Origin of the sequence: Pseudomonas sp. JV245A (assembly GCF_032424515.1) — a bacterium.
Lineage (GTDB): Bacteria > Pseudomonadota > Gammaproteobacteria > Pseudomonadales > Pseudomonadaceae > Aquipseudomonas > Aquipseudomonas protegens.
Genome location: NZ_VYKE01000001.1, coordinates 111,699 through 167,071 on the forward strand (window position 1 = coordinate 111,699; position 55,373 = coordinate 167,071).

Consider the following 55,373-nt stretch of genomic DNA (forward strand, 5'->3'; position numbering starts at 1 on the left):
CCGGGCTGTTCCAGTTCGGTGGCGACCTCTATCCGATGATCGGCATTGTCGCGGTATTCATGGTGGGGCAAGCCCTTGAGGGCATGGTGCTGACGCCGTTGCTGGTGGGCGATCGCATCGGCCTGCACCCGGTGGCGGTGATCTTTGCCATTCTTGCCGGCGGCGAACTGTTCGGTTTTACCGGGGTGCTGCTGGCGCTGCCGGTGGCAGCGGTGATCATGGTGCTGGTGCGCCATGTGCATGATCTGTACAAGGATTCGGATCTCTACAGCGGTGCTGAAGACCCCGAGTTGTAAAGGGGCGCGCGGGCCTTCGTGACGGTTGGCGGCGCTTGGCCGGCCGTCACGGTAGCTGTCAAGGAGCGCCCTTCGATTGCGTTTGGCTGTCGCAAACCTTTGATTTTGCTTGTGGTCTGCTGCATTGTGCGCTCGGCGTCACGGGTATAAACTTTGCAAACTTTACACAGAGGCCACTAACGGTTCCTTTGGAACTGTTCAGTCAGCATGAAACCGATTCAGCTGCCCCTAGGTGTGCGTCTGCGTGATGACGCCACCTTCATCAACTACTACCCAGGCGCCAATGCCGCAGCACTCGGCTACGTCGAGCGCCTCTGCGAAGCCGACGCCGGTTGGACCGAAAGCCTGATCTACCTCTGGGGCAAGGATGGCGTGGGCCGCACGCACTTGCTGCAGGCCGCGTGCCTGCGTTTCGAGCAGTTGGGGGAGCCGGCGGTGTATCTGCCGCTGGCGGAGCTTCTGGATCGCGGTATCGAGATTCTCGACAACCTGGAACAGTACGAGCTGGTCTGCCTGGATGACCTGCAGGCAGTGGCTGGCAAGGCGGATTGGGAAGAAGCGCTGTTTCATCTGTTCAACCGCTTGCGCGACAGTGGTCGGCGCCTGTTGATCGCGGCCTCGACCTCGCCTCGCGAGTTGCCGGTGAAGCTGGCGGATTTGAAGTCTCGCTTGACCCTGGCGCTGATCTTTCAGATGCGCCCGCTCTCCGACGAAGACAAATTGCGTGCCTTGCAGCTAAGGGCATCCCGCCGGGGGCTGCATCTGACCGACGAGGTCGGGCATTTCATCCTGACCCGCGGTACCCGCAGCATGAGTGCCCTGTTCGAGCTTCTCGAGCGCCTCGACCAGGCTTCGTTGCAGGCCCAGCGCAAGCTGACCATCCCTTTTCTGAAAGAGACCCTGGGCTGGTAAAGACAAGGCGTCCAGGGCTTTCTGGAGCAACCTTCGGCATATTCCAGGCGCCAGAAAACGCACCTTTGGAAGGGTTTCCAGAGGTGGGCGGACTTAAAATGGGCTTAAAGCCTTAGATGTACGGAAGAAACTCATAAGTCACATTCTGATCGATTGAATTTGCAAATGAGGGCGATAGAAGGCATAGTCGCGTCTTCTTTTATTTCAAGCCACGGTCGTGCCCATGCTAAATCGCTTCGCACCCCTCGTGCCTCTCGCACTCGTCACCCTGTTGTTTGGTTGCGCCTCCCACACTCCGGTGTCCCAGCAGCAACCTGTCCAGCAGGCTCAAGTCTCCGTCAAAAACCAGTCTTCCGCTGTTTATCAGGAAGAGCTGGCAACTGAAAAGGAACTGGCAGAGTTCTCTGACAGCAAGCCTTACCAGTTGCCAGTTCTGGCTGACAGCATCCTCGAGCGCGGCATGTCCCTGATCGGTACCCGTTACCGTTTCGGCGGTACCTCGGAAGCCGGCTTCGATTGCAGCGGTTTCATCGGTTATCTGTTTCGTGAAGAGGCGGGCATGAACCTGCCGCGTTCCACTCGCGAAATGATCAACGTGAAAGCGCCTCTGGTAGCGCGCAACAATCTCAAGCCGGGTGATCTGCTGTTCTTCAGCACCAACGGCCGTGGGCGCGTCAGCCACGCAGGTATCTACCTGGGCGATGACCAGTTCATCCACTCCAGCAGCCGTCGCAGTGGCGGTGTGCGGGTCGACAGCCTGGGCGATAGCTACTGGAGCAAGACCTTCATCGAAGCCAAGCGCGCACTTGCCATGGCTCCAACCGTGGTCACTGCACGCAAATAAGCGGACTATTTGTAGGGCGAAGTTAAAGTCTTACTTGAAGTTTGGCGTGTAGGCGCTAGAATCCTGATCTATTGTTGAAACTAACCGCGTAAGCCTTGCTTACGCGGTTTTGTTTTCAGTGCCACGGCAGAGAAAGCCGCATCCCGATCAGGATTGTCCAGCTTATGTCGACCTCAGCCCGTTTTGCTCTTATTGCCCTCGCAGCGCTGCTCAGCGCCTGTGCCAGCCGTACCCCGCCGCCTGCGCCTGTGGTGCGTGCTCCGGTGTTCAACTCCTCCCAAACCTTCTCTCCGGTTGCCGAAGACGTGCTGTTCCGCGCCCTTGGGCTGGTGGGCACGCCTTATCGCTGGGGCGGCAACACCCCGGATTCCGGTTTCGACTGCAGTGGCCTGATCGGTTACGTCTACCGCGATGCGGCGGGTATTTCCCTGCCGCGTTCAACCCGGGAAATGATCGGCATGCAGGCGCCGGATGTGGGCAAGAACGCGCTGCAGGCCGGCGATCTGATCTTCTTCGCCACCAATGGCGGCTCCCAGGTCAGCCATGCGGGCATCTACGTGGGGGAAGGGCGCTTCGTGCATGCGCCGGCTACCGGCGGCACGGTGAAGCTCGACAGCCTGTCCAAGGCCTATTGGCAGAAGGCCTACCTGAGCGCGAAGCGCGTCCTGCAGCCAGAACACCTGGCGCGCAATCCCTAATCTTCTCTGGTCGAGGTGCCTGTGACCGCTCGGACGCTGAACCTCGACGATGCCCTCTACCATTACCTGCTGGACGTTTCCCTGCGTGAAACGCCCCTGCTGCGTCGTCTGCGGGATGAAACCCAGGCAATGCCCACCGCCCGTTGGCAGGTGGCGCCCGAGCAGGGCCAGTTCCTCGCGTTGCTGGTGAAGTTGACCGGCGCCCGTCGCGTGCTGGAGGTCGGCACCTTCACCGGCTACAGCGCCCTGTGCATGGCCCAGGCGCTGCCTGAAGACGGTTCTCTGATCTGCTGCGACATTCCCGGCGACTACAACGCTACGGCCCTGCGCTACTGGCAGGAGGCGGGGGTGGGCCAGCGCATCGAACTGCGCCTGGCCCCGGCCCTGGATACCCTGGCCAGCCTGGAGCGAGCGGGGCAGCTTGGTTGTTTCGACCTGATCTTCATCGATGCCGACAAGGCCAACTACCCGGCCTACCTGGAGGCCGCGCTAGGCCTGCTGCGCGTTGGCGGGCTGCTGGTGTTCGACAACACCCTGTGGAGCGGGCGCGTGCTGGAGACCGATTCCCTGAGCGAGGATACCCGAGCCATCCAGGCGCTCAATCGCGCCTTGAAGGATGACTCGCGTATCGATCTGTCGCTGCTGCCGCTGGGAGATGGTCTGACGCTGTGCCGCAAGCGTTGAGCCTAGGGGACTTTGGCGGCGGACACTCGCCAGATCTTGTTGCCGACATCGTCGGCCACCAATAACCCGCCTTGCTGGTCGATCACCACTCCGACCGGGCGTCCCATGGCTTTCTCGTCGGCATTGATAAAGCCGCTAAGCACATCGATCGGCGCTCCATTGGGCTTGCCGGCGCTGAATGGCACGAAAATCACCTTGTAGCCGCTATGGGGTTTGCGGTTCCAGGAACCGTGCTGGCCGATGAAGGCGCCTTCGGTGAAGGGGGCGGGGAGCTTGCTGCCGTCGGCGAAGGTCAGCCCCAGCGACGCGGTGTGCGGGCCTACCGCGTAGTCCGGGGCGATGGCCTTGGCCACCAGGTCGAGGTTCTGCGGCTTGACCCGTACATCCACATGTTGCCCGTAGTAGCTGAAGGGCCAGCCATAGAACGCGCCATCCTTGACCGAGGTGATGTAGTCCGGCACCAGGTCGCTGCCGATTTCGTCCCGCTCGTTGACTGCGGTCCAGAGTGCGCCGCTGGCCGGCTCCCAGGCCAGGCCATTGGGGTTGCGCAGGCCGGTGGCGAACAGGCGGTGCTGGCCGCTTTCACGGTCCACCTCCCAGATCGCCGCTCGGCCTTGCTCCTTGTCCAGGCCGTTTTCGCCGACGTTGCTGTTGGAGCCCACGGTGACGTAGAGCTTGCTGCCGTCCTTGCTGGCGATAACGTTCTTGGTCCAGTGATGGTTGAGGGTGCCGCCGGGCAGGTCGACCACCTTGGTGGCGGCTGCGCTGATCTGGGTGTCGCCGCTCTGATAGGGAAAGCGCAGTAGCTTGTCGGTATCGGCCACATACAGGTCATTGCCCACCAGGGTCATGCCAAAGGGCGAATTGAGGTTCTCCAGAAACACTGTGCGGGTCTCCGCCACACCATCGTGATCCTGGTCCCTTAGCAGGGTGATGCGGTTGGCGCTGGGCACGGCCGCCCCGGCACGGCCCATGATCTTGCCGGCGATCCAGCCGCGAATGCCCTGGCTGTCATCCGGTTTGGGCGGGGCGTTGGTTTCCGCCACCAGCACATCGCCATTGGGCAGGACGTAGAGCCAGCGTGGATGGTCGAGGTTCTCGGCGAAAGCCTTGACCTGGGTGCCGGCCGCGGCCTGGGGTTTTGCACCTTGCGGCCAGCCGATGGCGGGGGCGATGTTGACCGTGGGGATCAGCGTCGGGTTAGGTTCTGGCAGCTTGGGGTTGGGGCCGGTGCCGTCGGATACCTGCAGGCTGGAAGTTTCGCCGCAGGCGGCGAGGCCGGCGGCGATGGCGATCAGTAGGCTGTGCTGAAGCTTGAGCATGCGAATTTCCCTATGAGTGCACGGACGTCGTAGTCATAGAGAAGCATAGCCAGTCGATGGTTCCGCCCGATCAGCGGGCCTCCTTGAAGAGCACGGCGACGCCCGGGTGGTAGTGGCCGGCCTCGTTGTGCAGCTTGCGATAGGCATAGGGGAAGTACCAGGCCACGGCGCAGCAGTGCTCCTTCTGCAGTTCGTCGAGCATGTCCTGGAGTTCTTCCGGGGTAGCGCTGTGCTGGGATTTTTGTGGGGCAACGAACAGGCAACCCAGTCTCAGGTCGCTGGCGTAGCTGATCTTTCTTGCGTCCTGGGCAACGTCCAGCAGTGCCTGGGTCAGGTTCAGGCTGTTGACCCTTGGCCAGCGCTGGGTGGCGTGGATGTAGGCGCGCTCTTCCTTGGTGGCCAGGTACAGGTCGGTGCGGGCGTTGCGCGCACCTTCTTCCTGCTGTTTCCTGCTGGGGCTGTGTTCCAGGCTGACCATCTCGGCCATCCAGGCCGACGCGCTGAGCAGCCCGAGATTGGCCTGCTCGTCGAACCAGTAGGGCGTTTCGTTATCGCCGCGAACCGCGTTGTAACGATCGATGCAATCGAACCAGCGTTCCAGCATCGGGCGCAGGAATTCTAGCTTCGGATTGCTGATGATCATGCCTTGCATCGAACTCACCCCTTATTGTTGTGTGGTTGGCGCCTGGGGCGCTGAAAAGTGGCTATTTGATATCATTGCTCTGAGTGTGGCACAAGATTGGCGTCAGTTTATTGATGCAGTGCAGTTTTGTGCCGGGGGCGACGGCCGGCTTTAATTGACGCTCCACCCCCAACCCTCTAACCTTCGCGACTTGTTTCAGGTGCTCTGTGGCCGGTGGCCGACAGAGTGAAACAGGGAAGCCGGTCAGGGTCTGTTCCAGTGATGGAGCCGACGACGATTCCGGCGCTGCCCCCGCAACGGTAGATGAGTCAAGACTGCGCCTGACGCCACTGTGTCAATGACACGGGAAGGCGCGCAGTCCGGCAGCCATGCCGCTCATGAGCCCGGAGACCGGCCTGATCCATCCAACGGCATCACGGTGGGCGATGCCAGGCTAGCGCCGTCTGTTCCTTTTCCCTGCCCCCCGTTCCCCAGCCCCAACGGAGAGCTGCCCCATGAGTGAATCCCCCGATCGTGACGAGCGCCATCTGGCGCGCATGTTGCGCAAAAAAGCCGTGATCGATGAACGCATTGCCAACTCGCCCAACGAATGCGGCCTGCTGCTGGTATTGACCGGCAACGGCAAGGGCAAGAGCAGCTCGGCCTTCGGCATGCTGGCGCGGTCCATGGGCCACGGCATGCAGTGTGGCGTGGTGCAGTTCATCAAGGGGCGTAACAGCACCGGCGAAGAACTGTTCTTCCGGCGTTTCCCCGAGCAGGTGCGCTTTCACGTGATGGGGGAAGGCTTTACCTGGGAAACCCAGGATCGCCAGCGCGATATTGCTGCTGCTGAAGCCGCCTGGGCGGTTTCCAGGGAGTTGCTGAGCAACCCGGATATTGGCCTGGTGGTGCTCGACGAGCTGAACATTGCCCTCAAGCACGGCTACCTGGACCTGGATCAGGTGCTCAGTGACCTGCAGGCACGTCCGCCCATGCAGCATGTGGTAGTGACCGGTCGCGGCGCCAAGCCGGAGATGATCGAGCTGGCCGATACCGTGACCGAGATGGGCATGGTCAAGCACGCCTTCCAGGCCGGGATCAAGGCGCAGAAAGGTGTCGAGCTGTGAGCGTGAATTCATGACTGATGTTCGTCATTGCCCGGCAGTGTTGATCGCCGCACCGGCTTCCGGCCAGGGCAAGACCACGGTGACCGCGGCCCTTGCCCGCTTGCACCGCAACCGGGGGCGCAAGGTCCGGGTCTTCAAGTGCGGCCCGGATTTCCTCGACCCGATGATTCTTGAGCGCGCCAGTGGTGCCGCGGTGTACCAGTTGGACATGTGGATGGTGGGCGAGCAGGAAAGCCGCCGTCTGCTCTGGGAGGCGGCGGGAGAGGCCGACCTGATTCTGATCGAGGGGGTCATGGGCCTGTTCGATGGCACCCCTTCCAGCGCCGATCTGGCGCGGCATTTCGGCGTGCCGGTGCTGGGGGTGATCGATGGCACCGCCATGGCCCAGACCTTCGGCGCCCTGGCTCTGGGCCTGGCGCGCTACCAGCCGGACCTGCCGTTTGCCGGGGTGCTGGCCAACCGGGTTGGTACCCTGCGCCATGCGCAGTTGCTGGAAGGCAGCCTGACGGAAGGCTTGCGCTGGTATGGCGCCTTGTCCCGGGAAACCGATATCGAGCTGCCCAGCCGCCATCTGGGGCTGGTGCAGGCCAGCGAGCTGAATGATCTGGACCTGCGCCTGGATGCCGCCGCCGAGGCCCTGGCCAGCAGTTGCCAGGTGGAACTGCCGCCAGCGGTGAGTTTTGCTGCACCCACGCCGGTGGCTTGCGCGCCACTGCTCAAGGGCGTGCGGATTGCCGTGGCGCGGGACGAGGCGTTTGCCTTCACCTATGGCGCCAGCCTCGATCTGTTGCGAGCCATGGGGGCGCAGTTGAGCTTCTTCTCGCCGATCCACGATACCCAGCTGCCCGACGCGGACAGCCTGTACCTGCCCGGCGGCTATCCCGAATTGCACCATCAGGCCCTGGCCCGCAACAGCAGCATGCTGCAGGCCATTCGTGCCCATCACGCGGCCGGCAAGCCGCTGCTCGCCGAGTGCGGCGGCATGCTCTACCTGCTGGACTCCCTGACCGATGTCGAAGGCCAGCGTGCCGAGCTCCTGGGCCTGCTGCCCGGAGATGCGGTAATGCAGAAGCGCCTGGCGGCACTGGCCTTGCAGGCGGTGGATTTGCCCGAAGGCAGTCTGCGCGGCCACACCTATCACCATTCCCTGACCAGCACCGAGCTGCTGCCCATCGCTCGTGGGCTCAGCCCCAACGGCGGGCGCGGCGCGGAAGCGGTGTATCGCCAGGGGCGGATGACGGCCTCTTACGTGCACTTCTATTTCCCGTCCAATCCGGCGGCGGTGGCGGCGTTGTTTGCGCCGGGCGCGCCTGTTCAGCCGGTTTTAGCCGAGGGCGTGGCGGGTGAGTGAGCAGGGGTTCTCTGAGGCGCAGCGCGAGGGGGTCTACCGGGCCATCGCCGAGCGCCGCGACATGCGTCATTTCGCGGGTGGCAGTGTCGAGCCGGCAGTGCTGCGGCGCTTGCTGGAAGCAGCGCATCAGGCGCCCAGTGTCGGCTTGATGCAGCCCTGGCGTTTTATTCGCATCAGCGACCGGCTGTTGCGCAAGCACATCCAGCAGTTGGTGGAGGCGGAGCGGGTGCGCACCGCCCAAGCCCTGGGTGAGCGTTCCGACGAGTTCATGAAGCTCAAGGTCGAAGGCATCAACGATTGTGCCGAGGTGCTGGTGGCCGCCTTGATGGATGACCGCGAACGACACATCTTCGGCCGTCGGACCCTGCCGGAGATGGACCTGGCGTCCCTGTCCTGCGCCATCCAGAACCTGTGGCTGGCAGCCCGCAGCGAAGGCCTTGGAATGGGGTGGGTGTCTTTGTTCGATCCTCAGGCCCTGGCCGATCTGCTGGGGCTGCCGGCAGGTGCCAAGCCCGTGGCCGTGCTGTGCCTGGGCCCGGTCACCGAATTCTACCCGGCGCCGATGCTGGCACTGGAAGGCTGGGCGCAACCGCGGCCGCTGAGTGAGTTGTTGTATGAGAATTACTGGGGAGTGAGTCAATGAGTGTGGCCTTGCTGAGTGTCGCCGGGGTCGCGCTGGATGCGCTGCTGGGCGAACCCAGGCGCTGGCATCCGCTGGTGGCGTTCGGCCGTGTGGCCGATCGTATCGAGCAACGTTTCAACTCCGCCGGCCGTGGCTGGCGCAGCCATGGCGTCACCGCCTGGGTGCTGGCGGTGGTGCCCCTGACCCTGGTGGCCACAGCGCTGTCCTGGTTGCCCTACGTCGGCTGGCTGGTGGAAATCCTGGCGTTGTACTGCGCCTTGGGCCTGCGCAGCCTCGGCGAGCATGTGGAGCCGGTGGCCCAGGCGTTGCGCAGTGACGATCTGGAAGAAGCGCGCCGCCGGGTGGGGTTTCTGGTGAGTCGCCAGACCAGCGAGCTGGACGCCACCGAAGTGGCCCGCGCGGCCACCGAATCGGTGCTGGAAAACGGCAGCGATGCGGTGTTCGCCGCGCTGTTCTGGTTTGCCGTGGCCGGCGCGCCCGGGGTGGTGCTCTACCGTCTGAGCAATACCCTGGATGCGATGTGGGGCTACCGCAACGAGCGCTTCGAACGTTTTGGCTGGGCTGCGGCGAAGATTGACGACCTGCTCAATTACATTCCCGCGCGCCTGGTGGCCCTGACTTACGCCTTGCTGGGCAAGACCCGGCTGGCACTCAAGTGCTGGCACCGCCAGGGCCCGACCTGGGACAGCCCGAATGCTGGCCCGGTGATGGCGGCCGGGGCGGGCGCCCTGGGAGTGGAGCTGGGTGGCGCAGCGATTTATCACGGTGAGCTGCATCAGCGCCCGCAACTGGGTGAAGGCGAGCCGGCCAGTGCCGGTTCCATTGATCGTGGCTGGCAGCTGGTGCAGCGGGGTGTCTGGCTGTGGCTGCTGATTCTTTGCCTGGGGGCTGAATTCTATGCTTGAGCACGGCGGACGACTGCGCAAGGCGGCCGAGCAATACGGGATTGCCGAAGATGCCTGGCTGGACTTGTCCAGCGGGTTGGCGCCCTGGCCGTTTCCCCTGCCGCCCATTGCGCTGCGTGCCTGGGCGCGCCTGCCGGAAACCGATGACGGACTGGAACAGGCGGCCCGCGAATACTATGGCGCCAGTGAAGTGCTGCCGGTGGCCGGCTCCCAGGCAGCAATCCAGTTGCTGCCGCGCTTGCGTCGAGCGGGCAAGGTCGGTGTGCTGTCGCCCTGTTATGCCGAGCACGCCGAAGCCTGGCGCCGCAGCGGCTACCGGGTACGCGAAGTGCTGGAGCAGGAAGTGGATTTCTTCCTCGACAGCCTCGATGTGCTGGTGGTGGTCAACCCGAACAACCCTACCGGCCTGAGCCTGACCCCGGAGCGCCTGCTGGACTGGCACGCGCGCCTGGCTCAGCGCGGCGGCTGGCTGGTGGTGGACGAAGCCTTCATGGACAACACCTCGCACCTGAGCCTGGCTCGCCACGCCCATCAGGTGGGGCTGATTGTGTTGCGTTCGTTCGGCAAGTTCTTTGGCCTGGCCGGAGTACGTCTGGGTTTTGTCCTGGCCGAGCGCCGGCTGCTCAAACTGCTGGCGGAGCAGGTCGGACCCTGGGCGGTCAGCGGGCCGACCCGGGTGGTGGGGCAGGCCTGCCTGCGCGATACCCAGGGGCACGCCCGGCAAAGGTTGCGCAGCGAAGCGGCGAGCGAGCGTCTGGTTGAAGTCCTCGAGCGCCATGGTCTCAAGCCCCAGGGCGGTTGCGCGCTGTTTCAGTGGCTGATCAGTGCCGAGGCCGAATCGCTTTATCACTTCATGGCGCGCCGCGGCATTCTCCTGCGGCTGTTCACTCATAACAGCAGTCTGCGCTTCGGCCTGCCCGCCGAGGAGGCCGATTGGGATCGCCTGGAACAGGCGCTGCAGGCCTATCGCAAGGAATATCCATGAGCACTCTGATGGTTCAAGGCACCACCTCGGATGCCGGCAAGAGCACCCTGGTGACGGCCCTGTGCCGTTGGCTGCGGCGCCAGGGTGTCAGCGTGGTGCCGTTCAAGCCCCAGAACATGGCCCTCAACAGTGCGGTGACTGCCGATGGCGGCGAGATCGGCAGGGCCCAGGCCGTCCAGGCCCAGGCGGCCAATCTGGCGCCCCACACCGACATGAACCCGGTGCTGCTCAAGCCCAACAGTGATACCGGCTCTCAGGTAATCATTCACGGCCGCGCCGTGACCAGCATGAACGCCGTGGCCTATCACGACTACAAGGCCATCGCCATGCAGGCCGTACTGGCTTCCCATGAGCGCCTGAAAAGCGCTTATCAGGTGGTGATGGTGGAAGGTGCCGGCTCGCCGGCGGAGATCAACCTGCGGGCCGGCGATATTGCCAACATGGGCTTTGCCGAGGCGGTGGACTGCCCGGTGCTGCTGATCGCCGACATCAACCGCGGTGGGGTCTTCGCCCATTTGGTGGGCACCCTGGAACTGCTGTCTCCCAGTGAGCAGGCTCGTGTAAAGGGCTTCATCATCAACCGCTTTCGTGGCGACCTGGCGTTGCTGCAACCGGGCCTGGACTGGCTGCAAGCCCGTACCGGCAAGCCGGTGATCGGCGTGCTGCCCTATGTCCTGGACCTGCACCTGGAAGCCGAGGACGGTATCGACCAACGCCAGGTGGGCAAGGTCGAACAGTTGCTCAAGGTGGTGGTGCCGGTGCTGCCGCGCATCAGCAATCACACGGATTTCGATCCGTTGCGCCTGCATCCTCAGGTCGACTTGCAATTCATCGGCCCCGGCCAGGCGATTCCTGCTGCCGATCTGATCATCCTCCCCGGCTCGAAAAGCGTACGGGGCGATCTGGCCTACCTGTGCAGCAACGGCTGGGATCGGGCGATTGCCCGCCACCTGCGCTACGGCGGCAAAGTGCTGGGCATCTGCGGTGGCCTGCAAATGCTTGGCGAGCAGGTGCATGACCCGCTCGGGCTCGAAGGCGCTGCGGGCTCCAGCCCCGGCCTGGGCCTGCTGGCATTTGAAACCGTGCTCGAAGAAGAGAAACAGCTGCGTAACGTCAGCGGTCGCCTGAGCCTGGAGAATGCCGCGGTCAGTGGTTATGAAATTCACGCCGGGGTCACTCGCGGGCCGGCCCTGGAGCTGGCCGCCGTGCAACTGGACGACGGTCGCAGCGATGGCGCCTGCAGCGCCGACGGGCAGATCCTCGGCACCTACCTGCACGGTCTGTTCGAAACCCCTGCGGCCTGCAGTGCGCTGTTGCGCTGGGCCGGGCTCGAAGCGGTGCAGGAGGTGGATTACCACGCCTTGCGTGAACGCGATATCGAGCGTCTGGCAGACCTGGTGGAGCATCACCTGGACACCGCTGCACTGCGTCGGCTCTGTGGCCTTTGAGCGCTCAACCCAGGCCGTCTTCCCTATCAGAGGTGCCCAAGCATGTTGCAACTGATCCTCGGCGGTGCCCGGTCCGGCAAGAGCCGCCTCGCTGAAAAGCTCGCCGGTGACAGCGCCCTGGCGGTGACCTACATCGCCACCAGCCAGCCTCTGGATGGCGAGATGAATCAACGCATTGCCCATCATCGCGATCGGCGTCCGGCCCATTGGGGCTTGATCGAGGAGCCGCTGGAGCTGGCCCGGGTGCTGCAGGAATCTGCCGGCGAAGGGCGCTGCCTGCTGGTGGACTGCCTGACCCTGTGGTTGACCAACCTGCTGATGCTCGAGGACCCCGAGCGCCTGGCCGCCGAACGCGAGGCCTTGTTGCATTGCGTGGCGAGCTTGCCGGGGGAGATCATTTTTGTCAGCAACGAAACCGGAATGGGTGTCGTGCCGCTGGGCGAATTGACTCGCCGCTATGTGGATGAAGCCGGTTGGCTGCATCAAGCCCTGGCCGAGCGTTGTCAGCGAGTGGTGCTGACGGTCGCCGGCCTGCCCCTGACTTTGAAAGGAACTGCGTTATGAGTAACTCCTGGTGGCTGGAACCCTGCAAGGCAATCGACACCCAGATGGTCGAGCAGGCCCTGGCGCGTCAGCAGCAACTGACCAAGCCGGCCGGCTCTCTCGGGCGCCTGGAGCCACTGGCGGTACGCCTGGCGGGCCTGCAAGGACGGCTCAAGCCCGGCATCGAGCGGCTATGGATCGCCATCTTCGCCGGTGACCATGGGGTGGTGGCCGAGGGCGTTTCCGCCTACCCGCAGGAAGTCACCGGGCAGATGTTGTTGAACTTCGTCAGCGGCGGAGCGGCCATCAGCGTGCTGGCCCGGCAACTGCAGGCGCAACTGGAGGTGGTGGATCTGGGCACAGTGACGCCAGGCTTGAACCTGCCGGGGGTGCGCCACCTGAACCTGGGGGCCGGTACGCAGAATTTTGTCCAGGAGCCGGCGATGACCCCTGCACAGGGCGAGCAGGCCCTGCAAGCCGGCCGCGACAGCGCGCTGCGGGCTCATGCCGACGGCGCCCAGCTGTTTATCGGCGGTGAAATGGGCATCGGCAATACCACCGCAGCCAGTGCCATTGCCTGTGCCCTGCTGGGTATTCCAGTGGCACAACTGGCCGGGCCGGGCACCGGCCTGAATGCCGAGGGGGTCAATCACAAGGCGCAGGTTATCGAGCGTGCCCTGGCGCTGCACGATGCCTCTCGCGGCGATGCCTTGCAGACCTTGTTCAACCTGGGTGGCTTTGAAGTGGCGGCGCTGGTGGGGGCTTACCTGGCGTGTGCCCAGGAGGGCATTGCGGTGCTGGTGGACGGTTTCATCTGCAGCGTCGCCGCGTTGGTGGCGGTGCGTCTGAATCCGGCCTGCGCGCCCTGGTTGCTGTTCGCCCACCAGGGCGCCGAGCCCGGGCACCGGCATGTGCTGCAGACCCTGCAAGCCGAACCCTTGCTGGACCTGGGCCTGCGCTTGGGTGAAGGCAGCGGCGCCGCCCTGGCAGTGCCGTTGCTGCGGCTGGCCTGTGACCTGCACGGGCAGATGGCGACTTTCGCCGAAGCAGCGGTGGCGGATCGTCCGGCATGACCTTGTACCTGGACCTGTTGCGCCACGGTGAAACCGAACTGGGTGGTGGCCTGCGCGGCAGCCTGGACGATGCGTTGACTGCAACGGGCTGGCAACAGATGCGCGAAGCCGTCCAGGGGCGGGGCCCCTGGGACCGGGTACTGAGTTCGCCATTGCAGCGCTGTGCGCGTTTCGCCCAAGAGCTGGCGGAGCGGTTGCAGTTGCCGCTGAGCCTCGAGCCTGATCTCCAGGAACTGCACTTTGGTGCCTGGGAAGGGCAGAGCGCGGCGGCGCTGATGGAAACCGACGCCGATGATCTGGGGCGTTTCTGGGCCGATCCCTATGCATTCACCCCGCCTGGGGGCGAGCCGGTAGAGCTGTTCTCCCTGCGGGTGCTGGGGGCGATAGAGCGCTTGTACCAGGCCTGCGCCGGGCAGCGTGTGCTGCTGGTCAGCCATGGCGGGGTCATGCGCCTGCTGCTGGCCCGGGCTCGAGGGCTGCCGCGCCAGCAGTTGTTGAACGTTGAAGTGGGTCATGGCGCGCTGTTTCGTCTGCAGGTCGCCAGCGAAGGCCGGATGAGCGAGGAGGGCTGAGATGTTGCCGTTCTGGATTGCCTTGCAGTTTCTCAGCAGCCTGCCGGTCCGCCTGCCGGGCATGCCTCGGCCTGAAGAGCTGGGCCGCTCGCTGTTGTTCTATCCGTTGGTGGGGCTGCTGTTCGGCGTGCTGTTGTGGGTGCTGAATGCCATGCTGGGCGGTGTTCCCCTGTTGCTGCATGCGGCCTTGCTGTTGACCGCCTGGGTCCTGCTCAGCGGTGGTCTGCACCTGGATGGCCTGGCGGACAGTGCCGATGCCTGGCTGGGAGGCTTTGGCGATCGAGAGCGGACCCTGAGCATCATGAAGGACCCCCGTAGTGGTCCGATCGCCGTGGTGACCCTGGTGCTGGTGCTGCTGCTCAAGTTCACCGCCCTGGTGGCGCTGATCGAACAGCAGCAGGGCTTTGCCTTGTTGCTGGCGCCGCTGATCGGTCGCGGGGCATTGCTGGGCCTGTTTCTCTGCACGCCTTATGTGCGTGCCGGTGGGCTGGGGCAGGCGCTGGCTGACCACCTGCCACGTGTGGCCGGGCGGCAAGTGCTGGGCTTGAGCGTGCTGGCCTGTTTGCTGCTGGGGGGCTACAGCGGGTTATGGGCAGTGCTGCTGGCCGCTGTGCTGTTCTTCTGGCTGCGGCAAGTGATGATGCGGCGCCTGGGTGGTACCACTGGAGACACTGCCGGGGCTGTGCTTGAACTGTTGGAAACTGCCGTATTGCTCGGGGTGGCGCTGCTTTGAGTGGAGCACGGGATTGACGATTTTCATGAAAAATCTTGCCTTGGAATAATCACGGGTATATACACGCATCATGCTTCCCTCTCAGTGTTTGTGCACCAACCTGCGTCGCGCCGCCCGTGGCGTCAGCAGGTACTACGACGGCGCCCTTGATGGCTTCGGGATCAACGTTGCCCAGTATTCTCTGCTGAACAACCTGTTGCGCCTTGATCAGCCAAGCATTTCCAGCCTGGCGGAAGCCATGGGGCTGGATCGCAGCACGCTCGGGCGCAATGTGCGGGTCCTGGAAGCAGCAGGGCTGGTGCGCCTGCAGGAAGGCGACGATCAGCGAAACCGGCTGGTGCTGTTGACCGAGGCCGGGCATGAGCGGCTGGTGGCGGCCTTGCCTGCGTGGGAAGCGGCTCAGCAGCGGTTGATCGATCGCCTGGGTGTGGAAAAGCGTGAAACCTTGTTGGCCTTGCTGAACGAACTGTCTTGAGCGCCTTTCGTTCGACTATAAGCGGGTATATACCCGTAACTGGAGAATAAAAATGTCATCGATGTGGCGTACCAGCGGCTGGGTGCTTCTCGGCAGCGCATTGATCCTGGCCTTGTCGCTGGGGATCCGGCATGGCTTCGGCCTGTTCCTGCCGCCCATGAGCGCGCAGTTTGGCTGGGGGCGCGAAGTCTTCGCCTTCGCCATTGCCCTGCAGAACCTGATCTGGGGGCTGGCCCAGCCTTTTACCGGAGCCTTGGCCGATCGTTTTGGTGCGGCGAAAGTGGTACTGGTGGGTGGCGTGCTGTACGCGGTCGGGCTGGTGTTCATGGGGCTGTCGGATTCGGCCCTGACCCTGTCCCTGAGTGCCGGGCTGCTGATCGGCATAGGTCTGTCGGGTACGTCCTTCTCGGTAATTCTCGGTGTTGTCGGCCGCGCCTTGCCGCCGGAAAAACGCAGCATGGGCATGGGGATTGCCAGTGCGGCAGGTTCCTTCGGCCAATTTGCCATGCTCCCCGGAACCCTGGGGCTGATCGGCTGGCTGGGCTGGTCTACGGCGCTGCTGGTGCTGGGCTTGCTGGTGGCCTTGATCGTGCCATTGGTGAGCATGCTCAAGGACAAACCGCTGCCGGCGCTGGGGCATGAGCAGAGCCTCATGGAGGCCTTGCGTGAAGCCTGTTCCCATTCAGGGTTCTGGCTGTTGGCATTCGGCTTTTTCGTCTGTGGCTTCCAGGTGGTGTTCATCGGCGTGCACTTGCCGGCGTATCTGGTGGACCAGCACTTGCCGGCGACCGTGGGCACCACGGTGCTGGCCCTGATTGGCCTGTTCAATATCTTTGGTACCTATACCGCCGGCTGGCTGGGTGGGCGGATGTCCAAGCCGCGCCTGCTGACGGGCCTGTATCTGCTACGGGCGGTGGTGATCGGGCTGTTCCTGTGGTTGCCGGTGACTCAGACCAGCGCCTATCTGTTCGGCATGGCCATGGGCTTTCTCTGGCTGTCCACCGTGCCTTTGACCAACGGCACCGTGGCCACCTTGTTTGGCGTGCGCAACCTGTCCATGCTCGGCGGCATTGTGTTCCTGTTCCACCAATTGGGGTCTTTCCTTGGTGGTTGGCTGGGGGGCGTGGTGTATGACCGTACCGGGAGCTACGACTTGATCTGGCAGGTGGCGATTCTCCTTAGTCTGTTGGCGGCGGCACTGAACTGGCCGGTGCGCGAGCGGCCGGTGGCGCGTTTGCAGGCCAGCGCGGCATGAACCGCTGGCTGCTGCGCGGTGCCGGCCTGGGCCTCGGCATTCTATTGTTGCTGCTGGCCTGGTGGGGCTGGCACCGGGGCGGCCTGGCGCTGATGCAGCTGGGCATGGGCGCTTGCTAGGGGAGCGAGGGGGCGAGTAACGTCGTAGCCCGACACTTTGACAAGGATTCTGGACATGGCTATGCGCTGGTTTGCGGTTCCAGCTTTACTCGCGACCTTGGCCGGCTCGGCATGGGCGGTGGACTGTCCGCCCCTGTTGCAGGGTTCCTTGCCCAAATTGCACGCCAAGGAATCCATCGACTTGTGCCAGCGCTTTGCCGGCAAGCCGCTGGTGGTGGTCAATACGGCGAGCTTCTGCGGGTTTGCTCCGCAATTCAAAGGCCTTGAGGCGCTGTACCAGCGTTACAAGGATCAAGGGCTGGAAGTGGTGGGCGTGCCCTCCAATGACTTCAAGCAAGAGTCCAAGGATGGCGCGGAGACTGCCAAGGTCTGCTACGTCAATTACGGCGTGACCTTCACCATGACCGAGCCACAGAAGGTTCGGGGGGCGGATGCGGTGCACCTGTTCAAGGTGCTGGCGCAGCAGAGTAGCGCGCCGAAGTGGAATTTCTATAAATACGTGGTGGATCGCCAGGGCAATGTGATTGCCAACTTTTCCAGCCTGACCAAACCGGACAATCCGGAATTCATCGAAGCGGTGGAGAAGGCATTGGCGTCGAAATCCTGAGAAAGCCTATTCATTAGCCAATAAAAAACCCGCATCTGCGGGTTTTTTATTGGTTTGAAACTGCGCGGCCTAGAGCTCGTTAGAACTTGTAGGTAGCGCCCAGGCCGTAGCCCCATGCGCTGTTCTGGTAAGTAGCGCTGTAGGCATTGCCTTTGCCGGTTCTGTTGACGTTGACGTCCTCTTCCTTCAGGTAGGAAACCGCCAGGTCCAGAGTCAGGTCTTCAGTCGGGCTGTAGCCGGCACCGAAGCTGATGGCCTTACGGTCACCGGTAGGGATACGTACGGAACGGTCGGTGTTGTTGGTTGGCGCCTGGTCAACCGAGAGGCCGCTGCGCAGAACCCACTCTTTGTTGACCTTGTAGGAAACACCAACAGCCGAGGCCCAGGTGTCGTGCCAGTTCTGTGGCTCGGTGATGGTGCCGATTGGGCCCGCAGAACCGCCAAGCAGAGCAGGAACACCTTCGTTGTTCACGGTGATGTCTTTCAGGCGGCTCCAGCGAGTCCAGGTGCTACCTGCGTAGACGGTCCACTGGTCATCCAGTTTCTGGGTGACAGAGAAGTCGACGACTTCCGGAGTGGTGATGTCCAGCGAGGCGTCGTAACGGCCGCCATTGAACGGACCGAAGCCCGGGCCGGCGATGTTGGTGTGGCCTTCCAGCTTGTACTTGACCTTCGAGTGGTAGGTCAGGCCCAGGCGAGTAGTGTCGGTAGGCTGGACGATGATGCCGACGTTGTAGCCGATGGCGGTATCGTCACCTTTGATCTTCACGCTGCCATCATTGCGGCCGAAGAGCGCAGGGTTTGGAAATGGGGTCGCGGAAGTCAGTTCACCGCTCAGGCGGTTGATGGTCGGGCCGAAGCCGATCGACACCATGTCATTGAAGGCATAGCTGACGGTCGGTTGCAGGGTGACGACCTTGACTACGCTCTTGTCGCCGTAATAGCGGCTGGCAGAAGTGGACTCATAGTTGGTAACCAGGCCGAAGGGTGCATAGGCGCCCAGACCCAATGCCCAGCCGTTGCCCAGTTGTTTGACGAAGAACCCCATAGGAACGCTGGTGAACGGAACCATGTCGCCGTCGCTGGTGCCGCCGGGTGGGCCGCCCTTGACGTTTTTCAGGTTGGTCTTGGCATCGATTGCCGCAACGCCGACAGTTACCTGGTCACGTTGCAGCAGGGACATGCCGGCAGGGTTACCGTAAACGGTGCTGGCATCTTCGGCAGAAGAGGAACGACCCGCGAAGCCGGTACCCATGCCGCTGATGCTTTGTTCGTTAAGAGCAAAACCGCTGGCGAAAAGCTGGGTAGAGGCAAGTGCAACCGCGAGACTTATGGTGGATTTGAGCATTACTTTTTTCATTATTAGAACTCCTGGTGATCACCGAGGCGAAAATTACCAACATTTCGATCTCGGCGCTATAGGCTGCAACAGTTGATTTAGAGCGGTTTTGTAGGACAATCCGACCAAAATCGGCTTCTTTCTCCGATTTTGCAAAAGTCGTTGTCAGCAGGCGACCTGGTTTAACGGTGCAATGCAGGTCTGCCAGGCGCAGGCGAAATCTCTTAAACGTCCTTGTGGTTGAAAGGTCTTCCTCCAGATGCGGGCCATGCCGAGCAGGTCGTCGGCAGCGGGGAGCGGCGTGTGTTGTTCTTCCACCAGCAACCAGGCAATGGCGGTGGCGTAACGCAGGTTGACGGTCAGTTCCAGGTGCGGCCCGCTGAGGAACGCATGCTGGCTGGCGAGCCCGCGAACCAGGCTAGCCCGTTCCGGATCCAGTGCCAGGTACTGGTCCCAGAGGGCTTGATGGCGCAATTCGGTGATGCGGTAGAGGCCGTGGCCACGACGATCGTGCAGGGCTGAGCCCAGCGCCGATTGGCTGGCGGCAATGCCCAGCAGCAGGACTTCAGCGGTTTTGCTATGGCTGCCCAGGTACATCAGCGTCGGGCGGATCACATAGCGGCACAACTCGCTGGCGGCGATACCCATAAAGCCCTCGAAGCGTGAAATGGCCGGCGAAACCTGAAGGGCGCTTGGCAGCAAAAAAGGATCAGGTTTGCCGGAAGCGGTTCAGGCCGCTTGAGTTGAAGTGTAGTGTCATATCTGTGCTGTAAAGGACTGTTTTTAAAATATTTCCGTCCTCTTGTTATAAGCCTTATATCGATTGGTACTTTGCTCTGTAGGGTAAATGGGCGAATTGCAGGCAATAAAAAGCCCCGCGATCAGGCGAGGCTTTTCAGGGTTTTCAGCAGTTCGGCGTATCAGGCAACCAGGGCCTGGCGCGCACGTTCGATCACTGCCTGCAGCGGTTCGGCGCTGGAATACTGGTCGGGATACAGGCGTTCGCTGTGACGGGCGATCCCATGTTCGTTGACCAGGGTGAAGCTGAAGCAACCTTTGCGAGCGGCCATGATCAGGCAGTTCAACGGTGCAAAGGCGTGGGTTAGGGTGCGAATGGCATCCTGAGTCTGGATTTGAGTAGACATAATTATTAGGTGTTCCTACAAATGACACGGTTAAGAACCGTGCAACGTTAAAACGTTCCAGTAAACGTCGACCAGCATTGGTCAAACGAAGAACCTGACTGGAACAAAGCAGCCAGTTGCAGCGCGTTGATTGGTTGCGCTAGGGCTGGCAGGTAGGTACTTAGGAGGGCAGGCAACACAGCAAGGGCAAAGGTTCGGGGCCCAGGGTGGAGATCCTGATCAATTTGCAGGTTGGTTCGGTCAGAGTAAATGGCTCGAGCACTGCCGTTGAATTCGTATCAAGGGCGATAGGGTGAGCTTTACCTGGAAACCATCGAGGTGGTCGGTCCTTGGTGTTCGACGTTGTGCTCGGTTGGAGACGCTGTCGATGGGACTTGTTCGACCAGAATTGACTTTCAGCTTGGTACTAACGGCGAGGATTCTATTGGGTTGAACGACATAATGCAAGTGTGCTAGGAAAAAACTTTCAGAAGAGGCCAGAGGCTCAAGCATCAGCTGTGTAACCGTTGCTGTTGTGGCGTGTACGAAAACAGTGCGTTACCGGCGTTAATCTGCGCAAGGTTGTGCACACTTGTTGCGCAGCGTGTCACCCCGTTGTCACCTTCCCCAACGCCCGCCCCTTAGCCTGTCTCGAGAATTTAAGTCAATGATAAACATCGCTTTTTTTTACTGGTGAAAAAATCGTCAGTTTGACTGCAAGGCCCGTCTCATGGGGCTTTGGGAGGGTTGTGGAGGGGTTGTCCACTGAGTTATCCACAGCTTCTGTGGATTGTCCCAAGCGCTTGCTCTAGGACGGGCGTGCTGGCTCTTTTAGGCTTTACCCGGGCGAAAAAAGGAGTAGAGTGGCGCGCCTTCCGATCTGCCCCACAGTGCTTTATGAAGTTTCGCTCCGTATCACCTTCTGTTACCGCGACCCCTGCCAGTGTTACCGAACCCAAGCGGTTTTCCCTGCGCGTTGCTCTCTGGCTGTTGGACAGCCCGCGCCTTGGTCACAACCCCAACGTCAAGCATTTTGCTGGACGCCTGCTCAAGCAGCCGGCCCGGGAAGGCGTGGTCGCGGCGCAGAGTCGCCTGGGCCAGTTGATGTGCCGCGAATGCGGCAACGCCCGTGATCGTCGCATCGGCCATGACCTGTTGCGCCAGGCTGCCCGTGCCGGCGACCGCCGTGCGCAACTGGAGCTGGGCCGGATCGAAGACTGAGCTGTCCAACACTCGGACGCTTGGTTAACCTTCATTTCTTCTTTCTACGGCAGGAATCGCTATGGCTATGGACTTGACCAGCTTGCTGCTTGGCCTGGCGGGAGCGGCGCTGCCGCTACTGGTTCTGGCCTGGCAACTGCAACGCCGGGCCAGTTCCAGCCAGACTGAGCTGAGCCTGCTGGAAGAGCGCCTGGCCACGGCCCAATTGGCCCAGGAGGGGTTGGCAGCACAGTTGGATGCCAGCCGCGATGAAGTCAGCGACCTGAGCCAGGCCAATGCTCTGAAGCAGGCGGACCTGGCAGCCCTGCGCCGCGAGGTCGAATTGCTGCAGATCGAGCGCGATAACGCCCGTGATGCCGCCCACGCCTGGAACTTGGAACGGGCCGCCAAAGAAAACGAATTGCGCCGGCTGGATGCCCTGGCGGCGTCCTTGAATGCCGAGCTTCGTGAGCAGCAGGACAGCCACCAGCAGCGCCTGACCGATCTGCAAGGCTCGCGGGATGAGTTGCGCGCCCAGTTCGCCGAACTGGCGGGGAAGATCTTCGATGAGCGCGAACAGCGTTTCGCCGAGACCAGCCAGCAGCGCCTTGGGCAGTTGCTGGACCCGCTCAAGGAGCGCATCCAGTCCTTCGAGAAGCGGGTCGAGGAAAGCTATCAGGCCGAAGCCCGGGAGCGCTTCTCCCTGGCCAAGGAGCTGGAGCGCCTGCAACAGCTGAACCTGCGCCTGAGCGATGAGGCCACCAACCTGACCCGTGCCCTCAAGGGCCAGAAGACTCAGGGCAACTGGGGCGAGCTGATTCTGGAGCGAGTGCTGGAGCACGCCGGCCTGGAAAAGGGCCGCGAGTATCAGACTCAGGTCAGCCTCAAGGGCCCGGATGGCGAGCGCTTCCAGCCTGACGTGCTGATCATGTTGCCGGGTGACAAGCAGGTAGTAGTGGATTCCAAGGTCAGCCTCACGGCTTACCAGCAATACGTCGGTAGCGACGATCCGCAGGTCGCCCAGGCGGCCCTGAAACAGCACGTGCTGTCCTTGCGCAATCATGTCAAAGGTCTGGCCGGCAAGGATTACAAGCGCCTTGAAGGCTTGCACAGCCTCGATTTCGTGCTGCTGTTCGTGCCCATCGAGGCAGCGTTTTCCGCGGCTCTGCAGGCCGAGCCGAATCTGTTCCAGGAAGCCTTTGACCGGCATATCGTGATCGTCAGCCCAACCACGTTGCTGGCCACCTTGCGGGTGATCGACAGCCTGTGGAAGCAGGAACGCCAGAGCCAGAATGCCCGGGAGATCGCTGAGCGCGCGGGCTGGCTGTACGACAAGTTCGTGCTGTTTATCCAGGACCTGGATGAAGTGGGCAATCGCCTGCAACAACTGGACAAGGCCTACGCCGCTGCGCGTAACAAGCTGACTGAAGGGCGTGGCAACCTGGTCAGCCGTAGCGAGCAGCTCAAGCTGCTTGGCGCCCGGGCCAGCAAGAGCTTGCCGGCGGACTTGCTGGAGCGGGCCATGACCGACGCCGAAGGACGCGAGCTGGAATTGCCGGAGTAATCCGCCAAAGGCCCGTCAGCCCAGGGGCAGGTGCCGGCTCAGCAGGGCGCGCAAGGCCGCCGGTTTCACCGGCTTGGCCAGATAGTCCAGGCCCGCTGCATGGACCTGGGCGACCATTTCAGGGCGCCCATCGGCACTGATCACGACCCCCGGTACCGGCTCGCCCAGTTGCGTGCGCAGCCAGGCCATGACCTCGGTCCCGGTCTCGCCGTTATCCAGGTGGTAGTCCACCAGGGCCAGTTGCGGGCGGATGCCTTCTTTGAGCAGCGCCGCGCATTCCTCGCGGTTGCGGGCGGTCCAGACCTGGCAGCCCCAGCGGGTGAGCAGGCTGTTCATGCCGATCAGAATGCTGTCTTCATTATCGACGCAGAGCACTTGCCCGCCATTGAGGGACTGGCCGTTGAGCTCGGCTGCCTTGCCTGGAGCCACCACGCTGCTGCGGGCCAGGGGCACGCTGACGCTGAATACGCTGCCTTTGCCGGGCCAGGAACGTACCTGCAACGGATGGCCGAGCACCCGGCACAGGCCATCGGCAATCGCCAGGCCCAGGCCCAGGCCTTTCTCGGCGCGGGTCTGGTGGCTGTCCAGGCGCTTGAACTCCTCGAAGATCACCTGCTGTTTGTCCTGGGGAATACCCGGCCCCCGGTCCCAGACTTCCAGGCTCAACGTTTCACCACGGCGGCGCACTCCCAGCAAAACGGGGCCCTTGGCGTAACGGAAGGCATTGGTCAGAAAGTTCTGCAGCACCCGACGTAGCAGCTTGCTGTCGCTGTCGATGCGCAGATGGCTGCCGCGCACCCGGAACTGCAAGCCCTGTTCCTGGGCCAGGGCCTTGAATTCGGCTCCCAGGGTGTCGAACAGTTCGTTGAGGGCAAAGGGCTTGCGATCAGGGGTGATCTTGCCGTTTTCCAGGCGCGAGATGTCCAGCAGGTCGCTGATCAGGTCCTCGGCGGAGCGCAACGAACTGTCCAGATGCTGCACCAGTTGCTGGGCTTCGGCGGACAGGCCGTCGTCCTGGTGGGACAGTGCCGCGGAGAACAGGCGCGCGGCGTTCAGCGGTTGCATCAGATCGTGGCTGACCGCGGCCAGAAAACGCGTCTTCGACTGGTTGGCCGCTTCCGCCGTGCCCTTGGCCTCAGTCAGTGCTGCGTTGAGTTGCGACAGTTCGTGGGTACGCTCAGCCACTCTTTGTTCCAGCCCTTCATTGGCCTCGGTGAGGGCCTGCTCGGCTTCGCGGAACGGGGTGATGTCGGTGAAGCTCATGACAAAGCCGCCGCCGGGCATGGGGTTGCCGATCAGTTCGATGACCCGGCCATTGGGGAACAGCCGCTCGGAAGTATGAGCTCGACCCTGGCGCATCCAGTGCAGGCGCCGGGCCACATGGACTTCCGCCTCGCCAGGTCCGCACAGGCCGCGCTCGGCATTGTGACGAATGATGTCGGCAATTGGCCGGCCCACGCTGATCAGCCCATCGGGGTAGTTGAACAGCTCCAGGTAGCGGCGGTTCCAGGCCACCAGCTTCAGCGACTGATCGACCACGCTGATGCCCTGGGTAATGTTTTCAATCGCCCCTTGCAGCAGGGCCCGGTTGAACTGCAGCACCTCGGAGGCTTCGTCGGCGATGCGCACCACGTCTTCGAGCTGCATCTCCCGGCCTTCAATGGCGGCCTTGACCACCGCGCGGGTGGAAGAGGCGCCGAGCACACCGGCCAGCAGGCGCTCGGTATGGGCGATCCACTCGCCGTCGGCATTCTGGTTCGGGTTGAAGCCTTTGCCCTGACGATAGGCGAAGCGGATGAAGCTCTGGCGCGCACGTTCCTCACCGACAAAACGCGCGGCCAGTTTCAGCAGGTCGTCGATCTGTACCGCCAGCATCGAGCGGGAGCTGAGGCGGCCGCTGATTTCCTGGCCGATGAAGCGTCCGGCCTGCCAGTGCTCGGAGACTCGGGTGCGCGAGAGCACCGAAACCCAGGCGAACAGGGTGAAGTTGCCCGCCAGGGACAGCACTACGCCTTGGGTCAGCGGGGTGATCGGCAGGTTCAGCGGATTGCCGTGCAGCCAGGCCAGGCCGGGGAAACTGCTCAGGGACCAGCCCAGGCTGTGGGCGGCGATGGGCAGGATCAGGGTGTAGAACCAGATGAAGGTGCCGGCAGCCAGGCCCGCGAATACACCGCGGCGGTTGGCCTGTTTCCAGTACAGCGCGCCGAGCATGGCCGGTGCCAGTTGGGTCACGGCGGCGAAGGCGATCTGGCCGATGGTGGCCAGGCTGGCGGTGGAGCCCAGCAGGCGATAGCTGACGTAGGCCAGCAACAGGATGACCACGATGCTCACCCGGCGCACCGAGAGCATCCAGTGGCGGAATACTTCGAACGGCCGCTCGGCATTCTTGTGGCGCAACAGCCAGGGCAGCAGCATGTCGTTGGAGACCATGGTGGACAGCGCCACGCTGGCGACGATCACCATGCCGGTGGCCGCCGAGGCGCCGCCGATGAATGCCAGCAGAGCCAGGGCGGGGTGGGCCTGGGCCAGGGGCAGGCTGATGACGAAGGAGTCCGGCAATACGCTGCTGGGCAGGAGCATCTGCCCGGCGAGGGCGATGGGCACCACGAACAGCGCGGCGAGGGCCAGGTACGCCGGGAACACCCATTTGGCCAGGCGCAGGTCCTGGGGTTCGATGTTTTCCACCACGGTGACGTGAAACTGCCGCGGCAGGCAGATGATCGCCATCATCGCCACCCCGGTCTGTACCACCATCGACGGCCAGTTGATGGTTTCCTTCCAGTACTGCTCCAGGCGCGGAGCCAGCATGGCCTGGTTGAACAGGTCGTCGAAGCCGTCATAGAGGCCGAAGGTGACGAAGGCGCCGACGGCGAGAAAGGCAAACAGCTTGACCAGGGATTCGAAGGCAATCGCCAGCACCATGCCGCGGTGGTGCTCGGTGGCATCGAGGTTGCGGGTCCCGAAGACGATGGTGAACAGGGCCAGGATCAGCGACACGATCAGCGCCGTGTCCTGGGCGCGGGTGCCCATGGCGTCTGCACCGGCACCGATCAGCAGGTTGACCCCAAGCACGATGCCCTTGAGCTGCAGGGCGATGTAGGGCAGTACCCCCACCAGGCAGATGAGTGCCACCACCACCGCCAGCGACTGGGATTTGCCATAGCGGGCAGCAATGAAGTCGGCGATCGAGGTGATGTTCTCCTGCTTGCTGATCATCACCATCTTCTGCAGCACCCAGGGGGCGAACACCAGCAGCAGGATGGGGCCGAGGTAGATCGGCAGGAAGGCCCAGAGCTGCTCGGCCGCCTGGCCCACCGCGCCAAAGAAGGTCCAGCTGGTGCAGTAGACCGCCAGCGACAGGCTGTATACCCAGGCCCGCACCCGCGGCGGAAGTGGCGCGCTGCGGCGGTCACCGTAGAAGGCGATGGCGAACATGATGGCCATATAGGCCAGGGCAACGGCGGCGATCAGCCCGCTGGACAACGACATGGAAACTCCGGAACAAAGACACCGGGCACCTCAGCCCGGCCAGACAGTCTGGCACGATGTTGGATTGGCGTCAGTGTCGACCAAGGTATCAGCGCGGCCTGATGTCGCAGGGCTGAGCCGAGGCGGGGAAGGGCTACGGCTGCAGAGCGATCTCGATCAGTTCATGGAGTTCCTGAACCGGCAGTGGCGTGGCGGAGAACAGGATGCGAAACACTGTGGGTGCTACCAGCAGGTTCAGCAGGCGGTCGATGTCCGGCAGGTTTTCCGTGTGGCCCTGATAGCGCTCGAGGATGCACTGCAACTGCCCGCTGAGGATGGTCACGCAATAGCCCGGGGTCGCGCTGCATTGCACATCGCGCATCATGTTGCGCCCGGGCTCCGAGCTCATTTCGTCCAGATACTGTTCGGCCCAGGCCCGCAGGTCGCCGCGCAGGCTGCCGGTATTGGCCGGTTCGCTGTCCGGGCGCATTCGTTCCAGGGCGACATCGGCCAGCAGGGCCGACAGGTCGCCCCAGCGCCGGTAGATGGTCGACGGAGTGACGCCTGCTCGGGCGGCGATCTGCGGCACGGTGAGGGACGAGCGATCCTGCTCTTCAAGGAGCTCGCGGACCGCAGTGTGAATGGATTCCTGGACCCGGGCGCTACGGCCGCCGGGGCGCAGACCTTCTTTGATAGCCATGGGGCGGCACCTTAACACAAAGAATTTGCTTTAAGCATTGGCGGGTAGCACACTGCGCAAAAGCAAAATATTAGCTTTAGTGGAGCGTGCTTATGTCCGGTGCTATCGACACTTGCGTGTCCAACCGTCGCAGTCTGGTGTTTCTGGCCATTACCCTGTTGAGTTTTCTGGCTGCCTCCAGCGTACCGACCCCGCTGTACCACCTGTATCAGGAAAACCTGCACTTTTCCCCGGCGGTGCTGACCCTGATATTCGGGGTCTACGCGATAAGCCTGCTGGCGGCTCTGCTGACCGTAGGGTCGCTGTCGGATCACCTGGGGCGGCGACCGGTGATTTTTGTCGCCTTGCTGCTCAATATCCTGGCGATGTTGCTGTTCATCAATGAAAGCGGAGTGCAGTGGCTGATTGCCGCGCGGGTGATACAAGGCTTTGCCACCGGCATGGCCACCAGTGTACTGGGGGCGGCCCTGCTGGATACCGATCGTCAGCAGGGGCCGTTGGTCAATAGCGTTGCGCCGCTATTGGGCATGGCCTGTGGTGCCATGGGGGCCAGCCTGTTGGTGGAGTTTGCGCCCTGGCCACTGCAATTGAGCTACTGGCTGCTGCTCGGGGTGTTCGTGCTCCAGGCCGGGTATGTCTGGCGCTTGCCGGAAAGTGTCAGCCCGCAACCCGGTGCCTGGGCTTCGCTGAAACCCACGCTGCATGTGCCGGTGCAAGCGCGGCGCGCGTTATGGCTGGCCTTGCCGGTGGACGTGGCGGTGTGGGCGGTGGGCGGCTTCTATCTGTCGCTGGCGCCTTCGCTGGTCCGTGCGGCGACCGGCTCCACCTCGAACCTGATCGGCGGTGGCCTGGTGGCGGTGCTGACACTCAGCGGCGCGCTGATGATCTTTTCCCTGCGTCAGCGTCCTGCAGACAGGGTGCTGCGCCTGGGCGCCGGGATGCTGGCGACGGGAGTGATGCTGATCCTCGCTGCGGTGCATAGCGCCAGCCTGCCGTTGTTCTTCTTTGGCACCTTGGTGCTGGGCAGCGGCTTTGGTGCCGGTTTTCTCGGTGCGCTGCGCAGTGTGGTGCCACTGGCCCTGCCTCATGAGCGTGCGGGCCTGATGTCGGCGTTTTATGTGCTGAGCTACCTGGCCTTCTGCCTGCCGGCGTTGTTGGCTGGCAACCTGACCCGCAGCTTCGGCCTGATCGCTACTACCGACGGCTATGGTGCGGTACTGGTTCTCTTGTCCCTCGGTGCGCTGCTGGCCCTGATGCGCCAGCGCCCGGTGGCGGCGTGTGGGGCGTCGGGGCTTTGAGCCCAAGGCTTCAAGGGCTGCGGGATTGTGCCTGGGAAGCCGCAGGGGAGAGGTGCTGTACGCCAATCAGGTACGGGCGTGTCGCCGGGCGTGGTCCGATTGCGGTGATCGCTCCTGGGGCCGTGCATAGATGTTTATCTGCAAAATAGATAACAGATAGAGAAATTACCCGTTATATAGATATTCGATTGGGTTCTACCATGTTTCCTACCTCATCGGAGGACAGGAGACACGACCATGACATGCCCCAATAGCGTTAAAACCGGCCACTGGCCATTGAGCCATCTGCCGCATCCCCTCGAAGCCATTCGCCAATTCACCCCCAACTGGTTCGCCGCCACCATGGGTACCGGGGTTCTGGCTTTGGCGCTGGCCCAGTGGCCGGCCGAGGTTCCCGGCTTGCACCAGGTGGCAGAGGGTTTCTGGTGGCTGACCATCGCCCTGTTCCTGTTGTTTACCGCGATGTATACCGCGCGCTGGGTGCTGTTCTTCGACGAGGCGCGGCGGATTTTCGGGCACTCCACGGTCTCGATGTTCTTCGGCACCATCCCCATGGGCCTGGCGACCATCATCAATGGCTTGCTGGTGTTCGGCATGCCTCGCTGGGGCGATGGTGTGGTGGAGGTGGCGCAACTGCTGTGGTGGCTGGATGTGGCCATGTCCCTGGCCTGCGGGATCCTGATTCCCTACATGATGTTCACCCGCCAGGAACACAGCATCGACCAGATGACCGCGGTCTGGCTGCTGCCGGTGGTGGCGGCCGAAGTGGCGGCGGCCAGTGGCGGCCTGCTTGCGCCTCATCTGCTGGATGCCCACGGGCAGTTGGTAATGCTCAGCACCAGCTACGTGCTGTGGGCCTTTTCGCTGCCGGTGGCGTTCAGCATCCTGACCATCCTGCTGTTGCGCATGGCGCTGCACAAACTGCCCCATGAAAGCATGGCGGCGTCGAGCTGGCTGGCCCTGGGGCCAATCGGCACCGGTGCCTTGGGGATGCTGGTGCTGGGCGCCGATGCACCGGCGATCTTCGCCGCCAATGGCTTGCCCGGCGTCGGTGAGATTGCCGCCGGCCTGGGCCTGGTGGCGGGGCTCACACTGTGGGGGTTCGGTCTGTGGTGGATGTTGATGGCCGTGCTCATCACCCGCCGTTACCTGCGCGAAGGCATACCCTTCAATCTTGGCTGGTGGGGCTTTACCTTTCCTCTGGGCGTGTATTCGCTGGCCACCCTTAAACTGGGCAGCACCTTGCACCTGGGTTTTTTCAGTGTGTTTGGCGCGGTACTGGTGGCGGCGCTGGCGGTGATGTGGCTGATCGTGGCCAAGCGCACGGTGCAGGGGGCTTATAAAGGAGAGCTGTTTGTCTCGCCGTGCATTGCGGGGTTACGGAAATAATCGGCAAAGATAGGTAAGGTTGTGGCCTGGATCGATATTCGACATTCCAATAACAGTATCCACGCCACTCAGGGACATGGAAGATGAGTCACCCTTCGCAGTTCACCTTGCTTCGCAAGCGGCGGTTCCTGCCGTTTTTCATCACGCAATCCCTCGGTGCCTTCAACGACAACATCTTCAAGCAGTCGCTGATCCTGGCCATTCTCTACAAGCTGAGCATCGAGGGTGACCGGTCGATCTGGGTCAACCTCTGTGCCTTGCTGTTCATCCTGCCGTTCTTCCTGTTTTCCGCCCTGGCCGGGCAGTTTGGCGAGAAGTTCGCCAAGGACTCGCTGATCCGCCTGATCAAACTGGGGGAGATCGCGATCATGGTGGTGGGGGCGGTGGGCTTCGCCTTCGATCACCTGTCGCTGATGCTGGTGGCCCTGTTCGCCATGGGCACCCACTCGGCGCTGTTCGGCCCGGTGAAGTATTCGATCCTGCCCCAGGCCTTGCGTGAAGAGGAATTGGTGGGAGGCAACGGCCTGGTGGAAATGGGCACGTTCCTGGCGATCCTGGCCGGCACTATCGGCGCTGGGGTCATGATGTCCTCGGAGCATTACGCGCCGATAGTCTCCAGCGCCATGATCGGTGTGGCGGTACTGGGCTACCTGGCCAGCCGCGCCATTCCCCGGGCTGCCGCGGCGACCCCGGAGATGCGCCTGAACTGGAATATCTTCAGCCAGTCCTGGGCCACCTTGCGCCTGGGGCTGGGGCAGACCCCGGCGGTGTCGCGCTCGATTGTCGGCAACTCCTGGTTCTGGTTCGTCGGCGCCATCTACCTGACCCAGATTCCGGCCTATGCCAAGGAATGGATGCACGGCGACGAGACCGTGGTAACCCTGATCCTGACGGTGTTCTCGGTGGGGATTGCCGTAGGCTCGATGCTGTGCGAGAAGCTGTCGGGGCGCAAAGTTGAGATCGGCCTGGTACCGTTCGGCTCCTTTGGCCTGACGGTGTTCGGCCTGCTGCTGTGGTGGCATTCCGGTGGTATCCCGGAAAGCGCCACGGGTCATGACTGGATTGAAGTGCTGGGTTTTGCCCATGCCTGGTGGGTGCTGTTCGATGTCCTTGGCCTGGGGATCTTCGGCGGCTTCTATATAGTGCCGCTGTATGCCCTGATCCAGTCCCGTACCCCGGAAAACGAGCGGGCCCGGGTGATAGCCGCCAACAACATTCTCAATGCGCTGTTCATGGTGGTGTCGGCGATTGTCTCTATCGTGATGCTGAGCATGGTCCAGCTGACCATTCCCCACCTGTTCCTGGTGGTGTCGCTGCTCAACATTGCGGTCAACGTCTACATCTTCAAGGTGGTGCCCGAGTTCAGCATGCGTTTCATGATCTGGCTGCTCAGCCATTCCATGTACCGCGTTGAGCATCGCAACCTGGAGTTGATCCCTGATGAAGGCGCTGCCCTGCTGGTGTGCAACCACGTGTCTTTCGTCGATGCCTTGCTGATTGGCGGTGCGGTGCGTCGGCCGATTCGCTTCGTCATGTACTACAAGATCTACAACCTGCCGGTGTTGAACTTCATCTTCCGTACCGCCGGAACCATTCCCATCGCCGGTCGGCATGAAGACCTGCAGATCTATGAAAAAGCCTTCCAGCGCATTGCCCAGTACCTGCGCGATGGCGAACTGGTGTGCATTTTTCCCGAGGGCAAGCTGACTGCCGATGGCCAGATCAACGAGTTCAAGGGCGGGCTGACACGGATTCTCGAGGAAACCCCGGTGCCGGTGATTCCCATGGCTCTGCAAGGCTTGTGGGGCAGCTTCTTCAGTCGCGATCCGAGCAAGGGTTTCTTCCACCGCTTCTGGTCGCGAGTGACCCTGGTGGCCGGGCCATCGGTGGCGGTGGACGCAGCCGAACCGGCGAAGTTGCAGGCCATGGTGGCGCAATTGCGGGGTCCACGGCGCTAGCTGCCGGATACGAAAACGCCCGCACATTTGCGGGCGTTTTCATTTCTGCCTGGGCTTTTCAGCTGGCGCTGACTTTCAGGCCCACCAGGCCGGCGATGATCAGCGCCACGCTGACCAGGCGCACCAGAGCCATGGATTCGCCAAACAGGATGATACCGGCGATCACCGTGCCGACGGCGCCGACTCCGGTCCAGATGGCATAGGCCGTGCCCAGGGGCAGTTCCTTCATCGCCAGGCCCAGCAGGCCGAGGCTGATGGCCATGGCAATGATGGTCAGGGCGGTGGGCAGCGGGCGGCTGAAGCCATCGGTGTATTTCAGGCCGACGGCCCAGCCCACTTCAAACAAACCGGCAAAAAACAGAATGATCCAGGACATGCCTACCTCATCGGTTGATGGGGTCGTCCCCGGAATTGATCGCTCGAATGAGTCGCGAGGTCGTCCTCGCGATGCGCAGTATACTGCCCACTCTCACGTGGGCGAGTATTTTTTTCCTCAGTCATGGCCTCGCTGTATTTCCAGCTTTTGTTCGGCTGGATCTTCCATTCGCCGGAAATAGGTCGAGAGCAGGGCCCCGGAAATGTTGTGCCAGACGCTGAACAAGGCGCTGGGTACCGCCGCCAGTGGCGAGAAATGAGCGCTGGCCAGGGCCGCGCCCAGGCCGGAGTTCTGCATGCCGACTTCCAGGGCCAGGGATTTTCGCTGCGCCAGTGGCAGCTTGAACAGACGCCCCGTGAAGTAGCCCAGCAGGTAGCCAAAGCTGTTGTGCAGCATCACCACGGCCATGATCAGCAGGCCCGACTCGGCGATTTTCGCCTGGCTGGCGGCCACCACCGCGGTGACGATGATGACGATGCTCACCACGGAAACCAGCGGCAGTACTTCCACCGCGTGCTGCACCCGCTGGCCCAGCAGGCGCTGGGCCAGCACTCCCAGCACGATCGGTAGCAGCACCACTTGCAGGATCGACCAGAACAGCTCCATGAACGAGACCGGTAGCCAGGCCGAGGCCAGCAACCAGATCAGCGCCGGGGTCAGCAGTGGGGCCAGTAGAGTGGTAACCGCTGCAATGGCCACCGACAGCGCCAGGTCGCCGCGGGCCAGCCAGGTCATCACGTTGGAAGAGGTGCCGCTTGGGCAGCAGCCGACCAGGATCACCCCGACGGCGATTTCCGGCGGCAGGTGAAATGCCTGGCAGAGCACCCAGGCCACCCCGGGCATGATCACGAAATGGGCCACCACTCCCAGGGCCACGCGCCATGGGTGGCGGGCCACTTCGGCGAAATCTTCAAGTTTCAGGGTCAGGCCCATGCCGAACATCACCAGGCCCAGCAGCGGCACGATGGCGCCCTTGAGACCGACGAACCAGCCAGGCTGGAAGAATGCCAGGACGGCGAAGATCAGTACCCAGTATGCGAAGGTGTTGCCGACAAAGCGGCTCAGTGCAGCCAGTGCGCGCATGACCTGTTCCTTATTATGTGAAAACGCCACCGAAGGCGGTGGCGTCTAGTGCGTAGCGGTTATCCGGGCAAGGCGTCAGATGCCCTGCGGAATCTCCTCGCCGCCCAGGGCTTCGAACAGCGCCGGCAGGAAGTCGCCGAAGGTCAGCATCATCAGGGTGAAGCTGGCATCCTGCTGGCCGAGGGCTTCATCACCGCCGTCCTGTTCCGCCTGATCCTGCAGCAGATCCTCGAACTTCAGGCGCTTGACCACCATTTTGTCGTCGAGCATGAAGGACAGTTTGTCCTGCCAGGCCAGGGACAGTTGGGTGACCACCTTGCCGGTGCTCAGGTGCAGCTGGATTTCCTCGCCGGTCAGGTCCTGGCGCTTGCAACGCACGATGCCGCCGTCCTCGTGGGTGTCGCGTAGTTCGCACTCGTCGAGTACGAAGAAGTCGTCGGCGGCTTTCTGGGTCTTGACCCAGTCGGTCATGATCGCGGTGGGGGCGATCTTCACGGTCAGCGGGCGAACCGGCAGGGTGCCGAGGACTTCGCGCAGGGTGGAGAGCAGGTCTTCGGCGCGCTTCGGGCTGGCCGAGTTGACCAGGATCAGGCCCTGTTTCGGGGCAATGGCGGCGAAGGTCGAGGAGCGACGGATAAACGCACGGGGCAGGAAGGCCTGGATGATTTCATCCTTGATCTGGTCGCGTTCCTTCTTGTAGACCTTGCGCATCTGTTCGGCTTCGATCTCTTCGACCTTTTCCTTCACCGCATCGCGCACCACGCTGCCAGGCAGGATGCGTTCCTCCTTGCGCGCGGCTACCAGCATGAAGTCCTGGCTGACGTGAACCAGCGGGGCGTCTTCACCTTTGCCGAAAGGGGCGACGAAACCGTAAGTGGTCAACTCCTGGCTTGCACAGGGGCGCGCCAGTTTGGTCGCCAGTGCAGTTTCCAGCGCCTCAGCATCAAAAGGCAGATCTTGGGTCAGGCGATAGATCAGCAGGTTTTTGAACCACATGGGGTGAATCTCTCCTTTATACAAAGGAGGGCATTATTCTCTTCGCTGCTGCTCAGGCCAACCCTTCGCTAAGCCTTTGGAAGGCCTGAAAAAATTATTATAAAAAGTGCTTGCCAGAGTGGGGGCTGCTCCGTAAAATGCGCGCCACACCGAACGTGAAGGGTGATTAGCTCAGCTGGGAGAGCGTCTGCCTTACAAGCAGAATGTCGGCGGTTCGATCCCGTCATCACCCACCACTTACTTTCAACGCTACGCGCAGCGGTAGTTCAGTCGGTTAGAATACCGGCCTGTCACGCCGGGGGTCGCGGGTTCGAGTCCCGTCCGCTGCGCCATATTCGGTAACCTGGAACACTGAACGCCAGGTCACCACAGAAAGCCCGCTAACGCGGGCTTTTTGCTGTAAAGAGTTACGTGGGTTGTGTTGCTGTACATGGAAATTTGGTTTTTTTAATAAAATTATTAATTAAATCAACACTTTAAGAATTTCTGTGGCATAATGCGCCCCGCAACGAAGGTAAAGGGTGATTAGCTCAGCTGGGAGAGCGTCTGCCTTACAAGCAGAATGTCGGCGGTTCGATCCCGTCATCACCCACCACTTACTTTCAACGCTACGCGCAGCGGTAGTTCAGTCGGTTAGAATACCGGCCTGTCACGCCGGGGGTCGCGGGTTCGAGTCCCGTCCGCTGCGCCATATTCGGCAACCTGGAACACTGAACGCCAGGTCGCCACACAAAGCCCGCTCAATGCGGGCTTTTTGCTGTCTGGGATTTGTATCGGTTCGAATCCTGCGCATGAAAAAAGCGGCCCTCGGGCCGCTTTTTGCGTTTTTGCCTACTGCTCGGCGTTACGGCTGTGCCGGTAGTCGCTGACGGCTTCATACACCGCCTTGCGCAGACGGTTGATGCCGCCGATGGGGCGATGGGCTTCCAGGCCGAACCAGGGGTTGAAGGACTGGTTGTCGCAAGCCAGGTTCTGCGCCGGGGTATCGAAGTCCTGGGCGGGAAGGGTTACCCGCGCCACCGTTTCAAAGGGGGCGTCACTTTCTTTCCATTCAATGCTGGTGTCTTCGATCGGCATGAAACGGTTCGGGTCCTGGCGCTGGACCTGCAGTACGAAACAGGCGCCAACCCGATCGGTGGAGAGTTGCTGGGTAAGGGCGCTGCGCAGGAAGTTGGGCAGATCCTGGTTCTGTGCTGGCAGGCTGTAGGCCGGGCAACTCTCGGGGTCCGGCATGACCCGGAATTTGGCGTTGGCATTGCCGAACTTGTAGGGCGAGACCGAGTAGTAGGTGGTCTGGGTCGGGCTGGCCGGGGCCGGTGACAGGGTCGCCAGGGCGATGAACAGATGCCGTACCTGCCAGGTGCGCGGATCCCACCCGGGGAAGAATGCGCCGACTTTCTTGCCGTCCGCCTGGGCGGCGATGTTCTGCTGATATTCGGCTACGTCGCTGACGAAGAAATTCGGATGATTGAACATCACGAAGTCCTGTTCACGGCGTTGTGATTCCGACGCCATCAGTTGTTGCCCGGGAACATCCAGTAGCTTGATCGCCATGCCGCGGGCGTCGCGAATACTGTCGAACTGCGGGTAGGCGTTGCCGTTGGACAGGCGTACGACGGCCTGCCAGGTCTGGCCAGGGGTGGCAAATACTCCCTGGCGCAGTGGCGGGCTCAAGTCGTTGAGGACCTGGACCTGCGCCTTCACGCAACCGTGGGCCTTGGCATGGGCATCGCGCAGGTAGCGGGTGCCTTCGCGGTGCTGGTCAACGATGCGCACCGCGGTCTGGATGATGTCCTGGGTGCGGGCTGCCTCATCGGCAGGAACCTGCTCCTGCACCGCTACCGGGCCTCGGTGGTGCCAGGCGAACCAGGCACTGGACAGTGCCCAGCCCAGCAGGCCGATGACCAGTAGCAATAACAGGGTCCTGCCCAGCAAGGCGCCGAGGCGCAGCCACAGTCGGGCCAGCAGGGACGGTCGTTTTCTGGCGAGATCGAGTTTCATGGCAATTGCGACTCCAATGGTCCGCCCAGCACTTTCAGGTATTCCAGCAAGGCCCAGCGTTCTTCTGGCTGCAGCAGTGGGCCGATAACGCCATTGCCACGCTGGCCGGCGCGGAATTCGTGGCCGCTGTTGTGGTTGCCGCTGATGCGGGTATCGAATTCAAAACCGTTCTTGAAGGCTTCCGGGCGATAGCCCAGGTGCTTGGGATCGTACTCGAAGGTGCCGCGGTAGAAGGTTGTCGAGCGCTCCGATTGCGGAGACAGCAGTTGATAGAGGTTGGGTACCGAGCCGTTGTGCAGGTACGGCGGTGTGGCCCAGACCCCGGCCAGCGGGCGGGCCTTGTAGGCGCGCAACTCGCGTACGCCGATCGGCAGCCCGTAGCCGTCCAGCCGCGGGCGCTCCTCGGGGGTGACCTTGGCGTCGCGATAGGCGCGCTCTTCGACAAAGGCCGTGATGTAGGCCAGGCCCTTGGCAGCCGAGAGTTGACGCAGGTCCAGCGGTTCGCTGGGTGTCGGGTGCAGCTCGACATTGGACCTGGCCAGTTCGGCGGTATCCCACTGCAAGGAGCTCAGGTCATAGCGCAGGTCGGCGATATTGCTCGCCGAATTCGGGTCGGTGCCAATCACCGCTACCGGAAGCATTTTCAACTGCTGCACGGGGCGGCCGTTGTTGTCGCTGACCGAGGGTACATGGCAGCCGGCACAGTTGCTGGCGAACAGCTCGCGGCCCTTGGCGGCCAGCGGCTTGTCGATCGTGCCCAGCAAGGCTTCCGGCCAGGCCGGTGGCTTGAGGCGCTGCAAGGTTTCCTCGATCAGGTTGAGATCGCGGACACGTACGCTGGAAGGGTAGCGGGCCTCGCCGGTGAGGGGTTGGCTGTTGGCGTCGAACAGGTTCAGGGTGGCGCCAACCCCCAGGGCTTCGCCGATATTGCGCGCCATGGGTTGCTGCGCCGAGCCGTTCCACTGGACCCAGTCGAAGGCCCAGATATCCCAGAGTTGCGGGTAGTCCACCGGGGCATTGGCAATCCGATAGTTCTCAGGGGAAATGGCGTCGCCGAAGCTGGCATTGGCGATGCGGCCAAAGGCGTCGGTACGGCCCGGACCCTCTTCGGTTGGATAGAGGCCGCGATGGGTATCGTTCCAGGCCACCCGCAGGAAGTTATCCAGTGAGACCTTGAAGTCCTTGCGCAGTTGTTCGTGCCTGGCTTCGTAGTCGGCACCCAGCACCTTGCGGGCGAAGCGCTCGAATTTCCAGGGGTTGTAGTAGGTGCTGGTCAGGCTGGCCACGAGGGCCTGGCCGAAGCTGCCACCACGCAGGGTCGGTACGCTGGACGGCAGTACGTGCTGCGCCGAGCCGCCATCAATGCGCAGGGCTTGATGGTTGAAACGCAGCTCGCCGGTGTGGCAGGCAGCACAGGTGATGTCCAGGTATTGTTCCGCGCTGCCCGGATTCTGATGGCGGGCGAAGCCCACGGGCAGGTTGCCGGGATTCTGCGCTGTGGCTTTCTGTCCCGGCTCCACCAGGAAGCCGAAGCGGGCCAGGTACTCGGGAGCGGCAAAGGACTGCTCGGAGAACGGTAGCTCCAGAGCGCTGAACCATTCATAGCGCAGGCCTTTGACCTGGGTGCCCTGGGGAGTGAAATAGTAGGTCTGGCGATCCTTGGCATCCCATTGGTCCAGGTAGTGCACCTGTTCAACGGGTACATAGTCGGGGAGTTTCGGATTGGCCACGTAGTACAGGACCACTGCCAGGACAATGCCGATCAGCACGGCAATCAACAGCAACACACGATAGATGAGGCGCAAGATGTACTTCCTTGTCGAATTTCGTTTCCTTATGCCTGAGCTCATCTGACGCGGCAAGTAGCCATTACTTGAGCTATGGTTATTCGCGCCCGTTCAAGCGCATCGGTAAGCGGCCTGGGCAGGGTGTACCCCAGAGCATGAAAACGCGTTTAAAGACGTGAACTTATCGGCCATTTACTACTCTTACGCCGGTAGCCATTGGTCGTGGTCGCCTGATAAGCTCGCGGCTTTATTCGATTGCCCTTTAGGCGCATGAACAAGGAAATAGCATGAAACAGCATCGGTTGGCGGCGGCGGTGGCCCTGGTTAGCCTGGTACTTGCGGGTTGTGATTCGCAGACCAGCGTAGAGCTGAAAACCCCGGCGCAAAAAGCTTCCTACGGTATCGGCCTGAACATGGGCAAGAGTCTGGCTCAGGAAGGCATGGATGACCTGGATTCCAAAGCGGTCGCCCAGGGCATCGAAGATGCCGTCGGCAAGAAAGAACAGAAGCTGAAGGATGAAGAGTTGGTCGAAGCCTTCGCCGCGCTGCAAAAGCGTGCCGAAGAGCGCATGGCCAAGATGAGCGAAGAGTCGGCGGCTGCCGGCAAGAAATTCCTCGAAGAGAACGGCAAGAAAACCGGTGTGACCACCACCGCTTCCGGTCTGCAGTACGAAGTATTGAAAAAGGCTGACGGTCCTCAGCCCAAGCCGACTGATGTCGTGACTGTTCACTACACCGGCACCCTGACCAACGGCACTGTGTTCGACAGCTCGGTAGAGCGTGGCAGCCCGATCGATCTGCCGGTCAGCGGCGTGATCCCGGGTTGGGTCGAAGGCCTGCAACTGATGCACGTGGGCGAGAAGTACAAGCTGTACATCCCGAGCGACCTGGCCTACGGCGCCCAGAGCCCGAGCCCGGCGATTCCAGCCAACTCGGTGCTGGTCTTCGAACTGGAGCTGCTGGGTATCAAGGATCCAGCCAAGCAGGACGCCGCCAAGTAACCTGCGTCAGCGCCTGAAGCAACGCCCCGTTCTTACGGGGCGTTGTCGTTTCTGCAGGTTGCTGCTGGCAAATTATCCGAACCGACGGCAGTGCGGGTGGTCTGAACAGGGTATGAGCGGTAGGTAGTCGCTGGAGGCTGCCAAGTCAATGAAATTATGGGTTTTTTTATGTGAGTAAAAAACGCCCGATCTGAGCTCAGCCCTTATGAAACGGGGCTTTCAGCCGTGAAAAATAGCTCTGTTCACAAGGTTATCCACAATTTGTGTGGATAACATTTCAGTGGGAGTGATGATGAAAGCACCCTGGAATTTTGCTCGTTTCCTGCCGCTGGCGGGGCGCTTGCTGAGCCGCGGCCGTTTGCCCACGCTGCTGTTCGCCGTGGCGAGCAAAGGCGCCAGCCAGGGCGGACGCCTGGGCAAGGTCAAACAGGACCTGCGCTTGTTGCAGGCACTGTGCCTGGCGTACTGGCGTGGCGAGTACCGGGCCATCAGCCCCAAGGCGCTGCTGTCGGTGGTGGCAGGCTTGATGTATTTCCTCAGCCCTGTGGATGCCATTCCCGACTTTATTCCGGTGTTCGGCATGCTTGACGATATCGCCGTTCTGGCTTGGCTGATGAAAACCCTGGATGACGAACTCAACGCCTTCCGAACCTGGCGCAATCGGCAAATGCCGGAAAAACTCGCGGTTGTCGAGCGCTTGCCGGACACTGCGGAGCAATTGCTGCTGGAAGGACCGCAGAAAAACTAAGGGTATTCACCGCCTCCCACAACAATCATGCTCCCCGCGACCATTGCCGCTGTTAGGATTACACTTCAAGGGAAAAGTCCGACTCGCTAAGTGTCGTTGTCCTACGGGGTAGTAATGGATATTCAGATTATTGAACGCGATGGCGAGCCCGAATATGCGGTTCTGCCGTGGGCTCAGTATCAAGCTTTATTGTCAGCCGCAGGTCTTACCGAACAACCACCGCACGCTGCCGCAACTTCTCAGGCAGCGCCACCAGCCCAGAATCTTCCGGGCCTGGATCAATTACGCAGTCTGCGCGAAGGGAAGGGCATCGCCATCGAGGCGCTGGCCCGCAAAGTTGGTATCAGTCCGTCTTACCTGGCCCTGATTGAAAGTGGCGAGCGTCAACCCGACGCTGCGATTCGCCGCAGCCTGGCCTGGGAGTTGACGGTGCCGGGGTGGAGGGAGCAATCGTGAGTGTAAGGATCAGTCGTCAGCACTGGGATGGGCTGTTGGGTGAGCTGGATCAGGCCCGTCGTCAGCGGCATCTTTTAACCTATCGAGCCTTGTTGGAGCGCTTGCAACTGCCCAGCCCGGCCATGCAGACCCTGACAGCGGCGCTGGAGCATCTGGCAGCGCTGGATGCACGGGCCGAACAGCCTTTGCGCAGTTCCCTGGTGATCAGCCAGGGGGCCAGCCGCTTGCCGCGTACCGGCTTCTTCGAGTGCGTGGAGCGTCTGGGGCGTTTTTCCGGCCCTTCCGACGGTGTTGCCGCGGCTTCATGGCATGCCTCGGAAGTGGTGCGGGTCTTCGAGTACGAGTATCCCGAATCAGCGGAGGCTTGAATGTTCCTGGCACTCAAGGCGCGACTCGGCTATTGGCTGGCGCGCCGTTTGTTTCATTGGCCGTGGTTTGTCCGCCAACCCCGTGTCTGGCGTTGGATGGAAGGTCAGTTCGCGCGCATGGCCAATCTTGGCAATGTCGGTGCGCTGAGCTTTTATGGGCACATCCTGACTTTTCGTGGGCAGGGGCTTGGCGCCCGTCAAGAAGGTCAACGCCTGCTGCGTCTGGCTGCACTGGCGGGGGATGGCAAGGCAGCCTATCAGTTGGGCGTGATCAGCCTGGCCGGCTCGCCCAGCAAGGCTCCCGACGCTGTCGAAGCGGCGCGCTGGTGGACGCTTTCGGCTCAGGCCGGGCATCCTCTTGCGGCGCTCAAACTGACGCAGCTCGATCAGCCGACTGATCCCGCAGCGGCTCACTGAGGTTTTGCGCTCCCAGGCTGGCTGCCGCTTCCAGGCTGTCGATCACATGGATGCTGTAGCCCTGGATATTCTTGGCGTGATGCTTGGCCTGGGAGGCCAGCTCCGCCAGTTGGCTGGAGTCCAGTTGGCCACAGGCCTGTGGATACAGGTGCACTACGCCGATGGACAGTGACAGCAAGGGAAATTCCTGACGGATACCTTGCCGATTGGGGGCGACAAAGCAGCCAGCCTCCAGGTGTTCGCTGCGGTAGAAGCGCCGGCACTGGCTGTGGAAGTCATCCAGCAACTGGTTGAGCCGTCGGCGCCAGTCTTCCGGCCCCAGCACCAGCAGAAAGTCATCCCCACCGATATGTCCGACGAAGTCGCGGCTCGGGTCTACCCGGTCGTTCAGGCATTGGGCCAGGCACAGCAGCACCTCATCGCCGCGGCCATAGCCATAGATATCGTTGAAGGGTTTGAAACTGTCGATGTCGACGTAGCAGATCACCGATTCCCGAGCTTGCTGCAGCAGGCGGCTCAGGCACTGCTGGATCGGCACATTGCCGGGCAGCAGAGTCAGCGGGTTGGCGTAGCGGGCTTGCTGGATCTTCAGCTCCGTAATCAGCTTGAGCACATCGATGACCCGCCCCAGCCCCAGATAATGGCCATTCAAGGTGATGATGAAATCTTCCTCGATGCGTTGGCGGGCGCGGCTGGTGATCAGGCGGCTGACCTGCTGCAGGGACTGGCTGAGTTCGACCGCGAGAAAGTCATCGTTCATCAGGCGGCTGATGGGCTTGCGGGCGAACAGGTCGGTGGCAAAGGGCTTGAGCAGGGCGTCGGAGAGCGAGTGCCGATGGACGATGCCGCAAGGCTGCCCCTGTTCGTCCAGCACCGCGAGGGAGTTGAGGTTGGCTTGCCGGCGAAAGGCTTCCAGGACGTTGGCGGTGGGCGTATTGCGGGCAACGGCCGGTTGCTCGTTGAGCAGCGCACTGAGGTCGCTGCCATCATCGTTGAGGGCCGCGCTGGTGTGATCATGCTTGGGCATCATTGCCCGAGCGTCCCTCGGCGGCTGTTCCTGGGGGCGACACAACAGGTAGCCCTGGACCAGGTCGACGCCCATCTCGGTCAGCACTGCCAGTTCTTCGGTCAGTTCGATCCCTTCGGCGATCACCTGGGCGCGGGAGGCTTTTGCGATTTGCAGAATCGAGCCGACGAACTCGCGCTTGAGGGCATCCTGGTGAATGCCGTCGATAAAGTGCCGGTCGATTTTCACGTAGTCCGGGCGCAGCTCCGACCACAGGCGCAGGCTCGAATAACCGGCGCCCAGGTCGTCCAGGGCGATGGAGAAACCCATGTCGCGGTAATGGTGCAGGGCGTTCTGCAGCAACTGGAAATCGTCGATCGGGGTCTGTTCGGTAAGCTCGATCACCACCTGGCTGGGGGGGATGCCGAAGTCCTCAAGCAGCTGCAAGGTACGCCCTGGTTGGTGGGCGGCCTCCAGCAGGGATTCCGGCGAGACGTTGAGGAACAGCTTGCCGGGCAGTTGCTGTTCGCTGAAGCGTTTGCAGGCGCTTTGCCGACAGGCAATCTCCAGCTCGCTCAGGCGCCCGGCCTGGCGCGCGACGGCGAACAGCGCGACAGGGGAGTGCAGAGGGCTGTTTGAGGGGCCGCGACTCAGGGCCTCATAACCCAGGATGCGCCGCTCGGACAGGGAAATGATCGGTTGGAACAGGCTGTGCAAACCGCTTTGAGCCAGGATTGAACTCAATGCACTGAGCTGTTCGGTCGTGGTCATGGCGATCTCTGTCGATAAAAAAGGACCGGGCGCGGCTCTGGCTAGAGAGCGGCGCCCGGTCCTTTATTTCACGACAGAATGATGACTGTTTAATGACGATCCGAGGAGCGATCGAATTAAATTGCCATCATCCTCAGTGCTTGGCCACCGAGGTGTTGAGCTTCAGATAGTCCAGCAGGATGCGCCCGGTTTCACTCAGGTAGGCGTCGTCTTCCGGCTTGGTCTTGTCCGGCTCGGCAGCAGCCAGTGCATCTTCGTCTTCTTTCTTCAGCTCTTTGAGTGGCTCCTCGCCCTTGGCTTTGCGACGGGCGTTTTCCAGGGCCAGTTGCTGGGCTTCGATATCGGCATGTTGCGCCCGACGATCGGCTTCATTGAGGCTGACGGTTTTTTCCGCCATCAGCTTCTGTGCCAGGGCCAGCTTGTCGCGGATGAACACGAACTCCGGATCTTTCGCCGAACGGCTTTCGTGTTCGGCCTTGAGCTGAGCCAGGAACGGTTTGAACGGGTCTACCGCAGGCTTGATGGCCGGGCGGATGGTGTCCCATGGCATGGCTTCAGGCAGGGCGCTTTCGCCGATTTCCTTGGTGTCGATGATCGACGGATAGCCGATATCCGGCAGCACGCCCTGGTGCTGGGTGCTCTGCCCGGAAACCCGGTAGAACTTGGCCAGGGTCAGCTTCAGCTCGCCGTGGTTCAGCGGCTGGATGGTCTGCACGGTGCCTTTGCCGAAGGTCTGGCCGCCGATGATCAAGGCGCGGTGGTAGTCCTGCATGGCGCCGGCGAAGATCTCCGAAGCCGAAGCCGAGAGACGGTTGACCAGCAGTGCCATCGGGCCTTTGTAGAAGGCGCCGGGGTTTTCATCTTCCAGTACATCCACCCGGCCGTCGGCGTTGCGCACCAGCACGGTAGGCCCCTTGTCGATGAACAGGCTGGTCAGCTCGGTGGCTTCCTGGAGGGAGCCGCCGCCGTTGTTGCGCAGGTCGATGACCACACCGTCGACCTTGTCTTTCTGCAACTCGGTCAGCAGTTTCTTCACGTCGCGGGTAGTGCTCTTGTAATCCGGATCACCAGCGCGGAAGGCCTTGAAGTCCAGGTAGAAGGCCGGGATCTCGATCACCCCGAGCTTGTAGTCCTTGCCGTCCTGCTTGAGGTTGAGGACCGACTTCTTCACCGCCTGGTCTTCGAGCTTCACCGCTTCGCGGGTGATAGGCACGATCTTGCTGGTCTGGTCGTTTGGCGCATTGCTGGCCGGGATCACCTCCAGGCGTACCAGGGTGCCTTTCGGACCACGGATCAGCTTGACCACTTCGTCCAGGCGCCAGCCCACCACGTCGACCATTTCCTTGTCGCCCTGGGCCACACCGATGATCTTGTCCGCAGGGGCTACCTGCTTGGTCTTGTCGGCAGGACCTGCCGGCACCAGGCGCACGACCTTGACCTGATCATTGTCGCTCTGCAACACGGCGCCGATGCCTTCCAGCGACAGGCTCATGTTGATGTCGAAGTTTTCCGCGTTATCCGGCGACAGATAGTTGGTGTGCGGGTCGTAGGACATGGCGAAGGTGTTGATGTAGGCCTGGAAGATATCTTCGGCACGGGTCTGGTCCAGGCGCGCCAGCTGGTTCTTGTAGCGCTTGGTCAGGGTTTCCTGGATCTGCTTGGGATCCTTGCCGGCGATCTTCATCCGCAGCACTTCGTCCTTGACGCGCTTGCGCCACAGGTCGTCGAGTTCGGCGGTGGTCTTGAGCCAAGGAGCATCCTTGCGATCGATCAGCAAGGTTTCCTTGGTGGTGAAGTCGATCTTGTCGACGCCCTTGTTAAGCTCGGCCAGGGCGAAGTCCAGGCGGGATTTGACCCGGTCCAGATAGCGCTTGTAGATGGTGAACCCGGCGTTCAGGTCGCCGCTCTTGAGGAAGTCGTCAAACTGGGTTTTCCATTTGTCGAACTCCGCGATGTCGCTGGCCATGAAGTAGCTGCGCGACGGATCCAGCAGCTTCAGGTAGCTGTCGTAGATGATCACCGAGCGCGCATCATCCAGCGGCGGTTTGCTGTAGTGATGACGTTTGAGCAGTTCAACGACATTGAGGCTGGCAATTACCTCATCGCGATCGGGCTGAAGATTGTCCCAGCTATTGGCTGCGAACGTATTGGTCGACATCGGCAGCAGGCCGAAACCAATGAAAAGAGCGAGGGCGGTGCTGGGGAACAAATGCTTCATGCTGATTCGACGCGGGGGCAATTGATAACGCATATTAGGCCGTCTTTGAAGTCGCCGGTTCCATAAGGACCGGTCGCATAATGCAAAAAGCCCGGTGCTACCGCTCCGGGCTCAGTCCAGACTCACTATGGAGGCACTGTGAAAGCATTGCAAGGCGTTGAAGGTCATGTGGAGTGGGTGGAAGAGCCAAGTCCGGCCTGTGATGTGGGGCAAGTTCGCATTCGGGTGGCGGCTGCTGGCCTCAATCGGGCCGACCTGTTGCAGCGTGCGGGGCTCTATCCCCCACCTCCCGGAGCCAGCAAGGCCCTTGGCCTGGAATGCTCCGGGGTAGTCAGTGAAGTGGGCCCGGGTTCGTCCTGGCAAGTGGGTGATCGGGTCTGTGCCCTGCTGGCGGGCGGAGGCATGGCTGAAGAAGTGGTGGTAGATGCCCGCCATGTACTGCCAGTACCCGAAGGGTTGTCCCTAGCCGAGGCCGCGGCGCTGCCCGAGGTCTACAGCACAGCCTGGCTGAATCTGTTCCAGCTGGCAGCGCTCAAGCCGGGCGAGAAGGTCCTGCTGCACGCTGGCGCCAGTGGCGTCGGCTCGGCGGCTATCCAGCTGTGCAAGGCGTTCGGCAACCCGTGCTGGGTGAGTGTTGGTTCAGCCGATCGCCTGGCCTACTGCGAGAGCCTCGGTGCCCAGGGCGGTGTGGTGCGTACCGATGGCATTGAGGCGCTGCGGGACTTTGGGCCTTTTGATGTGATTCTCGACCCGGTGGGCGCCAATTATGTGGCCAACAACCTCAAGCTGCTGGCCCTGGATGGACGTTGGGTGCTGATCGGCTTGATGGGCGGGCGCGAAGCGCAGTTGGACCTGGCCCAGGTGCTGGCCAAGCGGATCCAGTTTCTGGGGTCGACCCTGCGCAGCCGCAATGACCAGTTCAAGGCCGACCTGTTGAGCGACCTTGGACAGAATGTCTGGCCGTTGTTCAGCGAAGGGCGTCTGAGCCCGCAATTGGCCAGGACCTTTGCGATCCAGGATGCAGAAGCCGCTTTTGCGGAGCTGGCGACCAATCAGGTCTCGGGCAAGCTGGTGCTGGTGATCGACCCCAGCCTGACCTGAGCCCTGCAGGAGCCGGCTTGCCGGCGAAGGGGGCGAAGGGGGCGTCAGGCCTGGCGGTCTGTTCGCTGGCAAGCCAGCTCCTACACAAGCCAGCTCCGGGGATCTCTGGGGCGGGTCACTTCCAGTGGTGGATCGGCCAGCCGGCCTTCTGCGCATGTTCACGCAGCACCGGATCCGGGTTCACCACCTGCGGGTGGTCCACGCGCAGCAGCAACGGCAGGTCATTGCGCGAGTCGGAGTAGAAGGTCGCGCCTTCCAGGTTTTCTTCCTCGGCATCCAGCCATTGCAGCAGGCGGGTGATCTTGCCCTCGCGGTAGGTCAGGGTGCCAACGGTGCGGCCGCTGTAGACCCCATGCTGCACCTCCAGCTCGATTCCCAGGACTTCGTCGATACCCAGGCGCGCGGCAATCAGTTTCACCAGGTGGGTGCCCGAGGCCGAGATCACCAGGATCCGGTCGCCGGCCTGGCGGTGGGCGGCAATGGCCTTGCAGGCGTCGCTGAAGATGATCGGCTCGATCACCTCTTCGACCCAGGGTTCGACCAGGTGCGCGACCTCCTCCGGGGTGCGTCCGCTCATGGGTTCCAGGCTGAAGTCCATGAACTCCTCCATGGCCAGCTTGCCATGGCTGTAGGCGTCCATCAGCTCATGGTTGCGACGCATGAACGACTCGCTGTCGACCCAGCCCAGGCGGCCCATCTGCTCGCTCCAGAGGGTGGCGCAGTCGCCGTGAATCAGGGTTTCGTCCAGATCAAAAATTGCCAAGGCCATCAGTGCCGCTCTCTCTTCAGGATCAATTGCGTGAATGCCATCAGGCTACCTCACACAGGGCTGTCGGATCGATGCTCAATGCCAGACGCTGGCCGTCGGCGTGCAGATCATCGGCTGAGCGGTTGAGTACATCCACCACCAGCTCCACGCCTCGGGCCTCGACCCGATAGCGGATCACGTTGCCCAGCAGGCTGTGGCTGCGTACCAGCGCATCCAGTGGGCCTTCCTTGCGCAGTTCGATGGCTTCCGGGCGGATGGCGATGCGGCCGCTGACCGGCCGCTGCAGCAGCTTGCTGGCGCTGTCGGCATCCAGCAGGTTGTAGTTGCCGATAAAGCCCGCGGCGAAGGCGTCCACCGGGGCGGTGTAGAGGGTTTCGGCATCGCCGCTCTGGACGATCCGGCCCTGGTTCATCAGGAAGATCCGGTCGGACATGGTCAGGGCTTCTTCCTGGTCGTGGGTGACGAAGATCGTCGTCAGGCCCAGTTCCCGCTGGATGTTGCGGATCTGTTCGCGCAAGTGCTTGCGGATCCGTGCATCCAGGGCCGACAGCGGTTCGTCCAGCAACAGCAGGCGCGGGCGGGTCACCAGGGAGCGGGCCAGGGCCACGCGCTGGCACTGGCCACCGGACAGCTGGTGCGGGTAGCGGCTGGCGAAGTCGTTGAGCTCCACCAGTTGCAAGGCTTCCTGGACCCGCTTGCGGCTGTCTTCGGCGCCGACCTTCTGCATGCGCAGGCCAAAGGCCACGTTCTGTTCCACGGTCATGTTGGGAAACAGCGCGTAGCTCTGGAACACCATGCCGATCCCGCGTTTCTGCGGGCTCAGGGGCACGATGTCCTGGCCGTCGAGGAGGATCTTGCCGCCGTCCACCGGGGTCAGGCCGGCGATGCAGCGCAGCAGGGTCGACTTGCCGCAGCCGGAAGGGCCGAGCAGGGTGACGAACTCGCCCTTGCGGATTTCGCAATTGATGTCGCTGAATACCGTGGTGCCCGCATAGTTCTTTTGCAGGTGTTGGACGCTGACGAAGCTCATTGGCTTTTGTCCTTGTTCAAGATGTTGGCGGCCCAGGTCAGAAGCAGCACGAAGAAGAAGTAGGAAATCACCAGGGCGCTGGTGAAGTGGCCGCTGCTGTTGCGCATGTTGTTCAGGTAGACCTGCAGGGTTTCATAGCGGGTGCCCACCAGGATGTTGGCGAACACGAACTCGCCGAACAGGAACGAGAAGGACAGCAGCAGCGCCACCATCAGGCCCTTGCGCAGGTTCGGCAGGACCACCAGGAAGGCCGCCTGCCAGGTACTGGCGCCCAGCAGTTGGGCCGCGTCCATCAGGTCCCGCAGGTTGATCGCCTGCAAGTTGTTGGTGATGGCCCGGTACATGAACGGCAATGCCACGGTGAAGTAGCAGCCGATGAGGATCCAGGGCGTGCCGACCATGGCGAAGGGCCCCGAACCATAGAGTTGCAGCAGGCCCACCGAGGACACCACCGGCGGCACCGCGAAGGGCAGCAGGATCAGGATGTTCATCAGCGCATCGAGCCTGGGGAAGTGGTAGTGCACCACGAACAGCAGCGGCAGGATCAGCACCACTGAAAGCACCAGCGCACCCACGCAGACCAGCAATGACTGGCCGAAGGCATTGAGAAAACGTGGGTCGCTCCACAGCTGCAGGTACCACTTGAAGGTGAAGCCGCTGGGCAGGATGGTCGCCGACCAGCTGCTGGCAATCGAGTAGACGAAGGTCCCCAGCAGCGGCAGCAGAAGGATGGCAAACAGCAGGTAGACCATCACTCGGTGGTAGAGCGCGGCGGAGCCGGGTTCAGCGCGAGACATGGTAGCTCCTCTTCAACAGCAGTTGATGGACGATGGTCACCAGGGTCATCAGCGCCACCAGCACCACGGCCAGGGCGCTGGCCATGTTCGGATCCAGGGAGATGTCCCCGGAGACCATGGCGGCGATGCGGATCGGCAGGACGTTGAAGTTGCCGGTGGTCAGCGCGTAGACCGTGGCGTAGGCGCCCAGGGCGTTGGCCAGCAGGATGACGAAGGTGCCCAGCAGCGCCGGGGTCAGCACCGGCAGGCCGATATGCCGCCAGAACTGCCAGCCGTTGGCCCCCAGCAAGGCGGCGGATTCACGCCAGTCCTCGCGCAGGGCGTCGAAGGCCGGGTAGAGCAGCAGCACGCCAAGGGGGATCTGGAAGTAGGTGTAGAGAATGATCAACCCGGTCTTGGAGTACAGGTTGAAGTCCTGAATGATCCCCGACTGCTTGAGCATGATGGTGATGGTGCCGTTGAAGCCCAGCAGGATGATGAAGGCGAAAGCCAGGGGCACCCCGGCGAAGTTGCTGGTCATGTTGGCGAAGGCATTGACGAAGTTGCGCAGGCGCGAATCCACCCGGCGCAGCGAGTAGCTGCCCAGCACCGCGATGATGATGCCGAACACGCTGGACCAGAAACTGATCTCCAGGCTGTACTGGATGGCCTGCAGGTAGAACTTCGAGCTGAAGATCCTGGTGAAGTTGGCCAGGCCCCAGCCGAACTCTTCCGATTGCAGGCTGTTGATCAGCACCCACATCAGGGGGGCAATCTGGAACACGATGAAGAACAGGGCGAAGGGCACCAGGCACAGGGCCGCCAGCCATTTGCCACGGGTGACTGAATTCACTTCAACAGCTCCCGGCAGAAAGGTTTGTCATGGGGCGCGCCCAGCAATTGGCAGACGGTGCCGCACAGTTCGGTCTGTTTCGGCGCGGCAGCGGGGTCGAGGCTGAATGCGTCGCCGAGAACGAACAGCGGGACCTCTCGCTCCTCGGCCAGCAGGCCATTGTGCGAGCGGTCGTTGTTCATGCCGTGGTCGGCCGTCACCAGCACCTGGTAGCCGGCGTCGAGCCAGCCTTGCAGGTAGTCGGCGAGAATGATGTCCGCCGAGCGCGCGCTGTTGCGGTACTGCGAACTGTCCAGGCCGTGCTTGTGTCCGGCGTCGTCGATGTTCATCGGATGCACCAGCAGCAGGTTGGGCTGATGGCGCAGGCGCAGGTCCTCGGCGTCGGCGAACAGATGGGAATCGGGGTAATGATCGCTCCAGTAGAAGTGGCCGTACTGGATCGGCAGTTCAGGGTTTGCGGTGTGCCGGTCTTGCGGGGCGTTGAAGGGCGAACGGTTGTACAGCTCACTGACCCAGTGATAGGCCGCGGCGGCAGTGCTCAGGCCGGCCTCGCGGGCGTAGTGGAACAGGCTGCGCTGGTTGGACAGGCGCGAGACCTGGTTGTGCACGATACCGCTGTCGATCGGCCGCACGCCGGTGAGGATGCATTCGTACAGCGGGCGGGAGAGGGCAGGTAGTTCGCATTGCAGTTTGTACAGGGCGGCGCGGCCAGCACCGACGTAGGCTTGCAGGTGCCCCATGGCGTGTCGGGCAACTTCGTGGTTGAGGCCGTCGAGCACCACAAGGATGACGTTGTGCTTCATGAGGTGGAGGACTCCGGGATCGGGTGTGCAGGCGCCAGCTTGTCGGCGAGCGGCCTGTGTGCGCTTGTCTGTGCAGCGCCTTTGAGCCATTCGCCGGCAAGCCGGCTCCTACAGGGATGCAGCTTTACTGCATGTTGATGATCACTTCTTCCTGCCACTTCTGCGGCAGGCCCTTGGAGGTTTTCTCCCAGGCATCGGCGTCCTTGATCGGTGTTACGTGCTTGTACTGCTCGTTGGGCAGCAGGTTGGCCTGTACGTCCGCCGGCAGGGTCAGGTGCTCGGCACGGATCGGCCGCGCATTGCCGCGGGCCAGGTTGGTCTGGCCGGCGTCGCTGAAGATGTACTCGCGGGTCAGCTTGGCGGCGTTGGGATGCTTGGCGTACTTGTTGATGATGGTGGTGTAGCCGGAGATCACCGAGCCGTCCGATGGGATCAGCACGATGTAGTCGTCCTTGTTGACCATCTTGTTGCGGTAGCTCAGGCCGTTGAAGTCCCAGACCACGCCCACTTCCACTTCACCCTTTTCCATGGTGGCGATGGTCGGGTTGGCCAGGGACAGGCGCCCCTGCTTGGCGATCTCGGCGAACATCAGCAGCGCCGGCTGGATGTTCTTCTCGTCACCACCCTTGGCAATGGCGGCGGCCAGTACGCCGTTGGCGGCCTGGGCCGCGGTGCTCACGTCACCGATGGACACCTTGTACTTGCCCTTTTCCAGGTCGGCCCAGCTCTTCGGCGCTTCGGAGCCGTGCAGCAGCTTCTTGTTGATGATGAAGGCGATGGTGCCGGTGTAGGCCAGCGCCCAGTTGCCGTCCTTGTCCTTGGCCCAGTCCGGGACCTGGGCCCAGGTGCTCGGCTTGTAAGGCTGGGCCACGCCCTGCTTGACCGCGATCGGGCCGAAAGCCGCGCCAACGTCGCCGATATCGGCGCTGGCATTGTCTTTCTCGGCGGCGAACTTGGCGATCTCCTGGGCCGAGCTCATGTCGGTGTCGATGTGCTTGAGGCCATAGGTCTTGGCCAGATCTTCCCAGGTGCCTTTCCAGTTGGCCCAGTCATCGGGCATGCCGACGCTGTTGACCGCGCCTTCTGCTTTCGCAGCGGCTTCCAGGGTTTTCAAATCGTTATCAGCAGCCATGGCGGCGGTGCACAGGGCAATGGTCGAGCCTAACAGTGATGCCAGGAAAAGCTGTTTCATCCGAAGCTCCTTTGGGCGTGTTCAACGCTGCGTTTTATCGACAGTCTTGCGGTGGGTTGGTCTAGGTCAGCAATACCTGAGCCAATTTAGGCGGGTTGGATGACACTTTGATGTCGGTGCCAACGATCGACGCATGGATTAGGGCGCAGGTCCGGGGCTGCGAAATAAGCGTAGACCATGGCCAAACGCCCGCAGAACAAGGATCTGGCGGGTAATTTGCAAGTTGGTGGCAGGCCCGCTGAGCGCCTTTGTCATCTGTCAGTCATATGCATTGCCTAGGCTTTGGGCACGGATGCAGAGCACTGCCCCGGCCATTGCGCTGCCCTGAAACAGTGCTGGTCTAGTCCAGATAGGTAACGTTGATGCGTATTGATGCAACCAAAGCGGTGACAGCCATCGGCCAGGTCCTGCAGGAGCAGATCGCCCACGGGCTGTTGGCGCCCGGTAGCAAGCTGCCGGCCGAACGCAAGCTCAGCGAGCTGTTCGCCACCACCCGCATCACTGTGCGTGAGGCCCTGCTGCAACTGGAGGCCCAGGGCCAGATCTACCGTGAAGAGCGTCGTGGCTGGTTTGTCTCGCCGCCGCGCTTGGCCTACAACCTGATGCAGCGCAGCCACTTCCACGCCATGGTCAGCGCCCAGGGGCGGGTGCCCTCCACCGAGGTGATTTCCGCGCGCCTGCAACCGGCATCGGCGGCGGTCTGCGCCTGGCTGCAATTGCCGGCACTGTCCAGCGTGATCCAGATCTGCCGCGCACGACGCATCGATGAGCGGCTGGTGCTGTATGTCGAGCACTACCTGAACCCCAAGTATTTTCCGAAGATTCTCGATCTGGACCTGAACCAGTCGATCACCGAACTCTATGCCCGGCATTACGACCTGCACTACGGACGGGTGCGCTTTGAAATTGTGCCCACCTCACTGCAGCCGGAAGCGGCGGCGGCCTTGAAGGTCTCGGTGGGCAGCCCGGGGCTGCGGATTGCCCGGGTGAACTATGACCAGCACGAGCGGCTGATCGATTGCGACCTGGAGTTCTGGCGCCATGACGCGATTCATGTCGGTGTTGACGTTCTTTAGGCGCCAGTGTCGTTCGCCGGCAAGCCGGCTCCTACAGGATCACTCCTTTTCCGCGCCGCCGCCTGCGGTGATCACCTGGATGCTCATGCGCGGCGTAGCCAGGTCCAGCCCGGCTTCGTCGAGGTGACGCTTGAGGGACAGGTTGAACGCCCGGGACACTTCCCACTGCTTGATTGGTGCAGTCTTGAAACGGGCACGGAGGATGGCGCTGCCGGACTCGAAACTCTCCACCCCCTGGATTTCCAGCGGCGACCAGATATTGCGGCGCTGCAGGGGGTCGGTGCGCATCTTCTGGCCGACATCGCGCATCAGCTTGATTGCGTCGTCGATTTCCATGTTGTACGGGATCGCCACGCGGAAGATCGCGTAGCCGAACTCCCGGGAGTAGTTCTTGATGCTCTTGATTTCGCTGAACGGGATGGTGTGCACGATGCCGTCGATGTCCCGCAGGCGCACGGTACGGATAGTCAGGCCCTCGACGGTGCCCAGGTGGCCGCCGACATCGACGTAGTCGTCGATGGCCAGGGAGTCCTCGATGATGATGAACAGGCCGGTGATCAAGTCCGCTACCAGGGACTGGGCGCCGAAACCGATGGCCAGGCCGATGACACCGGCACCGGCCAGCAGCGGCGTGACGTTCATGCCCATGTTCGCCAGGGCAACGATGGTGGCAATGATGAAGATCGCCACGAACAGCACGTTGCGGATCAGCGGCATCATGGTTTGCGCGCGCGCGTTGGCCAGGCCCTTGCGCGAGCGGGTCAGGGCGTGATGCACCGCGGTGTCGCTGAGAATCCAGATCAGCCAGGCAAAGATCAGGGTGCCGCCGAGGCTGAACAGCTTGACGCTGACTTCATGGCCATCGCCTTCGGTGAAGCGGATCAGCGACATGCCCCAGACCCGCAGGCCGAGCTCGATGAATGCCAGCCAGACCGCCAGGTGAGCCAGGGTGTAGAAGAAGCTTTTCAGCCGCTCGGAGTACAGCGCATGGCGTTTGTGCCCGCGCTGGGGCTTGAGGGCATGGCGGCGTACCAGGCCGTTGATCACCATGCACAGCACCAGCAGTACCGTGCACAGCAACGACTGGCGCAGGGCGGTGCTGGTGTCGCCGGCGGAAACGAAGGTGGCGAACAGCGAGATACCTACCAGCACCAGGGCCGGCAGGTACCAGAAGGTGCCGATGATCTCGATGGTGTCGCTCAGGGCCCGGCGGGTCAGGCGCCGTGACAGCGGCTGGTTGCGGATCAGGTGGGCGATGGGGCGGCGGAAACGCAGGATGAACACGCCGGTGGACAGCGCCGCCATGACATTGGCGAAGGTCGCCGCGGTATGGGCCAGGTGCTGGCCCAGGCTGGCCACCATGCGTGGGTCGCTCAGGGCCTCGCCAAAGGCGGCGAAGCTGCCGATCCACCACAGCGGGCGGAAGGCCTGGCGCCGCAGGATGTACAGGGCGCGATGGCGGTGCGGGCCGTCGAGTACGGAGAACGCCACCACGCAGATCGCCGAGAAACAGGTGCCGACCACCAGGGCGTAGGCCAGGACCATGGCCAGGTCCTTGCCCAGGGAAGAGGGCAGGGAGTAGGTCATGTAGACCGTGATCAACAGGGCGATCAGCCAGGGGCCGAGCTTGCGCAGGGCAAAGCGCAGCAGGTCCCAGGTCTTGGGATGCTGGGGCAGGTCTTCGGTCAGGCCGAAGCGCAGGCGCACCCGGTGGCTGAGCCAGATCAGCGCTGCTGCCAGCAGGCTCCAGACCATGAGGATCAGGGCAAAGGCAAAGATGATCGGCAGCCACTGGCTGGCTGGCAGCATCAGTGCCGAGAGTTCTTCCTTGGCCAGGTCGAACTCGTCGGACCAGCGGGTAACCGGGCTGTCGGCCCCGGAGAATTGCTTTTCCAGGTTCGACAGGGTGCCGCCGATCAGGCCCAGTACGCCTTCTTCTGGCGTGGGCTGGGCTTTTTTCGTGGCATCTCGCAGTTTCTTCAGGTCCGCCAGCAGCTTGGTCCGTTGCTGGTCGTTCTCCAGGGACTTGATCACCTCGTCCAGGGATTGCCCCAGGGGTTCCTCAGCCTGGGGCTGCGCCTTGGTCTGGTTGCCCAGCAAGCCAGGCAAGCCCACCGCCTGCGCGCTCCCCAGGGGCAGCAGGGTCAGCAGGCAGACGAGCACATAGCAGGGCAGGGCAAAAAGACGAGCGAACACTGGGCGGTCAACCTCGGGAAAAATGGATCGACCGAGTGTACGAGGCCGCCAAATTCAATGCGAGGGTGAGTGCTGCATTTATTCCGCGAGCTTGGCCAGGATCTTGTAGACCACGGTGCCGAGAATCAGCAGCATGCCGATCCACATGCTGAACACACCGAGGTTCTTGTCCCGGAAGTTGAAGCCGATGGCCAGCAGGATCATGCCCGTGAGAATGGGGATGAGCATGGAGTGGAACGAAGACATCGAGATCATGGCGACAGCCTTGTCAGGAGGAGTAACTGTAAGTCTAGGTCGCTTTGTCGCGGCCCGGGTTGATGTGCATCAGAAACAGGCGGGCGTGTGTCCACGCGCCCGCCCTCTGCCTCATGGCAGTTCGTGGCTAGCGTAGAAGGCGCTCAGCACTTTCACCAGATGAGCCAGGTCATGGCTGCCACAGAGCTCGCGGATCGAGTGCATGGCGAAGGTCGGCAGGCCTATGTCCACAGTGCGTACCCCCAGATGGCTGGCGGTGATCGGGCCGATGGTCGAGCCGCAACCCATGTCGCTGCGCACCACGAAGCTCTGTACCGGCACTTCTTCGGCCATGCACAGGTGGCGGAAGAAGCCGGCGGTTTCGCTGTTGGTGGCGTAGCGCTGGTTGCTGTTGACCTTGATCACCGGGCCGGCATTGAGTTTCGGGCCGTGATTGGCGTCATGCTTGTCGGCGTAGTTGGGGTGTACGCCGTGGGCATTGTCTGCGGAAATCAGCAGCGACCTCTGGATGGTGCGGACGAACTCGTCGCCTTCGGGCAGCAGGCGGCGCAGGGTCTGTTCGAGCATCGGACCATCAGCGCCGCAAGCCGAGCAGGAGCCGACTTCTTCATGGTCGTTGCACACCAGTACGCAGGTTTCCTCGCTGTCGGCCGTCAACAGGGCCTGCAGCCCGGCGTAACAGGACAGCAGGTTGTCCAGGCGCGCGCCGGCAATGAAGTCACCGTGCAGGCCGATCACGGCAGCACTCTGGGTGTCGTAGAAGCTCAACTCGTAGTCCAGCACCACATCGGCGTTCAGGCCGTGTTCGCGGGCCAGTTGGTCGGTCAGGACCGCTCGGAA

The 55,373-nt window shown here is 62.2% G+C and carries 54 protein-coding genes, 4 tRNA genes and 1 riboswitch (2 of these 59 cut by a window edge); of the genes, 35 read left to right on the top strand and 23 right to left on the bottom strand.

Annotated features, from left to right (window positions below; genetic code table 11):
- From F6S12_RS00540 to F6S12_RS00560, 5 genes are all read left to right on the top strand, one after another.
- A protein-coding gene (locus F6S12_RS00540) for an AI-2E family transporter (protein WP_011062701.1) crosses the window boundary here: on the top strand, positions 1–296 show its 3' portion. The gene continues 778 nt to the left of window position 1, outside the view; 296 of the gene's 1,074 nt are visible here — the last part of the coding sequence; its start codon lies off the left edge, out of view; the stop codon is at positions 294–296.
- Between the two features lie 207 nt (positions 297–503).
- Positions 504–1,208, top strand: coding sequence for a DnaA regulatory inactivator Hda (gene hda / locus F6S12_RS00545; protein WP_007898944.1), 705 nt, complete (start codon positions 504–506; stop codon positions 1,206–1,208).
- Positions 1,209–1,431: 223 nt separating this feature from the next.
- On the top strand, positions 1,432–2,052 hold the full coding sequence (locus F6S12_RS00550) for a C40 family peptidase (RefSeq protein ID WP_015636644.1): 621 nt from the start codon (positions 1,432–1,434) through the stop codon (positions 2,050–2,052).
- Positions 2,053–2,216: 164 nt separating this feature from the next.
- Positions 2,217–2,750, top strand: coding sequence for a C40 family peptidase (locus F6S12_RS00555; RefSeq protein ID WP_315868655.1), 534 nt, complete (start codon positions 2,217–2,219; stop codon positions 2,748–2,750).
- A gap of 21 nt (positions 2,751–2,771) precedes the next feature.
- The gene (locus F6S12_RS00560) at positions 2,772–3,434 is read left to right on the top strand and encodes a class I SAM-dependent methyltransferase (protein WP_065365421.1); all 663 of its coding nucleotides are present in this window, start codon (positions 2,772–2,774) and stop codon (positions 3,432–3,434) included.
- Positions 3,435–3,436: 2 nt separating this feature from the next.
- Here F6S12_RS00560 and F6S12_RS00565 read toward each other — a convergent pair whose 3' ends face one another.
- Positions 3,437–4,756 carry a sorbosone dehydrogenase family protein gene (locus F6S12_RS00565; RefSeq protein WP_315868656.1) on the bottom strand — a complete coding sequence of 440 codons (1,320 nt, stop codon included), beginning with the start codon at positions 4,754–4,756 and terminating at the stop codon, positions 3,437–3,439.
- Between the two features lie 70 nt (positions 4,757–4,826).
- The gene (locus tag F6S12_RS00570; protein ID WP_011062696.1) at positions 4,827–5,408 is read right to left on the bottom strand and encodes a hypothetical protein; all 582 of its coding nucleotides are present in this window, start codon (positions 5,406–5,408) and stop codon (positions 4,827–4,829) included.
- A gap of 171 nt (positions 5,409–5,579) precedes the next feature.
- Positions 5,580–5,813: riboswitch (cobalamin riboswitch) on the top strand.
- A gap of 80 nt (positions 5,814–5,893) precedes the next feature.
- Between F6S12_RS00570 and cobO the strand changes: the two genes are divergently transcribed.
- The 14 genes from cobO (at position 5,894) to F6S12_RS00640 (ending at position 17,214) form a co-directional block, all read left to right on the top strand.
- Positions 5,894–6,505 carry a cob(I)yrinic acid a,c-diamide adenosyltransferase gene (cobO, locus tag F6S12_RS00575; RefSeq protein ID WP_015636640.1) on the top strand — a complete coding sequence of 204 codons (612 nt, stop codon included), beginning with the start codon at positions 5,894–5,896 and terminating at the stop codon, positions 6,503–6,505.
- A 10-nt stretch (positions 6,506–6,515) separates the two neighbouring features.
- Complete coding sequence (locus F6S12_RS00580) at positions 6,516–7,856, top strand: cobyrinate a,c-diamide synthase (protein ID WP_015636639.1); 1,341 nt, start codon at positions 6,516–6,518, stop codon at positions 7,854–7,856.
- The gene (bluB, locus tag F6S12_RS00585; RefSeq protein ID WP_015636638.1) at positions 7,849–8,499 is read left to right on the top strand and encodes a 5,6-dimethylbenzimidazole synthase; all 651 of its coding nucleotides are present in this window, start codon (positions 7,849–7,851) and stop codon (positions 8,497–8,499) included. Before F6S12_RS00580 ends, bluB begins: the two co-directional genes overlap by 8 nt.
- A complete protein-coding gene (cbiB, locus tag F6S12_RS00590) occupies positions 8,496–9,404 on the top strand; it encodes an adenosylcobinamide-phosphate synthase CbiB (RefSeq protein WP_015636637.1) in 909 nt (302 codons plus the stop codon). Before bluB ends, cbiB begins: the two co-directional genes overlap by 4 nt.
- Positions 9,397–10,389, top strand: coding sequence for a threonine-phosphate decarboxylase CobD (cobD, locus tag F6S12_RS00595; protein ID WP_315868657.1), 993 nt, complete (start codon positions 9,397–9,399; stop codon positions 10,387–10,389). Before cbiB ends, cobD begins: the two co-directional genes overlap by 8 nt.
- A complete protein-coding gene (locus tag F6S12_RS00600) occupies positions 10,386–11,837 on the top strand; it encodes a cobyric acid synthase (protein ID WP_169892127.1) in 1,452 nt (483 codons plus the stop codon). Before cobD ends, F6S12_RS00600 begins: the two co-directional genes overlap by 4 nt.
- A 42-nt stretch (positions 11,838–11,879) precedes the next feature.
- Positions 11,880–12,401: a bifunctional adenosylcobinamide kinase/adenosylcobinamide-phosphate guanylyltransferase gene (gene cobU, locus F6S12_RS00605; protein WP_015636635.1), complete on the top strand. Its 522-nt coding sequence runs from the start codon at positions 11,880–11,882 to the stop codon at positions 12,399–12,401.
- Positions 12,398–13,453 carry a nicotinate-nucleotide--dimethylbenzimidazole phosphoribosyltransferase gene (gene cobT / locus F6S12_RS00610; RefSeq protein ID WP_015636634.1) on the top strand — a complete coding sequence of 352 codons (1,056 nt, stop codon included), beginning with the start codon at positions 12,398–12,400 and terminating at the stop codon, positions 13,451–13,453. Before cobU ends, cobT begins: the two co-directional genes overlap by 4 nt.
- Positions 13,450–14,025 (top strand): alpha-ribazole phosphatase family protein, encoded by a 576-nt coding sequence (gene cobC, locus F6S12_RS00615; RefSeq protein ID WP_015636633.1) that lies wholly within the window; start codon positions 13,450–13,452, stop codon positions 14,023–14,025. The genes cobT and cobC overlap by 4 nt, the downstream gene beginning before the upstream one ends.
- A gap of 1 nt (position 14,026) precedes the next feature.
- Complete coding sequence (locus F6S12_RS00620; protein ID WP_015636632.1) at positions 14,027–14,758, top strand: adenosylcobinamide-GDP ribazoletransferase; 732 nt, start codon at positions 14,027–14,029, stop codon at positions 14,756–14,758.
- A 70-nt stretch (positions 14,759–14,828) separates the two neighbouring features.
- Positions 14,829–15,233 carry a MarR family winged helix-turn-helix transcriptional regulator gene (locus F6S12_RS00625; protein ID WP_015636631.1) on the top strand — a complete coding sequence of 135 codons (405 nt, stop codon included), beginning with the start codon at positions 14,829–14,831 and terminating at the stop codon, positions 15,231–15,233.
- A gap of 52 nt (positions 15,234–15,285) precedes the next feature.
- Entirely contained in the window at positions 15,286–16,488 is a 1,203-nt protein-coding gene (locus F6S12_RS00630; RefSeq protein WP_047337533.1) for an MFS transporter, read from the top strand.
- Entirely contained in the window at positions 16,485–16,607 is a 123-nt protein-coding gene (locus F6S12_RS00635) for a hypothetical protein (protein ID WP_015636629.1), read from the top strand. Before F6S12_RS00630 ends, F6S12_RS00635 begins: the two co-directional genes overlap by 4 nt.
- Positions 16,608–16,662: 55 nt before the next feature.
- The gene (locus F6S12_RS00640) at positions 16,663–17,214 is read left to right on the top strand and encodes a glutathione peroxidase (protein ID WP_072450680.1); all 552 of its coding nucleotides are present in this window, start codon (positions 16,663–16,665) and stop codon (positions 17,212–17,214) included.
- Positions 17,215–17,293: 79 nt separating this feature from the next.
- Here F6S12_RS00640 and F6S12_RS00645 read toward each other — a convergent pair whose 3' ends face one another.
- The 3 genes from F6S12_RS00645 to F6S12_RS00655 all read right to left on the bottom strand — a co-directional run bounded on the left by F6S12_RS00645 (position 17,294) and on the right by F6S12_RS00655 (position 19,698).
- Positions 17,294–18,574 (bottom strand): OmpP1/FadL family transporter, encoded by a 1,281-nt coding sequence (locus F6S12_RS00645; RefSeq protein ID WP_125063069.1) that lies wholly within the window; start codon positions 18,572–18,574, stop codon positions 17,294–17,296.
- Positions 18,575–18,718: 144 nt separating this feature from the next.
- The gene (locus F6S12_RS00650; RefSeq protein ID WP_015636627.1) at positions 18,719–19,201 is read right to left on the bottom strand and encodes a hypothetical protein; all 483 of its coding nucleotides are present in this window, start codon (positions 19,199–19,201) and stop codon (positions 18,719–18,721) included.
- A 272-nt stretch (positions 19,202–19,473) separates the two neighbouring features.
- On the bottom strand, positions 19,474–19,698 hold the full coding sequence (locus F6S12_RS00655; protein ID WP_011062680.1) for a hypothetical protein: 225 nt from the start codon (positions 19,696–19,698) through the stop codon (positions 19,474–19,476).
- An 876-nt stretch (positions 19,699–20,574) separates the two neighbouring features.
- Here F6S12_RS00655 and F6S12_RS00660 point away from each other — a divergent pair.
- A complete protein-coding gene (locus tag F6S12_RS00660; protein WP_011062679.1) occupies positions 20,575–20,898 on the top strand; it encodes a sel1 repeat family protein in 324 nt (107 codons plus the stop codon).
- Between the two features lie 175 nt (positions 20,899–21,073).
- Positions 21,074–22,441: a DNA recombination protein RmuC gene (rmuC, locus tag F6S12_RS00665; RefSeq protein WP_162865008.1), complete on the top strand. Its 1,368-nt coding sequence runs from the start codon at positions 21,074–21,076 to the stop codon at positions 22,439–22,441.
- Between the two features lie 15 nt (positions 22,442–22,456).
- On the opposite strand, the gene F6S12_RS00670 is transcribed toward rmuC, so the two are convergent.
- Positions 22,457–25,930 carry a PAS domain-containing hybrid sensor histidine kinase/response regulator gene (locus tag F6S12_RS00670; protein WP_011062677.1) on the bottom strand — a complete coding sequence of 1,158 codons (3,474 nt, stop codon included), beginning with the start codon at positions 25,928–25,930 and terminating at the stop codon, positions 22,457–22,459.
- Between the two features lie 133 nt (positions 25,931–26,063).
- Positions 26,064–26,609, bottom strand: a complete 546-nt coding sequence (locus F6S12_RS00675) for a TetR/AcrR family transcriptional regulator (RefSeq protein WP_047337532.1) — start codon at positions 26,607–26,609, stop codon at positions 26,064–26,066.
- 92 nt (positions 26,610–26,701) lie between these two features.
- On the opposite strand from F6S12_RS00675, the gene F6S12_RS00680 reads away from it, so the two are divergent.
- The 3 genes from F6S12_RS00680 to F6S12_RS00690 all read left to right on the top strand — a co-directional run bounded on the left by F6S12_RS00680 (position 26,702) and on the right by F6S12_RS00690 (position 31,254).
- Entirely contained in the window at positions 26,702–27,907 is a 1,206-nt protein-coding gene (locus tag F6S12_RS00680) for an MFS transporter (RefSeq protein WP_315868658.1), read from the top strand.
- Positions 27,908–28,144: 237 nt separating this feature from the next.
- Complete coding sequence (locus F6S12_RS00685; RefSeq protein ID WP_077934619.1) at positions 28,145–29,296, top strand: TDT family transporter; 1,152 nt, start codon at positions 28,145–28,147, stop codon at positions 29,294–29,296.
- An 83-nt stretch (positions 29,297–29,379) separates the two neighbouring features.
- The gene (locus tag F6S12_RS00690; RefSeq protein WP_315868659.1) at positions 29,380–31,254 is read left to right on the top strand and encodes an MFS transporter; all 1,875 of its coding nucleotides are present in this window, start codon (positions 29,380–29,382) and stop codon (positions 31,252–31,254) included.
- A gap of 58 nt (positions 31,255–31,312) precedes the next feature.
- Here F6S12_RS00690 and sugE read toward each other — a convergent pair whose 3' ends face one another.
- From sugE to rdgC, 3 genes are all read right to left on the bottom strand, one after another.
- Positions 31,313–31,630: a quaternary ammonium compound efflux SMR transporter SugE gene (gene sugE, locus F6S12_RS00695; RefSeq protein ID WP_011062672.1), complete on the bottom strand. Its 318-nt coding sequence runs from the start codon at positions 31,628–31,630 to the stop codon at positions 31,313–31,315.
- Between the two features lie 117 nt (positions 31,631–31,747).
- Positions 31,748–32,713: a bile acid:sodium symporter family protein gene (locus tag F6S12_RS00700; protein WP_015636621.1), complete on the bottom strand. Its 966-nt coding sequence runs from the start codon at positions 32,711–32,713 to the stop codon at positions 31,748–31,750.
- 75 nt (positions 32,714–32,788) lie between these two features.
- Complete coding sequence (gene rdgC / locus F6S12_RS00705) at positions 32,789–33,709, bottom strand: recombination-associated protein RdgC (protein ID WP_011062670.1); 921 nt, start codon at positions 33,707–33,709, stop codon at positions 32,789–32,791.
- Between the two features lie 160 nt (positions 33,710–33,869).
- Here rdgC and F6S12_RS00710 point away from each other — a divergent pair.
- The 4 genes from F6S12_RS00710 (at position 33,870) to F6S12_RS00725 (ending at position 34,400) form a co-directional block, all read left to right on the top strand.
- Positions 33,870–33,945 (top strand) — tRNA-Val (locus F6S12_RS00710).
- Between the two features lie 19 nt (positions 33,946–33,964).
- A tRNA-Asp gene (locus F6S12_RS00715) sits at positions 33,965–34,041 on the top strand.
- 187 nt (positions 34,042–34,228) lie between these two features.
- Positions 34,229–34,304 (top strand) — tRNA-Val (locus F6S12_RS00720).
- Between the two features lie 19 nt (positions 34,305–34,323).
- Positions 34,324–34,400, top strand: a tRNA-Asp gene (locus F6S12_RS00725).
- A 140-nt stretch (positions 34,401–34,540) separates the two neighbouring features.
- On the opposite strand, the gene F6S12_RS00730 is transcribed toward F6S12_RS00725, so the two are convergent.
- Together F6S12_RS00730 and F6S12_RS00735 are read right to left on the bottom strand one after the other, a co-directional pair.
- Positions 34,541–35,710, bottom strand: coding sequence for a catalase family protein (locus F6S12_RS00730; RefSeq protein WP_011062669.1), 1,170 nt, complete (start codon positions 35,708–35,710; stop codon positions 34,541–34,543).
- Positions 35,707–37,515 carry a di-heme-cytochrome C peroxidase gene (locus F6S12_RS00735; protein WP_315868660.1) on the bottom strand — a complete coding sequence of 603 codons (1,809 nt, stop codon included), beginning with the start codon at positions 37,513–37,515 and terminating at the stop codon, positions 35,707–35,709. The genes F6S12_RS00730 and F6S12_RS00735 overlap by 4 nt, the downstream gene beginning before the upstream one ends.
- 269 nt (positions 37,516–37,784) lie before the next feature.
- Between F6S12_RS00735 and F6S12_RS00740 the strand changes: the two genes are divergently transcribed.
- The 5 genes from F6S12_RS00740 (at position 37,785) to F6S12_RS00760 (ending at position 40,487) form a co-directional block, all read left to right on the top strand.
- On the top strand, positions 37,785–38,498 hold the full coding sequence (locus tag F6S12_RS00740; protein WP_011062667.1) for an FKBP-type peptidyl-prolyl cis-trans isomerase: 714 nt from the start codon (positions 37,785–37,787) through the stop codon (positions 38,496–38,498).
- A 292-nt stretch (positions 38,499–38,790) separates the two neighbouring features.
- Positions 38,791–39,246 (top strand): YkvA family protein, encoded by a 456-nt coding sequence (locus F6S12_RS00745; RefSeq protein WP_011062666.1) that lies wholly within the window; start codon positions 38,791–38,793, stop codon positions 39,244–39,246.
- Between the two features lie 114 nt (positions 39,247–39,360).
- Entirely contained in the window at positions 39,361–39,702 is a 342-nt protein-coding gene (locus tag F6S12_RS00750; RefSeq protein WP_015636619.1) for a helix-turn-helix domain-containing protein, read from the top strand.
- Positions 39,699–40,070 (top strand): hypothetical protein, encoded by a 372-nt coding sequence (locus F6S12_RS00755; protein WP_003179080.1) that lies wholly within the window; start codon positions 39,699–39,701, stop codon positions 40,068–40,070. The genes F6S12_RS00750 and F6S12_RS00755 overlap by 4 nt, the downstream gene beginning before the upstream one ends.
- Positions 40,071–40,487, top strand: coding sequence for a hypothetical protein (locus tag F6S12_RS00760; protein WP_011062665.1), 417 nt, complete (start codon positions 40,071–40,073; stop codon positions 40,485–40,487).
- Here F6S12_RS00760 and F6S12_RS00765 read toward each other — a convergent pair.
- Positions 40,438–42,264, bottom strand: coding sequence for a bifunctional diguanylate cyclase/phosphodiesterase (locus F6S12_RS00765; protein ID WP_182999962.1), 1,827 nt, complete (start codon positions 42,262–42,264; stop codon positions 40,438–40,440). The two genes, F6S12_RS00760 and F6S12_RS00765, sit on opposite strands and share 50 nt — an antisense overlap.
- A 133-nt stretch (positions 42,265–42,397) precedes the next feature.
- Complete coding sequence (locus F6S12_RS00770) at positions 42,398–44,482, bottom strand: carboxy terminal-processing peptidase (protein WP_212805590.1); 2,085 nt, start codon at positions 44,480–44,482, stop codon at positions 42,398–42,400.
- Between the two features lie 138 nt (positions 44,483–44,620).
- Between F6S12_RS00770 and F6S12_RS00775 the strand changes: the two genes are divergently transcribed.
- On the top strand, positions 44,621–45,583 hold the full coding sequence (locus F6S12_RS00775; RefSeq protein WP_011062662.1) for an NAD(P)H-quinone oxidoreductase: 963 nt from the start codon (positions 44,621–44,623) through the stop codon (positions 45,581–45,583).
- 115 nt (positions 45,584–45,698) lie between these two features.
- Here F6S12_RS00775 and F6S12_RS00780 read toward each other — a convergent pair whose 3' ends face one another.
- From F6S12_RS00780 to F6S12_RS00805, 6 genes are all read right to left on the bottom strand, one after another.
- Positions 45,699–46,352: an HAD family hydrolase gene (locus F6S12_RS00780; RefSeq protein ID WP_315868661.1), complete on the bottom strand. Its 654-nt coding sequence runs from the start codon at positions 46,350–46,352 to the stop codon at positions 45,699–45,701.
- A 40-nt stretch (positions 46,353–46,392) separates the two neighbouring features.
- A complete protein-coding gene (locus tag F6S12_RS00785) occupies positions 46,393–47,382 on the bottom strand; it encodes an ABC transporter ATP-binding protein (protein ID WP_011062660.1) in 990 nt (329 codons plus the stop codon).
- The gene (locus F6S12_RS00790) at positions 47,379–48,179 is read right to left on the bottom strand and encodes an ABC transporter permease (RefSeq protein ID WP_015636614.1); all 801 of its coding nucleotides are present in this window, start codon (positions 48,177–48,179) and stop codon (positions 47,379–47,381) included. The genes F6S12_RS00785 and F6S12_RS00790 overlap by 4 nt, the downstream gene beginning before the upstream one ends.
- Positions 48,166–49,011: an ABC transporter permease gene (locus F6S12_RS00795; protein WP_053153218.1), complete on the bottom strand. Its 846-nt coding sequence runs from the start codon at positions 49,009–49,011 to the stop codon at positions 48,166–48,168. Before F6S12_RS00795 ends, F6S12_RS00790 begins: the two co-directional genes overlap by 14 nt.
- Positions 49,008–49,814 (bottom strand): alkaline phosphatase family protein, encoded by an 807-nt coding sequence (locus F6S12_RS00800; RefSeq protein WP_011062657.1) that lies wholly within the window; start codon positions 49,812–49,814, stop codon positions 49,008–49,010. The genes F6S12_RS00795 and F6S12_RS00800 overlap by 4 nt, the downstream gene beginning before the upstream one ends.
- A gap of 124 nt (positions 49,815–49,938) precedes the next feature.
- Complete coding sequence (locus F6S12_RS00805) at positions 49,939–51,006, bottom strand: ABC transporter substrate-binding protein (RefSeq protein WP_015636612.1); 1,068 nt, start codon at positions 51,004–51,006, stop codon at positions 49,939–49,941.
- Between the two features lie 362 nt (positions 51,007–51,368).
- Here F6S12_RS00805 and F6S12_RS00810 point away from each other — a divergent pair, with 362 nt between their 5' ends.
- On the top strand, positions 51,369–52,082 hold the full coding sequence (locus F6S12_RS00810) for a UTRA domain-containing protein (RefSeq protein WP_011062655.1): 714 nt from the start codon (positions 51,369–51,371) through the stop codon (positions 52,080–52,082).
- A 39-nt stretch (positions 52,083–52,121) separates the two neighbouring features.
- Here F6S12_RS00810 and F6S12_RS00815 read toward each other — a convergent pair whose 3' ends face one another.
- The 3 genes from F6S12_RS00815 to F6S12_RS00825 all read right to left on the bottom strand — a co-directional run.
- A complete protein-coding gene (locus F6S12_RS00815; RefSeq protein ID WP_015636611.1) occupies positions 52,122–54,278 on the bottom strand; it encodes a mechanosensitive ion channel family protein in 2,157 nt (718 codons plus the stop codon).
- 78 nt (positions 54,279–54,356) lie between these two features.
- Complete coding sequence (locus F6S12_RS00820; protein WP_011062653.1) at positions 54,357–54,533, bottom strand: hypothetical protein; 177 nt, start codon at positions 54,531–54,533, stop codon at positions 54,357–54,359.
- Between the two features lie 111 nt (positions 54,534–54,644).
- Positions 54,645–55,373, bottom strand: the 3' portion of a protein-coding gene (locus tag F6S12_RS00825) for a M18 family aminopeptidase (RefSeq protein ID WP_011062652.1). 561 nt of this gene lie beyond the right edge of the window; 729 of the gene's 1,290 nt are visible here — the last part of the coding sequence; its start codon lies off the right edge, out of view; its stop codon occupies positions 54,645–54,647.

Coding starts and splice junctions, on each gene's coding strand:
- F6S12_RS00760 (WP_011062665.1), top strand. CDS start 40,071: ATGTTCCTGGCACTCAAGGCGCGACTCGGCTATTGGCTGGCGCGCCGT.
- cobC (WP_015636633.1), top strand. CDS start 13,450: ATGACCTTGTACCTGGACCTGTTGCGCCACGGTGAAACCGAACTGGGT.
- sugE (WP_011062672.1), bottom strand. CDS start 31,630: ATGTCCTGGATCATTCTGTTTTTTGCCGGTTTGTTTGAAGTGGGCTGG.
- hda (WP_007898944.1), top strand. CDS start 504: ATGAAACCGATTCAGCTGCCCCTAGGTGTGCGTCTGCGTGATGACGCC.
- F6S12_RS00625 (WP_015636631.1), top strand. CDS start 14,829: ATGCTTCCCTCTCAGTGTTTGTGCACCAACCTGCGTCGCGCCGCCCGT.
- cobU (WP_015636635.1), top strand. CDS start 11,880: ATGTTGCAACTGATCCTCGGCGGTGCCCGGTCCGGCAAGAGCCGCCTC.
- F6S12_RS00670 (WP_011062677.1), bottom strand. CDS start 25,930: ATGTCGTTGTCCAGCGGGCTGATCGCCGCCGTTGCCCTGGCCTATATG.
- F6S12_RS00680 (WP_315868658.1), top strand. CDS start 26,702: ATGTCCGGTGCTATCGACACTTGCGTGTCCAACCGTCGCAGTCTGGTG.
- F6S12_RS00645 (WP_125063069.1), bottom strand. CDS start 18,574: ATGAAAAAAGTAATGCTCAAATCCACCATAAGTCTCGCGGTTGCACTT.
- F6S12_RS00810 (WP_011062655.1), top strand. CDS start 51,369: ATGCGTATTGATGCAACCAAAGCGGTGACAGCCATCGGCCAGGTCCTG.
- F6S12_RS00640 (WP_072450680.1), top strand. CDS start 16,663: ATGGCTATGCGCTGGTTTGCGGTTCCAGCTTTACTCGCGACCTTGGCC.
- F6S12_RS00620 (WP_015636632.1), top strand. CDS start 14,027: ATGTTGCCGTTCTGGATTGCCTTGCAGTTTCTCAGCAGCCTGCCGGTC.
- F6S12_RS00800 (WP_011062657.1), bottom strand. CDS start 49,814: ATGAAGCACAACGTCATCCTTGTGGTGCTCGACGGCCTCAACCACGAA.
- F6S12_RS00770 (WP_212805590.1), bottom strand. CDS start 44,482: ATGAAGCATTTGTTCCCCAGCACCGCCCTCGCTCTTTTCATTGGTTTC.
- rdgC (WP_011062670.1), bottom strand. CDS start 33,709: ATGTGGTTCAAAAACCTGCTGATCTATCGCCTGACCCAAGATCTGCCT.
- F6S12_RS00660 (WP_011062679.1), top strand. CDS start 20,575: ATGAAGTTTCGCTCCGTATCACCTTCTGTTACCGCGACCCCTGCCAGT.
- F6S12_RS00785 (WP_011062660.1), bottom strand. CDS start 47,382: ATGAGCTTCGTCAGCGTCCAACACCTGCAAAAGAACTATGCGGGCACC.
- F6S12_RS00805 (WP_015636612.1), bottom strand. CDS start 51,006: ATGAAACAGCTTTTCCTGGCATCACTGTTAGGCTCGACCATTGCCCTG.
- cbiB (WP_015636637.1), top strand. CDS start 8,496: ATGAGTGTGGCCTTGCTGAGTGTCGCCGGGGTCGCGCTGGATGCGCTG.
- F6S12_RS00635 (WP_015636629.1), top strand. CDS start 16,485: ATGAACCGCTGGCTGCTGCGCGGTGCCGGCCTGGGCCTCGGCATTCTA.
- F6S12_RS00765 (WP_182999962.1), bottom strand. CDS start 42,264: ATGACCACGACCGAACAGCTCAGTGCATTGAGTTCAATCCTGGCTCAA.
- cobO (WP_015636640.1), top strand. CDS start 5,894: ATGAGTGAATCCCCCGATCGTGACGAGCGCCATCTGGCGCGCATGTTG.
- F6S12_RS00745 (WP_011062666.1), top strand. CDS start 38,791: ATGAAAGCACCCTGGAATTTTGCTCGTTTCCTGCCGCTGGCGGGGCGC.
- F6S12_RS00600 (WP_169892127.1), top strand. CDS start 10,386: ATGAGCACTCTGATGGTTCAAGGCACCACCTCGGATGCCGGCAAGAGC.
- cobT (WP_015636634.1), top strand. CDS start 12,398: ATGAGTAACTCCTGGTGGCTGGAACCCTGCAAGGCAATCGACACCCAG.
- F6S12_RS00820 (WP_011062653.1), bottom strand. CDS start 54,533: ATGATCTCGATGTCTTCGTTCCACTCCATGCTCATCCCCATTCTCACG.
- F6S12_RS00570 (WP_011062696.1), bottom strand. CDS start 5,408: ATGCAAGGCATGATCATCAGCAATCCGAAGCTAGAATTCCTGCGCCCG.
- F6S12_RS00580 (WP_015636639.1), top strand. CDS start 6,516: ATGACTGATGTTCGTCATTGCCCGGCAGTGTTGATCGCCGCACCGGCT.
- F6S12_RS00550 (WP_015636644.1), top strand. CDS start 1,432: ATGCTAAATCGCTTCGCACCCCTCGTGCCTCTCGCACTCGTCACCCTG.
- cobD (WP_315868657.1), top strand. CDS start 9,397: ATGCTTGAGCACGGCGGACGACTGCGCAAGGCGGCCGAGCAATACGGG.
- F6S12_RS00700 (WP_015636621.1), bottom strand. CDS start 32,713: ATGCGCGCACTGGCTGCACTGAGCCGCTTTGTCGGCAACACCTTCGCA.
- F6S12_RS00780 (WP_315868661.1), bottom strand. CDS start 46,352: ATGGCCTTGGCAATTTTTGATCTGGACGAAACCCTGATTCACGGCGAC.
- F6S12_RS00630 (WP_047337533.1), top strand. CDS start 15,286: ATGTCATCGATGTGGCGTACCAGCGGCTGGGTGCTTCTCGGCAGCGCA.
- F6S12_RS00555 (WP_315868655.1), top strand. CDS start 2,217: ATGTCGACCTCAGCCCGTTTTGCTCTTATTGCCCTCGCAGCGCTGCTC.
- F6S12_RS00650 (WP_015636627.1), bottom strand. CDS start 19,201: ATGGGTATCGCCGCCAGCGAGTTGTGCCGCTATGTGATCCGCCCGACG.
- F6S12_RS00750 (WP_015636619.1), top strand. CDS start 39,361: ATGGATATTCAGATTATTGAACGCGATGGCGAGCCCGAATATGCGGTT.
- F6S12_RS00690 (WP_315868659.1), top strand. CDS start 29,380: ATGAGTCACCCTTCGCAGTTCACCTTGCTTCGCAAGCGGCGGTTCCTG.
- F6S12_RS00740 (WP_011062667.1), top strand. CDS start 37,785: ATGAAACAGCATCGGTTGGCGGCGGCGGTGGCCCTGGTTAGCCTGGTA.
- F6S12_RS00685 (WP_077934619.1), top strand. CDS start 28,145: ATGACATGCCCCAATAGCGTTAAAACCGGCCACTGGCCATTGAGCCAT.
- F6S12_RS00675 (WP_047337532.1), bottom strand. CDS start 26,609: ATGGCTATCAAAGAAGGTCTGCGCCCCGGCGGCCGTAGCGCCCGGGTC.
- F6S12_RS00655 (WP_011062680.1), bottom strand. CDS start 19,698: ATGTCTACTCAAATCCAGACTCAGGATGCCATTCGCACCCTAACCCAC.
- F6S12_RS00790 (WP_015636614.1), bottom strand. CDS start 48,179: ATGTCTCGCGCTGAACCCGGCTCCGCCGCGCTCTACCACCGAGTGATG.
- F6S12_RS00730 (WP_011062669.1), bottom strand. CDS start 35,710: ATGAAACTCGATCTCGCCAGAAAACGACCGTCCCTGCTGGCCCGACTG.
- F6S12_RS00565 (WP_315868656.1), bottom strand. CDS start 4,756: ATGCTCAAGCTTCAGCACAGCCTACTGATCGCCATCGCCGCCGGCCTC.